We start from the raw sequence: 49,113 nt of genomic DNA, 5'->3' as shown, positions 1-49,113 counted from the left end.
ATGGCAGTCAGCTTCGATCGGCGAGAGGGTCCAACCTCGCATTGACGCTGACAAGAACTCCCATACGCCTCCGCATTCTCACGCAAGAAATCAGCCGTCGGCGGCCGCTCAAAATTTACCATTCTCGTGAATAGTCCCAAATGTTTAACACTTACTGCTATCTTGGCGGCTATAGTCCGAGCCGCGCTGGTGGACTCGGAAATATCTCGGCATGTGCGGTTTTAGCGGTTATTTCGGCACTGTCGGAGATGGGAGGGCGCTCCTTGAGAGGATGACGGCTGCCATTGCGCACCGCGGCCCCGATGAGCAGGGGTTCTTCACCACAAAGGCGGCCGGCCTCGGCCATGCGCGGCTGTCCATCGTCGGCCTGGGGGATGGCCAGCAGCCGATGTCCGATGCGACGGGCGATCTGACGATCGCCTTCAACGGCGAGATCTTCAACTATGTGGAACTGCGCGAGCAGCTTCGCGCGAAAGGCCGCCATTTCCGGACAGCCAGCGACACCGAAGTGATCCTGCATCTCTATGACGAGATGGGGGAGGATTGCGTCTCCGCGCTCAATGGCGATTTCGCCTTTGCGCTCTGGGACGGCCGCCGCCGCCGCATGGTTCTGGCGCGCGACCGCATGGGGGTCCGGCCGCTCTTCTATATAAAGCAGGGCGAGCGGCTTTACTTCGCCTCGGAGGTCAAGGCGCTCCTCCAGGCCCCAGGCGTCGCGGCCGAGATTGATCCGGTCGCACTCGACCAGATCTTCACGCTCTGGGCCCCGATCGCGCCGCGCACGGCCTTCCGCAATATCTACGAGCTCGAACCCGCAAGCCTGATGATCGTGCAAGAGGGCAGCGTCTCGACGCGGCCCTACTGGAGTCTGGACTATCCCGACCGGGACACGCCGCCCCGGCACCGGGACGAGCGTGCCGCGGCCGAGGAACTGCGCGCCCTCCTGACGGAGGCTACCCGCATCCGCATGCGCGCCGATGTGCCAGTCGGCGCCTATCTCTCCGGCGGCCTCGATTCCTCCATCACATCGGCGCTGGCGGCGGGCATGGCGCCGGGTGGCCTCAGGACCTTCTCGGTCACCTTCGATAGCGCCGAACATGACGAGAGCCCCTTCCAGCTCGAGATGGCCCGTGCGCTCGGCACGCATCACAGCGCCGTCGCCTGTGGGGAAGGCGATATCGCCGCCGTCTTCCCTGACGTTATCCGCTTCACGGAGCGGCCGATCCTGCGCACTGCCCCTGCCCCGCTCTATAAGCTCTCGAGCCTCGTGCGCGAGGCCGGCTTGAAAGTGGTGCTGACGGGCGAAGGCGCCGACGAAGTCTTTGCCGGCTACGATATTTTCAAGGAGGCCAGGGTTCGGCGCTTTTGCGGGAGACAGCCTGGCTCCCGCATCCGGCCGCATCTGTTCCGCAAGCTTTACCCCTATCTTCCGGGCCTGAGGCAGCAATCGGCCGAGTACCTGTTCTCCTTCTTCGGGGCTAGCGGCGCGGCGCTCGACGATCCGCTGTTCTCCCATCGGCCGAGGTTCGACGGCACGGCGGCGACGAAGCTGTTCTACTCGGGCGATCTGCGTGCCACATTGTCCGGATATGACGCCGCCGAGGAGCTCGCCGCGCGGCTGCCCGAGGCGTTCGCCCGCTGGCATCCCTTGCATCAGGCGCAATATCTGGAAGCCTGCTTCCTTCTCCCCGGCTATATCCTGTCCAGCCAGGGCGACCGCATGGCGATGGCCCACGGCATCGAGGGCCGCTTTCCCTTCCTCGACCATCATCTGGTCGAGTTTGCCGCCGGCCTTCCTCCCGAGATGAAGCTGAGGGGGCTCGTGGAGAAGCATATTCTCCGGGAGGCGACCAAAGACCTGCTGCCGGCCGCCATCGGCCGGCGGACCAAGCAGCCCTATCGCGCACCGGACAGCCAGTCCTTCGTTGGGCCGGGCACGAGGGACTATGTCCAGTCGGCCCTGGGCGACGCCGCAGTCAGCGCCGGCGGGCTCTTCAATCCGAAGGCAGTGGCAAAACTACATGAGAAATGCAGCAGCCAGCCGGCCTCCGGCTTTCGCGACAACGCGGCCTTTGTCGGCATCCTGTCGACGCAGCTGTGGCTGACGACTTTCACCGGCACAGGCATTTGCAACGCAAAGGCCGCCTGACATCACGAAGGAAAGCGAACGACATGACCGATACGATCCGAGACGCAGTGAAGGCCTTTGTCATCGAGAACTTCCTGTTCGGCGACACCACCCACGCCCTCGCCGATACGGACTCGCTGATCGAGAACGGCATCATCGATTCGACCGGCGTTCTGGAACTGGTGGCCTTTATCGAGGACCATTGCGGAATCACAGTTGCGGACGCCGATATCGTGCCGGCCAACCTCGATTCACTGGCGCGTATCACGGCCTTCATCACAGCGAAGACCGCATCGCTCGTCGCGGCGTGACGGCTGGCAGCGGAAGGCCCGAGCTCATGCGGGTCGAGCAATTCCTCATCACGAACGCGGCCGCGCATGGCGCGAAGACGGCACTTGTCACCGACCGGAAGCGGTTGCGCTATGACGAGTTCGACGATCTGTCGAACCGGCTCGCGACCGCTCTCGCCGTGAATGGCGTGCAGCGCGGCGACCGCGTTCTCGTCTTCATGGACAATTGCTGGGAAGCCGCCGTCTCGATCTTCGCGGTTCTCAAGGCGGGCGCGACCTTCAGCCCGATCAACGCCTCCACCAAGGCCGACAAGCTCGCTTATGTCATCGACGATTGCGAGGCGGCGGCGATCCTGACCCAGGCCAAGCTGATGCCTGTCGTGATCCAGGCGCGTGCGCTGTCGGACCGGCCGCTCTTCGTCGCGTCGACGCAAGCGCCATCCAGCCATACGCCGGATGGCGCTGCCTCCTTCGAGGATTCTCTCAAGGTAGCGCCCGTGCCCGTTCGCCATGGCGGGATCGACATCGACCTCGCCATGCTGATCTACACCTCGGGCTCTACCGGCCGCCCCAAGGGCGTGATGATGACGCATCGCAATATCGATGCCGCGGCCGAATCCATCACGACCTATCTGCGCAACACCCCTGACGACATCATCCTCAATGTCCTGCCCCTGGCTTTCGACTACGGCCTCTATCAGCTGCTGATGGCGATGAAGCTCGGCGCGACCCTCGTCCTCGAAAAATCCTTCGCCTTTCCGCAGGCCATTTTCGAGCGCATCCGCGCCGAGAAAGTCACCGGTTTCCCGCTGGTGCCGACGATGGCGGCGCTGATCCTGCAGATGCGCGATTTGGCGCCGGGTCTCCTGCCGAGCCTACGCTATATCTCGAACACCGCCGCCGCCCTGCCGCCGGTGCATATCGCCCGGCTGCGCGAGCTGTTCCCCGGCGTGCGGCTCTATTCCATGTACGGTCTGACGGAGTGCAAGCGCTGCACCTACCTGCCCCCGGACGAACTGGACCGCCGGCCGGGTTCCGTCGGCATCGCTATTCCCAACACCGAAGCGATCGTTGTCGACGATGAGGGCAACCGTGTGCCACCGGGCGTGGCGGGCGAGTTGGTCATCCGTGGCCCGCATGTCATGCAGGGCTATTGGCGCAACGACGTGGCCACGGAGCAGATGCTGCGTCCCGGGCCGCATCCCTGGGAAAAGCGGCTCCACACCGGCGACCTGTTCCGGACGGACGAGGACGGCTTCCTCTATTTCGTTGGCCGCAAGGACGACATCATCAAGACGCGCGGCGAAAAGGTCGCCCCGAAGGAAGTCGAAACTGTGCTGCACGCCCATCCCGGCATCGTGGAAGCCGTGGTGACCGGCGTGCCGGATCCGGTGCTCGGCCACGCCATTGCCGCCCTCGTCGTTCTGTCGGACGAGACCCTGGGCGAACGGGACATCATTCGCTACTGCGCCGTTCATCTTGAGGATTTCATGGTGCCGAAGCTCATCGAGTTCCGCCGCGAGTTGCCGAAGACCGATACCGGAAAGGTCAGCCGAAGGCTGGCGGCCGAAACGTTGGGGACTGCAGAATGAACCTCTCCCTCGCCCCGAGCCGTCCCGCCTTCTCGGCCGACGCGCTGACGCTCGACAACGCTGCGGAAACCGACCGCATCGTCGCCGGGTTGCGCGAGCAGCTACGCGGCATGCGCAAGCGCGGGCTCGTGCTCGGCCTCTCTGGCGGCATCGATTCCAGCGTCTCGGTCGCGCTCGCCGCCCGTGCCGTCGGCGCGAAGAACGTCTTCTGCCTGTTCATGCCGGAAAGCGACTCCGATCCCGACAGCCTCCGCCTCGGCCGGCTGGCCGCCGAAACCTTCGGCGTCGAAGCGATCGTGGAAGATATTGGCCCGACGCTGCACGCGATGGGTTGTTATGAGCGGCGGGACGCCTTCATCCGCGAGCTGGTGCCGGAATACGGGCGGGGCTGGGCCTCAAAGATCGTCATCGCCAATTCGCTCGCCGGCGAGGGCTATAACATCTCCTCGCTGGTGGTGCAGGACCCCGAAGGCCGCCAGACGAAGCTGCGCATGTCGCCGACGGTCTATCTCGGCATCGTCGCCGCCACCAACATGAAGCAGCGCACGCGCAAACAGATCGAGTACTATCACGCCGACCGGCTGAATTTCGGCGTGCTCGGCACGCCGAACAGGCTCGAATACGACCAAGGCTTCTTCGTGAAGAATGGCGACGGCGCGGCTGACGTCAAACCGATCGCCCATCTCTACAAGAGCCAGGTCTATGCGCTTGCCGCCCATCTCGGCATTCCCGAGGAAATCTGCCGCAGGGCGCCGACGACCGACACCTATTCCCTCGAGCAGACGCAGGAAGAGTTCTACTTCTCCCTGCCCTATGACCGCATGGATATTTGCCTCTTCGGCCTGAATAACGGCCTCACCGCCGTGGAGGTCGGCGCCGCCGCAAAGCTGACTACGGTCGAGGTCGAACGCGTCTGGGCCGATATCGCCGCCAAGCGCCGGGCGACGCGCTATCTGCACCTTGGCCCGCAGCTCGTCCGCCCCGTCGAGGAAATCGCCTGCTGAGATCGGCGCGACCATCGGGGTTATTTCGCCGCGCGCGCAATGACGGCCTATTCGAACCGCTCCCCGGCCAGGCGATTCCACTGCTCGCCGGCCAGCCCGTTGAAGAAGCCTTGCGAGCTCAGGAACGCGTTCACCAGCTCCTCGTCGCGCGAATGCACCACGGTCGAGGCCGGTTGAGTAAAGGCGACCCGCCGACCCAGCATCGCTGCCAGCAGGGCGGGTTGCGTCCGGCCGCGCAGGCCGGCGGCGCCGCGCCGCGCTGCATCGCCAATCAAGCAGTCGACGACGGAACCAGCTTGCCCCGGCAGGGCCAGAACCTGCAGCACGCGCGCCATCCTGCCCGGGCGGGTGTGATAGAGGAAGGCGCCGATCAGCGCCCCGCTGGGGGAGGAGACGGACGCGAACACGACCTCGCCATAGTCCGGCTTCTGGGAAGCCTCCGCGAGGATATGCGCAAGCTGCTCCGCGCTCCAGTCGGGGCGGAGGGGGAACTGCCGCGTCAACGGGTCAAAAAGGGCCGCAAAACCGGCATGATCGATTTCGGCAACCTTGAGGCCGGCCTTGCCATTCCAGAGTTCCGGGACCCCGGACCAGCGCATCTCGTTCTCCTGCATCCGTCCGCGAAGATAGCGATCGAGTCCGCGCGCGAGCGGGTCAAGCAAGCGCACTGCGCCGGCTCGCCGCGAGACTAGATCGAGCAGGAAGGCCGAAGGCCGGATGACCCGAATCCAGTCCAGGCTGTATTGCGGCAGGGCGACCCCGCGCAGTTTCGTCCACATCTGCGTCGAGAGGGCATTTGCGGTTTCGCTGAAGGAGATGTCCTGCGGCCCGGCCAGGAATGTCCTGAGCAGCCTTGCGCCGGCCATGGGGTCGTTCGCCCGCGGTTCGACCATGAGCGAACCACAGATGGCGGCGCGCAGCTTGCGCTGGCCATGCCTCATCGGCAGCACATTCACGCCGACAAAGCCTGAAATGTCGCCTTCGCTCGCAATATGGACGAGAGACGCGATCTCCGGATCGCAGACCGAGCCTTCGAGATAGTGCCAGCGTAGATAAGTCTCGAGCGCCGGAGGTGGCGGCTTTCCACCGTCCCGGAAGGTTCTTTGAAAGAGCCCGGCGACGGCCGGAATATCCGCAGCCTGCAGGGGACGAATCTGGCTCACGCAAAACTCGCGGAGGATGAGATCGCGGGCGCGCCGTTCTCCAGCTTGCGGAGGAGTGCGACACGCGGCATTCCGACCTCATCCTTGGCGAATGTCACGGGTTCATAGGCCTTGGCTCTGGCTATCAGGGCAGCCACCTGGCGGTCCTGCCCCTGCCCGAACTCGAACAGCAGCCAGCCACCAGGCTTGAGGAAATCGATTGCGTCCCGGATCAGCCGCTGTTGGATCGAGATGCCGTAAGGCCCCCCGTCGAAGGCCTCGCGCGGCTCGCCCTCAAGCAGATGCGCGCTCTCGCCTTCGAGGCGCGCGGTCGAGATATAGGGCGGATTGCAGACAATCATGTCCGCCGCGCCGATAAGCCCATCACGCTCCAGCGCACCGAACAGATCCCCTTTCCGGATAGTGACCCGGTCCTGAAGGGCCAAGCGTTCGGCATTGCTACGGGCGAGCGCGACCGTGCTGTCAGTCACGTCCACCCCCCAGACGCGGGCCGAGGGAACTTCCGCCGCGATCGCCAGAGCAAGGTTGCCGGAGCCGCAGCACATGTCGATCACCATCGGGCCGGGCGCACGATCGCGAAGAATCGCGAGTGCGCTCTGTCCGAGCAACTCTGTTTCCTGACGCGGCACGAGAACGCCCGGAGCCAGTTCAAGCGTCACGCTCATGAAACGATGCAGGCGGGGCGTAGAACGGCCGGCTTGGGTTGCTGCTCTGTGCGGCACGGCGGTTCCTTAGGTCATCCGACGGTATTGCATACACAATGACCTATCGCGCTCCGGTAAACGGCTGCTAAAGATATCGTCGGCGATACTCCGCAGCGCGCCAACTCGTCACCGCAAGCATCATTGGCCGAAACAAGTTGCGCTCTTCTGCCTGCATGCGGATTTAATTTGCTTGGCCACCCCTCAACCCTAGGGCAAACTGCCTGCCGGGGCTGCAGGAGGTGAAATGAGAGCACGCGCAGCAACGCTTGGGGATCTGGAGGATGTCTTTCGCGGTCTGTCCAAGCGGATGTCGGACGAATATGTGGCGGCCGGCAAGGACAGCAAGATCGCCTACGACAATCTGATGATGAATTTGAAAGAAGGCCGCGCGCACGCGCTTGTCGAGGGCGACAAGGCCGTCGCGATCATCGCCTGGCATGAGAACAGCGATGCCGCCGACACGCTGTTCGCCGCACGGGAGGATTTCTTCCGTGCCGCAACCGTTCGCTTCTGCAAGCGGCATATCCGGCACATCCAGGCGCTCGCCGGCAACCTCGCCATCCACTCGCGCAGCTGGCTGCAGGGGCCGGATGTCGCAAGATGGTTTGGCGTCATCGGCTATGCCGAGCGCGGCCGGGAGAACGGCGCCACTCTGTTCGAGTTGCCGCCGGCTCGCATCGGCTAAGGAACCCTGGCTGAAGCTTTTTGACAGCAAACGCCGCCTCCACCTCGCCATCGCTCGCACAGGTTCGTCGATACGGGTCACCGTCTTCTGCTCCAGGCGCCTTTGCTCGGCGGCCTTCTGGACTGCCTCAGCAAGCGGCTTGCGCCGGGCGCCGATTGGCGGGATGTTATAGGAGGGCAACCGGGGGGCAAACCGGCACGCCGAGATCGATATGGCTGCTGGAAAATGTCACGAGCTTGCTTCGTCTTTGTTGCCTTTGTTGCGTTGGTGAGGCCGGCAGAGGCGGGCGAGTGGATATCTCATCTGCTTGACCGCTCCAGCTTGGCGACCGCCTATTTCCGCCAAGCAGATCTTGTGACCGCATACACGACCGCAATGGCGCGCTTCCGTCTGCAGCTCACAGGCGCGCCGGCGAAAGCAACCTTGCGGTCCCTCTCGAACCCCTGCTTTTGCGGGCGGAATTCCGTGCGCGGACATGGCGCTCGGCGGACGGCAGCCTGTTGCAAGGCTTCGCCGGCAAGGGCGGCTTCCGGCTGACTATCGGGAACTGCCTGGCGCGCATCTGCGCTGCCAGAGAATGCAGCGATGCCGGTTGGCCGGTTTACGCCTGCAGCGACGGAGGCAAGCGCAAGATGTCCGTCACGGACTTTGTGACGGCAAACTTCGGCGGCGTCTCCTACCGCCGATTGAGCGCTTCCCCCTCACAGGAATGACAGCGCGAGGCGCCGACCGCCTTGCTGCAGCGTTCAGCAAAGGGCGGTATCCTTCTCCCTCACCGCAAACGCTGCCTGAACCGCGCGATTGACGGTGACTGGCAGGATCGACATATGGTTTTCGCCGGCATGCAGTTCGAAGCTCGCGCGCACGCCCGGGAGAGCGTCGAGACGCTCCGCCATCGCCCGCGCGAATGCGTCGGTGCGTGTCACCTTCTTCTGCTGCAGGCGCTTTTCCTCGTCCTCGGCACCAATCTGGAATGGCGCGAGCTTGTCGGTCTCGTACTCGCCGGCCGACAGGATCATGGTCGCCGCCAAACCATCGGGAACGGCGGCCTCGAAGGCGTCGAGAAAACGGTCGATGGCACGCTCTTCCCAATAGATGGCGGGGCTCGCCGCGATCCAGGTCTGGAAGGAAGAAGGCCGCGTGAGACGTTTCGCACCGTCGCGGTGCCGTGCGACGTCCCGCTCAGCGAAAAATCACGGCTCGCGAGCCCAATCCGCGCCCCGCATCATTTTTCCTCCACGAACGCATTCCAGGATGGATGGTCCCACACTCGCCGTCGGGGCAGGCCGCTCTGGATTGGATTGCCTGAAAAGGCAGCGAATCAAAAAACTGGCGGCGGCCGTCGCCAGAAGGTGTAGAAGACCGTACCAAACGCATTGAGGGGAATGCGATCGGGTTGCGCTCGGCAAGGCTAGATGGTTTGTTGCCGCTATACGGAGAATGAATGATGCGAGAGCCTGCCGGTCAAGACGAATATGGGTCGACCAACCCTTTCGATCCGGACGACCTGCCAACCTTGAACGCAATCGGCCCGAGCATGGGAAGCGGCAATGATTTCGAGAGATATGCCGTTGCCGTGATCATCGTGTTCGGTGCGCTGATCATCGGCGGGCTGATGGCCGCATCGATGGTGTTCGGGCATCGCAACGGCTTCCTCTTCGCGCTTGGCGGCGCCACGTCCGCCTGGATATCCGGAAACGCGCTGCTGCTCGACCGGCCGCGCATCTATGCGCTGTTCGTCGGCATTGCCGCCTTGATGCTGGTTGCGTCCACCCTCACGCTGGTCTTGTGACGGTCAAATCGGTGTGAGCCGATCCAGTTGAGCAGCGGGCGATCAACCCGAATCGCCACGCTGCACCAAGCCTTTCCTTCGAGCTATCAGTATCCGAGCGCCTCGCCAGAGGCCGCGCGGCTGTCGATGGCGCCGTTGTAGCGGGCGCCGCCGCCTTTCTCGATCTCCGCCAGGCTCTTGCCGCCGACCAGGATGCCGGCCGCCTGACCCCAGGTCTGGTCAGCGAGATCGAGGTGATAGCCCATGCCGGCCAGCAGCTTCTCGGTATCCGGCGACAGCCCGAACGGCTCGACATAGACCTTGTCGGGCAGCCATTGATGGTGGATGCGCGGCGCGTCGATCGCCTCCTGGATATTCATGCCGTGGTCGATGACGTTGACGATGGCTTCCAGCGTGATGGTGATGATGCGCGAACCACCCGGGCTGCCGATGACCATGAACGGTTTGCCGTCCTTGGCGACCACGGTAGGGCTCATCGACGACAGCGGGGTCTTCTTCGGCTGGATGGCATTGGCCTCGCCCTGGACCAGGCCATAGAGGTTGGGCACGCCGGGCTTCTGGGTGAAATCGTCCATTTCGTTGTTGAGCAGGATGCCGGTGCCGTCGGCGACGACGCCGGCGCCGAAGGAGCCATTCAACGTATAGGTGACCGCGACCGCATTGCCGTCATCGTCGATGATCGAATAGTGCGTTGTCTCCTTGCTCTCGCCAAAGCCCTTCGGCATCAGATCCTGCGACACGCCGGCCCGGAACGGATCGATCTTGTCGCGGATGTCCTTGGCATAGGTCTTATCAAGCAATTTCGAGACCGGGTTGTCGACGAAATCGGGATCGCCGAGCGCTGAATTGCGGTCGACATAGGCATAGCGCATCGCCTCGACCATGACGTGGACCGTCTCGGCCGAACCGGCACCGAGGTAGGATAAGGGATAGCCCTCCAGAACGTTGAGGATTTCGCAGATGATGACGCCGCCGGAGCTGGGCGGCGGCGAGGAGGTGATCTCGTAGCCGCGATAGGTGCAGGTCACGGGCTTGAGCTCACGCACCGCATATTGCTCGAAATCCGGTTTGGCGAGAATGCCGCCCTTGGCGCCGCTCGCCTTGACGATGGCATCGGCGATGGCGCCTTTGTAGAAGGCATCCGTACCCTTTTCGGAAATGGCGGCGAGCGAGGCCGCAAGGTCGGGCTGGATCAGGCGCTCGCCGATGCCATAGGGCTTGCCGTCAGGTTTGAGGAAGATGGCGGCGGCCGCAGGGTCCTTTGCCAGCCTGTCGGCACTGCCGGCAAAAGAGGCGGCATCGCCCTGGTTGAGGATGAAGCCGTCCCTGGCATAGCCGATTGCCGGCGCCATCAGATCCTGGCGGGACAATTTGCCGTATTTCTCGCGCGCCATCTCCAAACCAGCCACCGAGCCCGGCACGCCGACCGCGAGATAGCCGTCGAGGCTGGCGCCCTTCACCGGGTTGCCGTCCTTGTCGAGATACATGGTTTTTGTCGCCGCCAGCGGCGCCCGTTCGCGGAAATCGAGGAAGGTCGATTTGCCGTCCTGGAAGCGTATGGTCATGAAGCCGCCGCCGCCGATATTGCCGGCATTGGGGTAGACGACGGCCAAGGCATAGCCGACGGCAACCGCCGCATCGACAGCATTGCCGCCCTTTTTCAACACCTCGATGCCCACTTCGGACGCCAGATGCTGAGCCGTCACCACCATGCCGTGCTCGCCCTTGGCCGGCGCGGGCGAGGCGGCGAAAGTCAACTGTAGTGGCGCAAGCGTAAAGGTGACGGAAAAACTGGCGGCGATCAGGGTTCTGCGGGTGAGCGGCATGGCGTGCCTCCGGGAGCGTGAGGGGTGCGCCTAGAAGAGCCTCTTGGGGTGGGTTAGTCTAGCCAATAATAACGGGTGGCGATCCTTCACACCCCCTCTGTCCTGCCGGACATCTCCCCCGCAAGGGGGGAGATCGGTTGTTGTCTCTGCTTTCGCCAATCTCCGACGTTCCAGGAAGAGCGCTGCCGATGAAGCGGCCAATCTCCCCCCTTGCGGGGGAGATGTCCGGCAGGACAGAGGGGGGTGCTCAAGTGCTGTCCTCGCCTCTGTCGGATCGACGGAAACGTCGAATTATGGGCTACACAATCCCGCCACTCCCGCCGGCGACCGCAGGGCGTTCCGCCGCGACTTTGGCGCGATAGCCCGCCGCTCGATAGGCGGCGACAGGGTCGATGGCGCCACCGGTCTTCAGCCGCGCCATGGCGAGGATCGGCTCGACATCGGTGCGGTAGGCGGCTTTCAGCGTCTGCGTCGCCATCAGTGCGTCGTTCAAGTCCTGGAAGCCTTCCAGCGCCTTGCGGTCGACCAGCAGTGCCTGCGCATAGGCACGCTGCACCTCGACCGCCGACAGCATCAGGCTTTCGATCGGGTCGGTGACGTTGTGGCTCTGGTCGAGCATGTGGGCCGGGTCGAAACCCTCCGCGCCCGAAAGTTCGGCATCGACCAGTTCGTTGAAGACAAGGAACAGCCGGTAGGGGTCGATCGAACCGGCATCGAGATCGTCGTCGCCATATTTCGAATCGTTGAAATGGAAGCCGCCGAGTTTTTTGAACTGGATCAGCCGCGAGACGATCATCTCGATGTTGACGTTGGGCGCATGGTGGCCGAGGTCGACCAGACAGAACGCCTTGTCGCCCAACTCCTGCGCGATCATGTAGTTGGTGCCCCAGTCCTGCACGACGGTGGAATAGAAGGCCGGCTCGTACATCTTGTGCTCGCTGAACAGCTTCCAGTCGGCGGGCAGCCCTGCATAGATCTCCTTCATGGCGTCGAGATAGCGCTCGAACGCCTTGGCGAAATTGACCTGGCCGGGAAAGTTCGAACCGTCGCCGATCCACACCGTCAGCGCCTTCGAGCCAAGCGTCTTGCCGATCTCGATGCATTCGAGATTGTGCTCGACCGCTTGCCGGCGCGTGCCGGTGTCGGCATGCGACAGCGAGCCGAATTTGTAGGAGAGCTTCTGGTCCCTGGCGTCGGAAAAGGTGTTGGAATTCATGGCGTCGAAGCCGAGGCCGAAGCGCGAGGCCGCCTGCTTAAGCCGGTTCGGGTTGGCCGTGTCCCACGGGATGTGCAGAGAAACGGTCGGCGTCGCCTGCGTCAATTGCTTGATGACCGCGCAATCCTCGATCTTGTCGAAGATGTCGCGCGGCTCGCCGGCGCCGGGAAAGCGGGCAAAGCGCGTGCCGCCGGTGCCGACGCCCCAGGAGGGGATCGCCACGGCGAATTTCTCGACCTTGTCGCGGATGGCGTCGATGGCGATGCCGCGACGGTCGAGGCGTTCACCGAGCGAAGCATAGTCGCGCTCGAGATTGGCCTTGCGCGTGGCGTTGTCCGTGTCGACGAGGTCGGCGGAGATGATGTGTTCCATCGTCCCCTCCGCTCAGCGCGTGAACGACTGGGCGTTGCCCGCGTCGACATTGATGATGTTGCCGGTCGACTTGGCCGACATGTCGGACGCCAGGAAATAGATCGCCTCCGCGATGTCTTCCGGGAAGACCGAGCGCTTCAGCATCGAACGCGAGCGATAGTGCTCTTCCAGATCGTCGGTCGACATCTTGTAGGCGGCGGCGCGCTGTTCCTTCCACTCGCCGGTCCAGATCTTCGAGCCGCGCAGCACCGCGTCCGGGTTGACGACATTGACCCTGATCTGGGCTTCCGCGCCCTCCAGCGCCAGGCAGCGGGCGAGATGGATCTCGGCGGCCTTGGCGGTGCAATAGGCGGCGGCGTTGGGCGATGCGGCAAGGCCGTTCTTCGAAGCGACGAAGACGACGTTGCCGCCGATCTTCTGCGCGCGGAACAGCCGGAACGCTTCCCGCGAGACCAGGAAGTAACCGGTCGACAGGATATCCATGTTCTTGTTCCACAGCGCCAGCGTCGTCTCCTCGATCGGCGCCGAGGTAGCGAGGCCGGCATTCGACACCAGAATGTCGATGCCGCCGAACTCGACCGCCGTCTCGGCAAAGCCCGAAATGACCTGATCCTCCGAGGTGACGTTGATCAATACCGGGCGGACGAAATCCTTGCCGTAGACTTTCGCCAGTTCGTCATTGGCGCTGGCCAGCGCTGTTTCGTCGATGTCGGCCAGCACCACGCAGGCGCCTTCGCGCAGCAGCCGGTTGGCCGTGGCGCGGCCGATGCCGCCGGCGCCACCCGTGACCAGGGCGATCCGGCCGGCAAGCGACTTCGGCTTCGGCATACGCTGCAGCTTCAGATCCTCGAGCAGCCAGTACTCGATGTCGAAGGCTTCCTGTGCGGGCAGGCCGACATAGGACGAGACGGTCGAGGCGCCGCGCATGACGTTGATGGCGTTGACATAGAACTCACCCGAAATGCGGGCCGTCGCCTTATCGCCGGCGAAGGTGAACATGCCGACGCCGGGCATCAGGTAGACCACGGCGTTGGGATCGCGGATGGCGGGCGAGTCCGGATGCTTGCAGCTATCGTAATAGGCCTGGTAGCCAACGCGATATTCGGCGATGTCGTCGGCAAGACGCGCGATGACGGCATCGACATCGGGCTTTGCCGGATCGAACTCGATGACCAGCGGGCGGATCTTGGTGCGCAGGAAATGGTCGGGGCACGAGGTGCCGAGTGCCGCCAGCGGGCGCAGATCCCTGGAATTGACGAATTCGAGCACAGCAGCGGAATCGTCGAAATGGCCTGTTTTGTGGCTTTTTTCCGAGATCAGGCCGCGAATCCTCGGCATCAGTTTGGCCGCGATGGCACGGCGCTCAGCGGCGTCGAGCGACTTGACCGCTTCACCGCCGAAGATAGCGACACCCTCGGAGCGGCGCTCGAACCATTCGATCGCCTGGTTGATCACCGAGATCGTCGTCTCGTAGCATTCCCGAGGGGTGTCGCCCCAAGTAAACAGGCCGTGGCTTTCCAGGATGACACCCTTGGCAGCCGGGTGTTCGAGGCAGAATTTCTCAAGCCACAGGCCAAGTTCGAAGCCCGGACGCTTCCACGGCAGCCAGCCGATGGCGTCGCCGAAGATTTCTTTCGTCAGCGCCTTCGAATCCTTCGCGGCGGCAATGGCGATGATGGCATCGGGATGCATGTGGTCGACAAAAGGCTTCGGCACGTAGGCATGCAGCGGCGTGTCGATAGAGGCCGCGCGCGGATTGAGGTTGAAGGTGCAGTGCGGCAGGAAGCCGACCATTTCATCTTCGTGCTCGACGCCGCGATAGAGGCCTTTGAGCGCGCGCAGCTTGTCCATGTAGAGCGTGGCAAAGCCGTCCAGCTTGATCGAGGCGCTATCGCCGCCCGATCCCTTGACCCACAGCACTTCGACATCCTCGCCGGTGAGCGGGTCTCTCTGCCAGATTTTCGACGACGTGTTGCCGCCGCCATAGTTGGTGACGCGCTTGTCGGAGCCAAGTGTGTTCGAGCGGTAGACCAGAAGTTCCGGCCCGCTCATGGCGTGAGCCTTGGCCTCGTCCCACAGATTGGCGAGGCGCGCGCCGGTGCGCTTGTCGAGCATAAGAAATCCTCCCGAAGGCACGCAAAAGGCGCGGCCATTTGCCCCCGAATTTCCACGGAAGCGGTCGGCTTGTCAATCACAAACGATCAATACCGATCATATTGCACTGCACAATGAAATTATATGATCGGAAATGATTGACACTGCGCGTTTTGGGTGCCTAGATGCTCAGGCAGGGAGGAACCATGCACGAAAAAGAGCGCCACAGGATCATTCTGTCCGCCGTCCAGGAAAAGCCTGTGGTGACGGTGCAGGAGATGGTCGACCTGACGGAGTCCTCCGAGGCGACGATCCGGCGCGATATCGCGGCTCTCCATGTCCAGAAGCGCCTGCGCCGCGTGCGCGGCGGCGCCGAGGCGATCTCGCCGCCGCAGTTCATCGGGCTGGCCGGCCGGCCCTTTTCCGTCAACGAAACCATCAACGCCTCGCAGAAGCGGGCGATTGCGCGTGAAGCGGTCGAGCTCTGCAAGGACGGCGAACCGATCATCATCAATGGCGGCACCACCACCTTCCAGATGGTGCATTTCCTGACCGGCCGCCGCATGCCGATCTTCACCAATTCGTTCCCGATCGCCGAGCACCTGCTCAAGCACTCCAAGAACACGGTGATGCTGTCGGGCGGCACCATCTACCGCGAGCAGAACATTATCCTGTCGCCCTTCGACAATGACGTGACGCGCAATTTCTATGCGCGCCGCATGTTCATGGGCGCGCAGGGGCTTGGGCCGCTCGGCCTGATGGAGGGCGATCCGCTTTTGATCCAGGCGGAGCAGAAACTGATCGACCAGGCCGACGAGTTGGTGGTGCTGGTCGATTCCTCGAAATTCCGCAAACGCTCCAGCCTGATCCTGTGCGGCCTGTCGCGCATTGCCACCGTCATCACCGATGACGGTATCGAGGATCGCGAAGCCAAGATGCTGGAGACCGCCGGCGTGACGCTGATCGTCGCCTGGACATCCGCAACCAACAAGGAAGAATCTTCACTGCAGGCCTGAGACACCCTCACGCCCGCAGCGACGATGGAATGCAACGCTCAAGGGAGGAAATTCGATGAGCTTCTTGAAGAAATTGATGGTGACGGCGGCCTTTTCAGCCGCCATGTTCGTGAATGCCGCCTATGCCGAAAACGTCAAGATCGCACTGGTGGTGAAGTCGCTCGGCAACGGCTTCTTCGATGCTGCCAACAAGGGCGCCGAAGAGGCGGCCAAGGAACTCGGTGACGTCGACATCATCTACACCGGCCCGACCAAGGCGACCGCCGAAGCGCAGATCGAAGTGGTCAATTCGCTGATCGCGCAGAAAGTCAACGCCATCGCCATTTCGGCCAACGACGCCGACGCTCTGGTGCCTGTGCTGAAGAAGGCCATGGAACGCGGCATCACCGTCATCTCGTGGGATTCGGGCGTCGCCAAGGAAGGCCGCCAGCTTCACCTCAACCCGTCCGATACCGGCTTGATCGGTGAGACCATCATCAAGCTTGCCGCCGACCACCTGCCAGAAGGCGGCGAGGTCGCCATCCTGTCGGCCTCCTCGACCGCGACCAACCAGAACGCCTGGATCAACGCGGCCAAGAAGATCCTGCCGGAGAAGTTCCCCAAGATCAAACTCGTCGCCACCGTCTATGGCGATGACGACTCTGCCAAGAGCACCAACGAAGCCAAGGGGCTGTTGAAGTCCTATCCGAACCTCAAGGCGATCATCGCGCCGACCACCGTCGGCGTCGTCGCCGCCGCCCAGGTCGTCACCGACGAGAACCTGATCGGCAAGGTCAATGTCACCGGTCTCGCACTGCCGTCCGAGTTCAAGAAGTTCATCGACAACGGTTCCAGCCAGGCGGTTGCGCTGTGGAATCCGATCGACCTCGGCTACTCGGCCGTCTACCTCGCCCATGATCTGGCGGTGAAGAAGGAAAAGGCAAAGCCCGGCGCCACGCTGTCGATCGGCCGCGTCGGCAAGGTCACGCTCGACGACACCAACTCGGCTGCGATGGCTCCGCCCTTCCAGTTCGACAAGTCGAACATCGAGAAGTTCTCTAAAATCTATTAAGCTCGCACGCTTTCACCCTCCCCCTTGTGGGGAGGGTCGGCGAGGCGGCGTTGCGGAGCAAAACCGGCGAGACGGGGTGGGGGTGGCAACATCTCCACACACCAGGACCTTGATATGCTAGACAACCTCCACCCCGCTCACGTCGTTCGCGACCCTCCCCACAAGGGGGAGGGTAAGGCGGCTCCACGCCTGACGCTGTCCGGCATCTCCAAGAGCTTTCCCGGCGTGCGCGCGCTGCACGATGTCAGCCTGTCGCTCTATCCAGGGCAGGTGACGGCGTTGATCGGCGAAAATGGCGCCGGCAAGTCGACGCTGGTCAAGATCATGACCGGCATCTACCAGCCCGACGGGGGCACCATCAGCATCGACGGCCAGGCCATCACCCTGCCCAGTGCGCATGCCGCCTTCGGCCATGGCGTCACGGCCATCCACCAGGAAACCGTGCTGTTCGACGATTTGACAGTTGCCGAAAACATCTTTCTCGGCCACGCGCCCCGCACGCGTTTCGGCACCATCGACTGGCGCACGATGCGCAAGAATGCGCGCGAAGTGCTCGATACCATGCATGCCGGCCATATCGACGCCGACGCGCGGTTGAAGGACCTCGGCATCGCCAACAAGCATCTGGTCGCCGTTGCGCGCGCCATGTCGATCGACGCGCAGATCGTCATCATGGACGAGCCGACCGCCGCGCTTTCGATGAAAGAGATCGAGGAGCTCTTTTTGCTGATCGAGTTCCTGAAGAGCGATGGCAAGGCGATCCTGTTCATCAGCCACAAGTTCGACGAGATCTACCGTATCGCCGACCGCTACACGGTGTTCCGCGATGGCGAGATGGTCGGCGAAGGCCTGATCAGGGACGCCGGCCAGAGCCAGATCGTGCGCCTGATGGTTGGCCGCGCGGTCGATCACATCTTCCCGCAGCGCAAGGCCGAGATCGGCGCGCCGGTGCTCTCCGTTTCCGGCCTGTCGCACCCCACCGAATTCAACGACATCGGCTTCGAACTGCACAAGGGCGAGATCCTCGGCTTCTACGGCCTTGTCGGCGCCGGCCGCAGCGAGGTGATGCAGGCGATATCGGGCATCACCCGCACATCAGCCGGCACGATCACGCTGGAAGGCAAGACGCTCGCGCCGAAATCGGCTGCGGATTCGATCGATGCCGGCATCGTCTACGTGCCCGAAGAACGCGGCAAGCAGGGCGTTGTGATCGGCCTGCCGATCTTCCAGAACGTCTCGCTGCCTTCGCTCAAGCGCACCTCGAAGTCCGGCCTGCTGCGGCTGTCGGAGGAGTTCGATCTGGCCCGCTCCTACACCGAGCGGCTCGACCTCAGGGCCTCCTCTCTCAGCCAGGACGTCGGCACGCTGTCGGGCGGCAACCAGCAGAAGATCGTCATCGCCAAATGGCTGGCGACGTCGCCCAAGGTGATCATCCTCGACGAGCCGACCAAGGGCATCGACATCGGCTCGAAGGCCGCCGTGCACGGCTTCATGGCCGAGTTGGTGGCACAAGGCCTGTCGGTGATCATGGTGTCGTCCGAGTTGCCCGAAATCCTCGGCATGTCCGACCGCGTCGTAGTCATGCGCGAGGGGCTTGTCGCGGCGGTCTACGACAACAAGGGGCTGGACGCCGAGACGCTGGTTCGGACGGCAGCGGGGATCGTGGCATGAAAGCTTTCCTCAAATACCGTGAAATCTGGCTGTTCGCGGCCATCGTCGTGCTGATCGGCCTGATCTCGACGCGCTTCCCGGCCTTTGCCGACCCCGGCAATCTGCGTCAGGTGTTCAACGACACCTCGATCCTGATGATCCTGGCGCTTGGCCAGATGGCGGTCATCCTGACACGGTCGATCGACCTGTCGATGGCGTCCAACCTCTGCTTCACCGGCATGGTGGTGGCGATGCTGAACGCCGCGCATCCGGCAATCCCGATCCCGCTGCTGATCGTCATCGCGCTGGCCGTAGGACTGATGCTCGGCGCCATCAACGGCCTGCTGGTCTGGCGGCTGAACATCCCCTCGATCGTGGTGACTTTGGGAACGCTGACCATCTATCGCGGCGCCACCTTCGTGCTGTCCGGCGGCGCCTGGGTCAATGCCGACAAGATGAGCCCGGACTTTATCGGCTTTCAGCGCGCGGCCTTCCTTGGCATTCCTGTGCTGTCCTGGATCGCCATCCTGGTCATCGCGCTGTTCTTTGTCCTGATGACGCGCACCGCGCTCGGCCGCTCGATCTATGCCATCGGCGTCAATCCGACGGCGTCGGTCTATGCCGGCATCGATGTCGGCCGGACGAAATTCATCGTCTTCTGCATCTCCGGCATGATCGGCGGCCTATCAGGCTATCTCTGGATCTCGCGCTATGTGATCGCGTCGGTCGAGGTCGCCAATGGCTATGAGCTCAACATCATTGCCGCCTGCGTCATCGGCGGCATCTCGATCGCCGGCGGCATCGGCTCGGTCGGCGGCGCGGTGCTCGGCGCACTGTTCCTCGGCATCATCTCCAACGCGCTTCCGGTCATCAACATCTCGCCCTTCTGGCAGATGGCGATTTCGGGCAGCGCCATCATTCTGGCCGTCGTCCTCAACGCGCGCGGCGAACGCCAGCAAGGCCGCATCATCCTCAGAAAGGTGGAGGCGGCGACATGACCGACATCCCTGCCCCGCGCCACATTCCCGACCGGCTCGACAAGCCGCTGCGTTCCGCGATCTTTTCCTGGGAAGCGCTGCTGGTCGTGGTGGCTGTCGCCATCTTCGCCATCAACAGCTTCGCGTCACCCTATTTCCTCGACCCCTACTCGCTGTCCGATCTCACCTTCAATTTCACCGAGAAGGGCCTGATCGCCTTTGCCATGGCGCTGCTGATCATTTCAGGCGAGATCGACCTGTCGGTGGCCGCCATCATCGCGCTGGCGTCGACCATGATGGGCATGGCGGTGCAGGCCGGCGCAGGCACGCCGGCGCTGGTGGTGATCGGCATCGTGGTCGGGCTCGGCTGCGGCGCCTTCAACGGTCTGCTGGTGACAAGGCTCGGCCTGCCTTCCATCGTCGTCACCATCGGCACAATGAGCCTGTTTCGCGGCATCGCCTTCATCATCCTCGGCGACCAGGCCTACAAAGGCTATCCCTCAAGCTTCGCCTTCTTCGGCCAGGGCTATGTCTGGTGGGTGGTGTCGTTCGAGCTGGTGCTCTTCCTGATCGCGGCCGTCGTCTACTGGTTCTTGCTGCACCGTACGAGTTTCGGCCGACGCGTCTTCGCCATCGGCAACAATCCTGTCGCTGCACAATTTTCCGGCGTGCGCGTCGGCCGCACCAAGTTCATCCTGTTCTGCCTGACCGGGCTGATGTCGGGCATCGCCTCGGTGCTGATCACCTCGCGGCTCGGTTCGACGCGGCCCTCGATCGCGCAGGGCTACGAGCTGGAAGTCATCACCATGGTGGTGCTCGGCGGCGTCAGCATCCTCGGTGGCGCCGGCAGCATTCTTGGGGTCGTGCTTGCAGCGTTCATCATGGGACTGGTGACCTTCGGACTTGGCCTGCTCAACGTGCCCGGCATCGTCATGTCGATCTTCATCGGCCTGCTGCTGATCATCGTCATTGCCTTGCCGATCGTCTGGCGGCGGCTCCGCGGAGGGCGTTGATGGCGCAGAAATACGCATTCAAGATGAAGCTCAAGCCCGGCATGAAGGCCGAGTACAAGAAGCGCCATGACGAGATCTGGCCGTCACTGGTCACGCTGCTGAAGCAGGCCGGCGTCTCCGATTATTCCATCCATCTCGACGAGGAGACCAATATCCTGTTCGGTGTGCTGTGGCGGCGAGACGACCACGGCATGGACGAATTGCCCGGGCATTCGGTGATGCAGCGCTGGTGGGCTGAAATGGCCGACATCATGGAGACCAGGCCGGACAACGAGCCGGTGGCCGTGCCGCTGGAAACAATGTTCCACATGGCATGAGTGCGATGCGCCATATCGCCGTCATCGACATCGGCAAGACCAACGCCAAGGTGGCGCTGGTCGACCTCGCTACGTTGAGCGAGGTGGCGCTGCGCCGCACGTCCAATGCGCCGGTGCGACAGGCTCCCTACCCGCACCACGATGTCGAGGCCTTGTGGGCATTCATCCTCGAAAGCCTTGCCGGCCTCAACCGCGAACAGCGCATCGACGCCATTTCGATCACCACCCACGGCGCGACGGGCGTGCTGGTCGACGCGGCGGGTGAACTGGTGCTGCCGGTGCTCGACTATGAATTCGATGGCCCCGACAGGCTGGCCGTGGATTATGACGCCATCCGCCCGCCCTTTTCCGAGACCGGCACGCCGCGACTGCCGCTCGGCCTCAATCTCGGAGCGCAATTTTTCTGGCAGCAGAAAAGCTTCCCGGCGGAATTCGCCAGGGCTGCCGCGATGCTGATGTACCCGCAATACTGGGCCTTGCGCCTGACCGGCATCGCCGCCAACGAGGTCACTTCGCTCGGCTGCCACACCGATCTGTGGAACCCGTGGACGGCGGATTTTTCATCGTTGGTCGACCGCCTGGAATGGCGCGGCATGATGGCGCCGGTGCGGCCGGCCAGGGATCGTCTCGGCCCTATCCTGCCCATCGTTGCGGTGCGAACCGGACTGGATCCGCAAACGCCGGTGTTCTGTGGCCTGCATGATTCCAACGCCTCGCTGCTGCCGCATCTGCTGTCCGACAAGCCGCCTTTCTCCGTCGTCTCGACCGGTACCTGGGTGGTGTCGATGGCGGTCGGCGGCAAACAGATTGCTCTGGATGCAGCGCGCGACACGCTGGTCAATGTCAATGCACTCGGCAATCCCGTTCCCTCGGCGCGCTTCATGGGCGGCCGCGAGTTTTCCGTGCTGACAAAGGACCAGCCGGAGCAGTGGACCGAGGATGATGTCGGCGCCGTGCTGGCGCGAAAGATGCTGCTGCTGCCATCGACCCAGCAAGGCTCGGGGCCGTTCCCGCGCCATGCCGCGGCATGGCTCAACGCCTTCGACTTGAACAGCGGCCAGCGCTTTGCCGCCATCTCTTTCTATCTGGCGCTGATGACGGCGACCTGCCTCGACCTGATCGGCGCCGATGGCCCGACCACGGTCGAAGGGCCCTTTGCCCGCAACCGGCTGTTTGTCGGCATGCTGGCGGCAGCCACGGCGCGCGCCGTCGTTGCGTCCGAGGCCGCGACCGGCACCAGCATCGGCGCCGCACTGCTGGCATCCGATCAGCCGTCGACGCACGGCAAGGGCGAAAGAATAGAACCGCCTGTAGACCCGACCTGGGTCGACTATGTCAGCGCATGGCGCGCGGCAGTGGAAGTGGAAGGGCTGATTACAAGATCCGCTTGCCGAAAGCCGACATGACAAAATTGACCGCGTCGGTGCCGATCCGTGGCTCCAGATCAGCGGTCAGACCCGACACATCCATCGACAGCAGCCCGCCGGAAAGCGCGATCGCCTCCATCGCCTGATGCGTCTCGCGCACGGTCAGCCCACCGGAGCCCGCAGCCCAGCCGGCGAATTCGGTTGCGGTCGGCGAGTAGCTGACATGAAAGCCTTGCGTACCAGAGGTGGCGATGCGGATCGCTTCATGCATCAGGTCGCGCATGCCCATGGCGTCGATGTCGGTCATGGTGAAGGCCGCAACGCGCGAATCCTTCAGCACGCGTGCTTCGGCCGGGTCGGCGTGGCGCAGGCCGACGATGACGACATTTTCCGGCGACAGCTGCGGCTGCAGCGCACCCGCCTTGTGGTCGAGGCCGAGAGTGCGCGCCAGCACCGAGCCTTCAGGCAGGTCGATCCCCTCCTCGTCCTCGGGCATCAGGGCGGCGATGGAATCGATCCAGATCAGGCCGAAGGAATGCGTCGCGCGTGCCGTTGCGGTCAGCGCCTTGTGCGCGATGCGACGGTCGGCGCCTGCGATGAGCCGGACCAGCCCCGATGGCGGCCGCTCGACATCGGCAAGTTCTACCACGTCGAAGTTCATCGCCTCCAGCCGTGCGCCTGTGCCTTCCCGGGCCAGGATGCCGGCAGCCCCCTGCTCGGCCGTGATCTGCACCATTTTGCGGCCGGAAAAGTCCTCGACGTCATGCATCGGGGCCTTCTCGACATATTCCGAAGTCATCGCCAGCAGCATGGCGCCATAGCTCATGCGGAAGGCGACGCGGTCGCCGACGGCCGGCGGCGGATCGGCGTCGGCGACATCGAGCAGCAGATGGTCGCTGGAGGCGCCGAGCACCCGCACCCCCTTCGCGATCGGCGTCAGCCCCTCGACCAGCACGTCCTCACGGCCGATATTGGCGATGGCGCGCAGCCTGTCGCCCTCATCGGGGAAGACCGGCTGGTTGCCGAAGGCGTCGTAGCCGGATTGGCCGATCGGCCGTGACGGCTTGAGCTTGACCTCGATGATGTCGCTGGTCAGCCGGCAGGCATCGGGTTCGAGCTCGGCCCACGGCGTGTCGCGGAAGGTCTCGACACCGCCCTGCAGGATCGCTTCGCCGACCCGCAGATTGTTGATGCCGGCCGGCAGTCTGCCTTCGAGCAGCAGCGGCAGCGACGACGAGGCGCCGCCGGAAATCACGTCGAGGCTTTTGCCGGACAGACGCTCGGTCTTGTAGGCATGGGCGACGAGCTGGCCGAGATTTTCCGGCGTCGGCATGATGGCGCCGAAGCAGCCGAGATTGGTGCCGATACCGGCAATGCGCACGCCCTTGAACTGCAGTATCTGTTCGACCGTCGGAATAAGGTCGTTTGGCCAGATGCCTTCGCGCAGATCGCCGAGATCGATCATCAGCATGATGTCGTGGACGCGGCCCATGCGCTCGGCAATGCGCGAAATTTCGCGGATGGTGGCGAGCTCCGATTGCAGGCTGATGTCGACGGTGCGCACCACCTCCTCGACCCGCGCCATCGGCGGGCTGCGCAACAGCATGATCGGCGCGTTGATGCCGCTGTCGCGCAGCCGGCGGATGTTCTCGAAGCGCGATTCGGCGATGCCGGCGACGCCGCCGCGCAGCATGGCGCGCGCCACTTGCGGCATGCCGCAAGTGCCCTTGGTGACGCCGAACACCTTGATGCCCGAGAGCGCGCAGCGCTCGACGATGGTGCGCGCATTGCGCTCGATGCGGCCAAGGTCGATGGCGACTTGCGGTCCCGACATCTCTAGCCCCCGTAAACCAGCCCCTGCGGGTCGATCTCCGGCTTGCGGCCGGCAACAAGATCGGCAAGGAATTTGCCGGAGCCGCAGGCCATGGTCCAGCCGACATGGCCGTGGCCGGTGTCGAGATAGAGATTCTCATAGCGCGCCTGGCCGATGACCGGCACCGAGTTCGGCATCATCGGCCGCAGGCCTGCCCACAGCTCGGCCTTGTTCTCGTCGAAGGCACCGGGGAACAGATCCTTGCCGGTCCTGAACATGGCGGCGAAGTCGCTTGGCTTGTGGCTGCGGTCGAAGCCGGTGAATTCGGCGGTCGAGGCGAGCCGCAGCCGGTTGCCAAGCCTGGAATAGGCGATCAGTTGGTCCTCGTCGGCACCGCCCATGGTCGGGCCTTTGCTCTCGTCCTCCAAAGGAAGCGTCGCGGTATAACCCTTCACAGGATAGACTGGCAGATCGATGCCGTAGCGGCGGCCGAGCAAGCCGCTTTCCGGCCCCATCGAGATGACTACGGCATCACCAGTGACCGGTCCGGCCGAAGTCATCACCGCGCGCACCCGGCCGCCTTCGATGTCGAGACCCTCGACCGTCGTGCCATAGAGAAATTTTACGCCGAGCTTTTCGGCAGCGTACGCGGCAAGCTTTTCCACGAACTGCCGGGAATCGCCGGTCTGGTCGATCGGCGAATAGACGCCGCCGGCGATCTTTTCCTTCACCCCGGCAAGACCGGGTTCAAGCTCGACCAGCCGCTCGCGGCCGACGATCTCGATCGGCAGGCCGTGCTCGGCCAGATAGCGATAATTGTCGGTGCCGGTGTCGAGACTGTGCTGCGAGCGGAAGAAATAGAGGATGCCCTTCTTGCGCTCGTCATAATGAATGCCTGAAACGGCGGAGATGGCGTTGATGCAGTCGCGCGAATAAAGCGCCAGGCGCAGCTTGACCCGGCTGTTGGCGCGCAGACGCTCTTTCGTGCATTGGCGCAGGAAGCGCAGGCTCCAGGTGAGGAAATAAGGATCGAAGCGCAGCCTGACCTTGATACCGAGATCATGGTTGTAAAGCGCGCGAAGGAATGTCTTCAGCGCCGCCGGCGAAGCCCAGGCGGTGGCGTCTCCAGGCGAGACGAGGCCGGCATTCGACCGGCTGGTGCCGCGCGCCGGTGCCGGATGTCGCTCGATCACGGTGACCTCGTGGCCGTCGCTGGCCAGATAATAGGCGGCCGCCGTACCGACGACACCGGCCCCGAGTACCGTTATCTTCATGCCATCCCCCAAAAGCTCCTCGCGGCGCAGCGCCTCCACGCCGTGCCGCGAATGCCTTCAATAGCGCTTCGCTGCCCGCCTTGCGAGCCCTTGGGAGAACCCGGCTCAGCCGCGCGCGGAGTTCTTGCCGGTCAGGATGCGCTCCCAGGCGAGCGCGTCGGCGACGATCTGGTCGAGATCGTCGCGTTGCGGGGTCCAGCCGAGTTCGGCGCGTGCGAGATCCGAATTGGCGACAACCGCCGCGGCATCGCCAGGTCGACGGTCGCCCATCTTCACCTCGAAATCATGGCCGAAGGCGCGGCGCACGCTGTCGATGACCTCGAGCACCGAGTAGCCATGGCTGTAGCCGCAATTGGCGATGAGGCTTTGTCCGCCGGCGCGCAACCGCTGCAGGGCAAGGCGATGTGCCGCCGCCAGGTCGCTGACATGGATGTAGTCGCGCATGCAGGTGCCGTCCGGCGTCGGATAATCGGTGCCGAACACCTGCATGAACGGCCGCTTGCCGAGTGCCGTCTCGCAGGCGACCTTGATCAGATGGGTGGCGCCAGGCGTCGACTGGCCGGTGCGGCCCTTCGGGTCGGCTCCGGCGACGTTGAAGTAGCGCAGCGCGGTATAGCGCAGGCCATGCGCGATCGACGCGTCGCGCAGCATCCACTCGCTCATCAGCTTGGACAGGCCATAGGGTGATTCCGGCGATAGACGGGCGTCCTCGCGCACCGGCTCCAGCCCGGCGCCGCCATAGACGGCGGCAGTCGATGAAAAGATGAAATTGGGCACGCCTTCGCGCACCGCGGTTTCGATCAGCGTGCGCGTCTTCGAGGTGTTGTTCTCATAGTAGCTGAGCGGGTCGGCGACCGATTCCGGAACCACGATCGAGCCGGCAAAATGAATGATCGCGTCGACATTGTTCTCCCTGATGACCCCGCCGACCAATTCCCTGTCGGCGACATCGCCCACCACCAGCCTTGCCTCCGGCGCCACCGCCCATTCGAAACCGGTGGAAAGGCGATCGAGGACGACCACACTCTCGCCGGCATCAAGCAACTCCCAGACCATATGGCTGCCGATGTAACCGGCGCCGCCTGTAACCAAAACCGTCATCCGCGTCCTCGCTTATCCAAGATTTATCGGAAACTGTCTCAACCCCGCTCTACTGGAAAGCCCGCCTCATGACTATTGGAACCCGTGGTAACCGGCATCGCCGGCTAGTGGCATCGTCCTGAAACAAAGTTGATCCACATCAAGGGAATAGGCCACGATCCGTGATCGTTAGGAACAGGTCCGGGGCGTGGCATTTTGACCAAAAAGGCCAGGTGGACGATCAACAGGCCAATGATTATGATCCCGCGCAAAATTGGGAAGTCGACATGAACTATCAGCGGTTCTTCGAGGAAGCGATCGACCAGCTCCATGCCGAGCGTCGCTACCGCGTTTTCGCCGACCTCGAGCGGATCGCGGGCAAGTTTCCGCGCGCCATCTGGCGTTCCAATGGCCGCGCCGAGGAAATCACCGTCTGGTGCTCCAACGACTATCTTGGCATGGGCCAGCATCCCGACGTCATCGCCGCGTTCCAGAATACCGCTGGCAAGATGGGTTCGGGCGCCGGCGGCACCCGCAACATTTCCGGCACCTCGAACCCGCTGGTCGAGCTCGAGGTGGAGCTTGCCGACCTGCACGACAAGGAAGCGGCACTCGTCTTCACCTCCGGCTTTGTCTCCAATGAAGCCTCGATCTCGACCATCGCGAAGCTTTTGCCCAACTGCCTGATCATCTCGGACGAATTGAACCACGCCTCGATGATCGAAGGCGTGCGGCGTTCCGGTGCGGAAAAGAAGATCTTCCGCCACAATGACGTCGCGCATCTGGAAAGCCTTTTGCAGGCGGCGGGGCGCGAACGCGCCAAGCTGATCGTCTTCGAAAGCGTCTATTCGATGGATGGCGACATCGCGCCGATCAGAGAGATCGTCGAGCTCGCCGAGCGCTACAACGCCATGACCTATATCGACGAGGTCCATGCCGTCGGCATGTACGGGCAGCGCGGCGGCGGCATCACCGAGCGCGAAGGCCTGGCCGACCGCATCGACATCATCGAAGGGACGCTCGCCAAGGCGTTCGGCACGCTGGGCGGCTACATCACCGGCACCAGCGCTGTGATCGACGCCGTGCGCTCCTATGCGCCTGGCTTCATCTTCACCACGGCACTGCCGCCGGCGATCGCGGCCGCCGCGACCGCGTCGATCCGCCATCTCAAGCGCTCGCAGGCCGAGCGTGACGCCCAGCAGCAGCAGGCGACACGAACCAAGCAGATCCTGTCGGCCGCCGGCCTGCCGGTGATGGACTCGCCAACGCACATCGTGCCGCTGCTGGTCGGCGATCCGGAGGCCTGCAAGATGGCCAGCGACCGCCTGCTTGGCGTGCACGGCATCTACATCCAGCCGATCAACTACCCGACCGTGCCGCGCGGCACCGAGCGGCTGCGCATCACGCCGACGCCGTTCCATTCCGATGCACTGATCGCCGAATTGCAGGACGCGCTGGTCGAGACCTGGGATGCGCTCGGCATCCCCTATGGCTCCGCCGGCCGGCCTTCGGTGGCCAAGAGCGACCGCATCATTCCCCTGCTGGTGCCCAAGTCAGGCGGTTGAAGCCCGTTTGAAATGCTGCTCCGGCGGCCATCTGGCTCGCCGGAGCGATTTCAATCCGCGCTTCGTCGGCGGCTCAAATAGCCTTCATCCAATTTGCCAGCCGGTGTGCCGCTTCCTCGACCTGGTCGAGGCGGCGGTGGAAACACAACCGCAAAAACGCTTCGCCGCCGGGCCCGAAAGCGGTGCCTGGCGCCAGGCCGACATTGGCCTTGTCGACAATGTCGAAGGCGGCCGTGCGTGAATCGGTGAGGCCGTCGACAGTGAAAAACAGATAGAACGCGCCCTGCGGCACGGTGAACCGGGCGCGGCCGGTGGCGCCGAGGATGCCGCAGACCAGATCGCGCGCCTTGCGCGCCCGCTCGACCTGTTCGGCAACGAAGCCATCGCCCCCGTCAAGGGCGGCAGCCGCGCCGCGCTGCATGAACTGTGCAACGCCGGAATTCGAATATTGGATCAGGTTCTCGAACACCTGCTGCAAGCTCGGATGCGTCTTGATCCAGCCGACGCGCCAGCCGGTCATCGCCCAGTTCTTGGAGAATGAGTTGACGTACAGGATGCGGTCTTCCGCCGACGCGATGTCGAGGAAGGACGGCGCGCGGCCGTGGCCATAGTGGAAAAGCGAATAGATCTCGTCGGCGATGATCCAGAGGTTTTTCGCGCGCGCCAGATCGAGGATGGCCTGCAAGGTCTCATGATCGGCGGTCCAGCCGGTCGGGTTCGACGGCGTGTTGATGAACAGCGCCTTTGTGCGCGGCGTGATCGAAGCCGCGATCTTCTCGACGTCGCAGGACCAGCCATTGCCGGAATGATCGAGCGTGACCGCGACTGGAACGGCTCCCGCTATCCCTGCTGCGGCATCGAAATTCGGCCAGGCCGGCGACAGATAGACAACCTCGTCGCCGGCACCGGCGAGCGCGTCGAGCGCCAGCTGGATGGCATGCATGCCGGAGCCGGTGACGATGAATTCTTCCTCCGGGAAGGTCCTGCCGAAATGCCTGGCATAGTAGCGGGAGAGCGCCTGCCTGAGATCGGGGATGCCCCTTTGCCAGGTGTAGAATGTCTCGCCGCCGGCCAGCGCCTTCGACGCGGCATCGGTGATGAAGGCTGGCGTCGGCAGGTCGCCCTCGCCGGCCCAGAGCGGAATCATGCCTTCGCGCAGGCGGCCGTAATTGACGACGGCGACAATGCCGCTTTCGGGTGCCGCACGAGCCTCAGGGCGCAAGCTGTCGATCAGGGTCATGGCGGATCCGTTTGGTCTGCGGTTTTCGTCAGCGGTCCATACCAGATGCGAAAACAGAAAACCCCGGCCGCGAACGACCGGGGTTTTGGTCCAGCAAATGCTGCCCCTGGTCAGCGCCTGGCGAGCAGGTCGCGAATTTCGGTGAGCAGCGCGACGTCGGCTGGCGGCGGAGCGGCAGGTGCTGCCGGCTTCTCGCGCTCAAGCCGCTTGCGCATGTTGTTCACCGCCTTGACCATCAGGAAGATGATGAAAGCAAGGATGAGGAAATTCAGCGCCACGGTGATGAAGCTGCCATAAGCGAAAACAGCGCCTTGCTTTTTGGCGTCGGCCAGCGAGGTCGCGTTGACGGCCGAGGACAATCCAAAGAAGTAGTTGTTGAAGTCCAACCCGCCGAAAATCGCACCGACGATCGGCATGATGATGTCGTTGACAAGGGAATCGACGATCTTGCTGAAGGCCGCGCCGATGATGACGCCGACCGCAAGGTCCATCACATTACCCTTGGAAATGAATTCCTGGAATTCTTTCAGCATTCGACCCTCCTTGTCGTGACTGGCCGAACTGCCGTTTCCGTCCTTGCGGCATCGACCCTAGGGCAACATAACAAAAACCTGCTGACGCAACATCGATAAAAAGGAGAAAGCGACCGGTTTCTCTTTACCGGGATCCGGCTATGTTGCCCGCCAAGACCCCGATTCAGTTGTTCGAGACCCACGGCTCGGCAGGACCAGCGTTGAATTTCTGGCAATCATAGGCGTTTTCGCCTATAATGTTCTCATGACCATGCTCGAAACCATCAGCATTGATGTTTATCCGTGGGCGGCTCCAACAGAGGAGCAGCGCGCTTGGTTCGATGCGCTTTCGCCCGATGAGAAGCGGAAAACGATTCTGGCGGCGATCAACTAAGGTTTTGAGAGTCTCGTCAGCAAAAAATCGATCGATGACATTATTCGGGAAGCGCGTGCCGAACTTCCGCATGCGTCATAGGATAACGCATCGCGCCGAACGCGATCTAAAAGACATTTACCGCCACACCTTCGAAAACTTCGGCCACACTCAGGCCGAAAAATACCTGCGCGAACTCGACGCGGTGTTGAGTTGCTCGGCGATTACCCGAATATGGGCAGGCTCTATGAAGGCAGGACCCATCAGTTCGTCCATGGCAAGCATATCATCCTCTATCGTATGGGTTTGGAGGAGATCATTATCGGCCGCATTTTTCACGGCGCTCAGCGGCGATCTTCACCATAACGACATCGACACCGACGCGCCGACCTGAGAACCGTCCTATGCAGCTCTGCAATGGACTCGGACGCCAAGCTGTGGTTGCGTCCGGGCAAGCCGGATAAAAAGGCGGCAGAGGAGGAAAGTCCAAGCGTGCAGGGCTTGTTCATCGTCATCATCGCGGTCGCCTATGTGACGCTGCTGTTTGCCATCGCCAGCCTCGGCGACCGCCGCTCGGCCATTTCAGAGCCAGGCCGGGGGCGACCTTTCATCTATGCGCTTAGCCTCGCGATCTACTGCACATCCTGGACTTTCTTCGGCTCGGTCGGCCTCTCTTCCGAACGCGGCCTCGAATTCCTCGGCATCTATACGGGCCCGGTGCTCGTCTTCGTGTTCGGCTTCCCGCTGCTCAACCGCATCGTGCGGCTGGCCAAGACCGAGAAGATCACCTCAATCGCGGATTTTCTCGGCGCGCGCTACGGCAAGAGTTTCACCGTCGCAGCGATCGCCACGCTGATCGCCACCATCGGCGCGGTGCCCTATATCGCGCTGCAGCTGAAGGCGATTTCCGGCTCGGTCAGCCTGATGGTCGAGCACTATACGGGATCGCCGCCGTCCTTCGATCCCTTCGTCAGCGACATCTCGCTGGTCGTCGCCATGCTGCTGGCGCTGTTTGCGGTGCTGTTCGGCACACGCCACGCCGACGCCACCGAGCACCAGGACGGGCTGGTGCTGGCGGTGGCGGTCGAAACCGTGGTCAAGCTCGCCGCCTTCCTGGCGATCGGCCTGATGGTCACCTTCCTGATCTTCGGCGGCCCGGGCGACATGTTCGACAAGCTCGCTGAGAACGCGCAGGTCCGGCAGGCGATGAGCTACAACACCTCGCTCGCCACCTGGCTGGTGCTGACTTGCCTGAGCGGCTTTGCCATCATCATGCTGCCGCGGCAGTTCTACGTCACCATCGTCGAGAACCGTGGCGAGGCCGAACTGCGCACCGCGACATGGGTGTTTCCGCTCTACCTCGTGGCGATCAACCTGTTCGTGCTGCCGATCGCCTTCGCCGGCCTTTCGCTGGTCGGCACCGGAACCAGCAGCGATCTCTACGTGCTGTCGCTGCCCCTGTTCAGCGGCCATGATTTGCTGGCGATGGCGGCTTTCATCGGTGGCCTGTCGGCGGCGACGGCGATGGTGATCGTCGAAAGCGTGGCGCTGTCGATCATGATCTCCAACGACCTCGTCATTCCGCTGTTCGTGCGCCGCCTGCTCAAGACCTCGACCTCCGAGACCGAGGACTGGTCGACGCTGATCCTCAATGTGCGGCGCGGGGCGATCTTCATCCTCTTGTTCATCGCCTTCCTCTATTACCGCGAGAGCACCGACAGCGCGCGCCTGTCGTCGATCGGCCTGATGTCGTTCGCGGCCATCGCCCAGTTCGCCCCCGCCCTGATCGGCGGGCTGATCTGGCGCGGCGCCAACGGCCGGGGTGCTGCACTTGGCATGGTCGCCGGCATCCTCGTCTGGGGTTATACGCTGCTGTTTCCATCGCTTGCCGCACCCGATACCGGCATCATCGTGCACGGGTTGTTCGGCTTCGAGGCGCTGCGGCCGCAGGCATTGTTCGGCACCGTCGCCGAACCGCTGAACCACGGCGTGCTGTGGAGCCTGTCGATCAACGCGGTGTTCTTCGTGCTCGGTTCGCTGTCGCGCGCATCGGTGCCGCTGGAACGCATCCAGGCGTCGATCTTCGTGCCGCGCGATGCCGGCCCGATGCCAAGCCTGCGCCGCTTCCGCACCGCCATCACCGTCAACGACCTCAAGGACACGATCGGGCGCTATCTCGGCGTCGAGCGCACCGAGCGCTCCTTCCAGTCTTTCGAAAAGACCAACGGAACCTCGCTGCACGGCAACGAGCAGGCGAGCATGGACGTCATCCGCTTTTCCGAGCAGTTGCTGGCCAGCGCCGTCGGCTCCTCGTCGGCACGGCTGGTCCTGTCGCTGCTGTTTCGGCGCCACGACCGCGAATCCCGAGATGCCTTCCGCTTGCTCGACGACGCCACCGAGGCGCTGCAGCACAACCGCGACCTGTTGCAGATCGCGCTCGACCAGATGGAACAGGGCATCACCGTCTTCGACCGGGATTTCCGCCTGATCTGCTGGAACCGCCAGTACCGGGCGCTGTTCGACCTGCCCGACGAGATGGGCCAGGTCGGCGTCTCGCTCGACCGCATCCTGCGCCATCTCGCCGAGCGCGGCGACATCCCCGCCGATCAGCGTGTGGCCATGCTCAACCGGCTGACCAGTTTCGTCAGTCCATGGCAGATGGAGCTGAAAACCTCGGGCCGCATCCTGGAACTGCGCTCCAACCCAATGCCGGACGGCGGCATCGTCGCCACCTATGCCGACATTTCCGGACGCGTCGAACAGGACCTGGCGCTGAAACGGGCCAACGAATCGCTGGAGCAGCGCGTCAAGACCCGCACCATCGAGTTGACCCGGGTCAACGAGGAGCTGGCGCAGGCGCAGATGCTGGCCGAGGAGGCCAATCTCGGCAAGACGCGCTTCCTCGCCGCCGCCGGCCACGACATCCTGCAGCCGCTGAACGCCGCCCGCCTCTATTGCTCCTCGCTGATCGAGAAGGCCGGCAAGGGGCCTGCCGGCAAGGCGGCCGTGAACATCGAATCCTCGCTGGAATCGGTCGAGACGATTCTCGGCGCCGTGCTCGACATCTCCCGTCTCGATGCCGGCGCCATGAAGCCGGACGATACCGCCTTCGACCTCGACGGATTGCTGCGCCAGATCGGCAACGACTTCCGGCCGCTGGCCGCCGAAAAGAAGCTTGAGCTGACCATCATGCCGTCATCGCTGACGGTGACGACGGACCGCAATTTGCTGCGCCGCCTGATCCAGAATCTCGTCTCCAACGCCATCAAATACACGCGCCACGGCCGCGTGCTGGTTGGCGTCAGGCGGCGCGGCGAACTGGCCGAGATCCAGGTGATCGACACCGGCATCGGCATCGCCGGCGACAAGCTGAACACCGTCTTTCGCGAATTCACCCGGCTCGACGAGGGTGCGCGCGAGGCCGAAGGCCTCGGTCTCGGCCTCTCCATCGTCGACCGCATCGCCCGGGTGTTGCGCCTGGAAATCCGGATCTTTTCCAATCCTGGCAAGGGCACGCGCTTCTCCGTCATCCTGCCCGTGGCGGCCGTGCAGGAACCGCGACGCGAAATCGAAGCCAGGGCTCCTGCCCGCGCGACGGCTTCGCTGGCCGGGCTGCACGTGCTGTGCATCGACAACGACGCCCGCATCCTAGAGGGCATGCGGCTCCTGCTCGAAGGCTGGGGTTGCAACGTCGACACCGTGTCCGGTTCAAAGGATCTGGAGACCGCGATACACCGCCCTGACATCGTCCTTGCCGACTACCATCTCGACGGCGAAACCGGTCTTGAACTCGTTGTCAGGCTGCGCGCGACCCATGGCGACAACCTGCCGGCCGTGCTGGTCACCGCCGACCGCTCCAACGAGGTGCGCACGGCCGCCGGCGGGCTCGAGATCGCGGTGATCAACAAACCGCTCAAACCAGCGGTACTGCGCTCGATGATGGCCAGGGTCAGGCCGCTGGCACCGGCGGCCGAATAGAGGTCAGTTCGCCGGCTGCAGCGGGTCGCTGCCGATCTTGGACAGGAGGATCACTGCCTGGGTCCGGCTGTCGACACCGAGCTTCTGCAGGATGGCGGAGACATGCGCCTTGATGGTGGCCTCGGAGACGCCGAGTTCATAGGCGATCTGCTTGTTGAGCAGGCCCTCGGCCAGCATGCCGAGCACCCGTGTCTGCTGCGGCGTCAAAGTTTGCAGGCGCTTGATAAGGTCCGATATTTCGGGATCGCGCTCAATGCCGAGATCGACGCCGACCGGCGCGGCGATATCGCCGGCAAGCACCGATTGCACGGCGCTGCGGATCTCCTCCATGCTGGCCGATTTGGAGATGAAGCCGGAAGCGCCGAGGTCGAGCGCCCGCCTGATGGTCGCCGGATCGTCATGCGCCGACACCACGACCAGCGGCACCGCCGGATGGATGCCGCGCAGCGAGATCAGGCCGGAGAGGCCGCTGGCGCCCGGCATCGACAGGTCGAGCAGAACCAGATCGACGTCCTCGTTGGCCACGACCAGCGCCTTGGCGCTCTCGAAATCGCCGGCCTCGTGGATGGCGGCGACGTTGCCTATGCCGGCGAGCGCTTCGCGCAGCGCACCGCGAAACAGCGGGTGATCGTCGGCGATGACGAAAGAATAGCCTGCCGGCAAATGTTCCTCCCCGAATCCCCGATGATTTTTTTGGCTTTTTCGGGTTCAATTTGGACGATTATGAGGGGCTGCGCGCTGTTTTCAAGCGGCAAAGCCAGCGCGTCGCCTCCTTTGGTTGAAGCGCTCAGGTCTTCTGCGCGCCGTTGTCCTTGTCCATATCCTTGACGATGCCCATGAAGCCGCGCAGGAAACGCTCCATGTAGCTCATCGTCTTGTTGAAATCCTCCTCGCTCGGCAGTTTCGATTCGAGGCGGGCGGAGAGCGAATTCTCAAGCTTGGTGACGCGCTCGTCCATCGCCTTCATCGAGGTCTGCAGGCGGTCGATCTCATCCTGGAAAGCGGCGCGTTCGTCGGCCGCCATCTTGCAGACGAGCTGGCCCGAACGCTCCTCGCAAATCGACATGGCGCCGGTCTGCGTATCGATACGGACAAAGCCGTTGTCGGACTTTTCCAGCCGGTAGCGGTCGGTTTCTTCCGAGTAAGCTGAAGCCGCGACCAGCGAAACGAGCGCGGCGGGGATCAAGATGTGCTGCAGACGCATGTCGTCCTCCATGGCCAAGGCCTGAAATATCCCATGTTTGCGCCGGAAATAGGGAAGACCCTTGGCTTGGCCTTTCCCGAATGGCCGGTTCGGGCACATTTTGACGCAATTCCCAAGGGAAGCGCTATGCGCTTTTCCCGGGAAAACCGTTTCACACTTTTCCTGGAACTGCTCTATAGCGCAACCATGTCTCAGATTATCTACAAGATAACCCCGCAAGCGCCATGGCACGAGGCCGAAACGCATGGCCGCTTCACCGGCGCGCCGATCGATGCCGCCGACGGCTTCATCCACTTCTCCACGGCAGCGCAGGTCAAGGAAACCGCGGCAAAGCACTTTGCCGGCCAGACAGACCTTTTGCTGGTCGCCATCGACGGCGCCGGTCTGGGCGCTGCCCTGAAATACGAGGTCTCGCGCGGCGGCGCGCTGTTTCCGCATCTTTATGGTCCGCTCAACCTCAAGGCCGTGCTGTGGGTCCGGCCACTGCCGCTTGGCGCAGATGGTGTGCATCAGTTCCCGGCACTGGAGGGGCAATGAGCGTGCTCGACCGGCTTGGCCAGAAGCTGCTGTTCGCCTTCGATCCGGAAACCGCGCATGGCCTATCGATCGCGGCGCTGCGATGCGGACTGCCGGTCGGCGCGCGGACGACGTTCGATGCGCGGCTGAAGGTGACGGTCTGCGGGCTCGAGTTTCCGAACCCGCTCGGCATGGCTGCGGGCTACGACAAGAACGCCGAAGTGCCCGACGCTTTGCTTGGCCTTGGTTTCGGCTTTGCCGAGGTTGGCACGATCACGCCGCTGGCGCAGGCCGGCAATCCGAAGCCGCGTATCTTCCGGCTGACGGCCGATGATGCGGTGATCAACCGATTGGGCTTCAACAATGAAGGCCATGCAGCAGCGGAAAAACGCCTTGCCGGGCGCAAGGGGCGCTCCGGCATCGTCGGCGTCAACATCGGCGCCAACAAGGACAGCAGCGACCGCATCGGCGACTATGAGCACGGCGTCGCCCGGTTTGCGCAATACGCCAGCTATCTCACCGTCAACATCTCCTCGCCCAACACGCCGGGCCTGCGCAACATGCAGGCGCGCGAACAGCTCGGCGAACTTTTGTCGCGTGTCATGGCCGCGCGCGCCACGGCATCAGCCCAGCCGCCGGTCTTCCTGAAGATCGCGCCGGATCTGGTCGAAGCCGAGCTGGAAGACATCGCCGCCGAGGTCACCGAGAAGCGGATCGACGGCGTCATCGTCTCCAACACCACCATATCCCGACCAGCGCTGCGCAGCGGCGACACCGCGCGCGAGACCGGGGGACTCTCCGGCAAGCCGCTGTTCGAACGCTCGACCATCGTGCTGGCAAAGATGCGCAAGCTGCTCGGACCGGACCGCGCCATCATCGGCGTCGGCGGCATTGATTCTACCGAGACGGCACTGGAAAAGATCCGCGCGGGCGCTGATCTGGTGCAGCTCTACACCGGCATGATCTATGCCGGGCCTTCGCTGCCAGGCCGTATTCTTTCCGGGATGGTCCGTTTCGTCGAAAAAGAACGGCTGAAGTCGATTTGCGAGTTGCGCGACAGCCGCCTCGACTTCTGGGCGTCCAGGCAACTCTGAACCGCTCTCAGGAGCGTAGATTGCGACTGACAGCCCGCTCGCGGATGGTACCGCCGATGGCAGGCAGCACGCCGAAGAGAAGCAACTGTGCGGTTCCTCCGATGCCAGAAACCGCGGAGAGAATGAACGCCGCAAGCAATCCCAGCGCCGCGCCCAAGACGTATGGCAGGTAGCTTCGCATAAGCTCGTCCTGGAACAATTGGTGCATCAAGTCTGTTGGAAATCGACTCGAAGTGCAAGTGCATCCGACCGCACCGCATGGCAACGAACTCGGGTTAACGGGTTCCTTCGGAGCCTCGCTGGCGCGTTGGCTGACGGAGCATCAAACGAAAACCCGCCTGTGCGGCGGGTCACTGGCGCAAATCAGCACCATGGCCAAATATGTACCATAGCTGAGGGCACCGAGTCAAGAAAAAATTCCTATCGTGAAAAGCTGCCGCTCGGTGCCATTGGACGGCCCGGGGCCTTCCGGGGACACCGTCTAGAACGCCGTCCGCACCCTCAGCCGCAGGATCGTCAGCAGGCTGAAGCCTCGCACCAGCAGGAAGACGTGCAGCGCCGCCCAAAGTCCATTGTTGCCGAAGGCGGGTGCAAGGGTCAGCAGCGCGGCCGCGAAAACGAGGAACGACAGCAGCATCATGTTGCGCATGTCGCGGGACCAGGTCGCGCATGTCGCGGGACCAGGTCGCGCCGATGAAGACGCCATCCATCTGGAACGCCAGCACACCGCTCAGGGCCGTGAATGCCGCCCACGGCAGGTAGATGTCGGCCACCGAACGGACTTCCGCCGATGTCGTCACGAGAGCGACCAGATTGGCGCCACCAGACAGCATTACCAGCGTCGCGGCTCCCGCCAGTCCGAAACCCCAGAACAGCGTCAGCCGCACGGCCTGGCGGAACGGTGCGGCGGCACGTGCGCCGACGGCACGGCCCGCCAGCTGTTCGGCAGCGGTGGCAAAGCCATCGAGGAAATAGCCGGCGACGAGAAAGAAATTCATCAGCACGGCGTTGGCGGCCAGCGTCACCGTGCCGAACTGCGCGCCCTGGCGGGTGAACAATGCGAAGGCGGCGAGCAGCGAAAAAGAGCGGATCATGATGTCGCGGTTGAGCGACATCATGCGCAGGAAGGCGGCCATGTCGAGCAGGCGCTGGCGCGGCAACGGCGGGGCCGCGCGAAACCGGCGGACCACGATCGCCAGGCCGAGCAGCATGGCCAGGAACTCGCCGGTGACGGTCGCCCAGGCAACGCCGGCGACGCCCCAGCCAAGTTTCAGCCCAAGCAGGAAGCAGAGCGCGATGTTGATGCCGTTCAGCACCAGTTGCAGCACCAGCCCAAGCCCGCCCTCGCCGCGCCCCAGCACATAGCCGAGGATGGCATAGTTGATCAGCGAGAACGGTGCCGCGAGCAGCCTGATCCTGATGTAGACGCCCATCGCCTCGCTGACGCGCGGTTCGGCGCCCATGAACTTTTGCCCGGCGATGGCGACCAGCGGCGCAAGGGCAGCGAGCACTATGCCGGCGATAACCGCGACCAGCACGGCGCGCCAAAACACCGCCTGCTCCTCCAGGGCATCGCCACGCCCGAAAGCCTGGGCGACTAGGCCGGTGGTGCCCGAGCGCAGGAAATTGAAAGAGGTGAAGACGACGTCGAAGATCAATGCGCCGGCCGCAAGGCCGCCGAGCAGGGCGGCGTCGCCAAACTGGCCGACGACAGCCGTGTCGACCAGGCCGAGCATCGGCGTTGTCAGATAGGCAAGCGTCATCGGCACGGCGATGGCGAGCACGGAGCGGTTGGTGACGACAAAGGATCCGGGGTGAACCGGGGATCCCGAGAGGATTGGGGATCCGGCGTCGGCTGGAATTGCACCTTTGTCCAAGGATTGCTGCCTTGCTGATTGCGGCTTGATCGAACCGTGGATGTGCCCCATTTTCCGGCCACCGCGCAATCACCTATCCTTGACGGCCAACCGAAATCCCGGTCTGGCGTGAGCCAGCCGGATACGAGTTCATGCCTCTGCAGATCGTCCATCATCCCGACTACGACGCCGGCTTCGCCGTCAACCATCGCTTTCCGATGAGCAAATATCCGTTGCTGATGGACGCCTTGCGCGCTCGCGGACTGGCCGGATCCGACGCGCTCAGCACCGCCGACCCGGCGCCGGCGTCATGGCTGGAGCTTGCCCATGCGGCGGACTATGTCGACCAGGTCGTCAACTGCTGCGTGCCCGAAAAGATCGAACGCGAGATCGGTTTTCCGATCGGGCCCCGCGTCTCGCTGCGCGCGCAGCTTGCCACCGGAGGCACGGTGCTGGCGGCGCGGCTGGCCTTGCGCCACGGTATCGCCTGCAACACCGCCGGCGGCAGCCATCATGCGCGGCGCGCGCAAGGCGCGGGCTTCTGCACCTTCAACGATGTCGCCGTCGCCGCGCTGGTGCTGCTCGCCGAAGGCGCGGCACAAAACATCCTGGTCGTCGATCTCGACGTGCACCAGGGCGACGGCACGGCGGATATTCTCGCCGATGATCCGCGCGTGTTCACCTTTTCCATGCATGGCGACCGCAACTACCCCGCGCGCAAGATCGCCTCCGACCTCGATGTCGCGCTGCCCGATGGCACGGGTGACGCTGCCTACCTCGAGAGGCTGGCCGCCATCCTGCCGGAACTGTCCGCACAGGCCCATTGGGACATCGTGTTCTACAATGCCGGCGTCGACGTCCATGCCGGGGACAGGCTTGGCAGGCTGGCGCTATCGGATGACGGCCTGCGCGCCCGCGACGACATGGTCATCAGCCATTTTCGCGCGCAGGGCGTTCCGGTCTGTGGCGTCATCGGGGGTGGCTATTCAACTGATGTGCCCGCACTCGCGGCGCGCCACGCCATCCTGTTCGAGGTGGCCTCGGGCTACGCCCGGTAACTACTTCCGGTAGTTGGCGAGCCTCAACAGGATGAAGGCCGGCACGACGATCGCGGCGCCCAGCAGGATATAGCCGAGGAAGCGGTCGATGGCGTGGAAGCCGAGATTCCACAGGTCCATGAAGAACTTCTGGATGCCGTAGAGCACATCCATCGGCGACCAGCCGAAGGCATTCATGACCAGGCCGACGAGGAACGACACCACCAGCAGTTTCAGGATCACCTTGAGCGGCGAGTCGCCAAGAAAGCGCGTCAATGCGGACAAGGCCCATCTCCAGATTGAGGTATCAGACTTGGAAGGCGTCGGCCCAGACATACGCACTTGGCTTGCCCGCTTCAAGCCGGCAGTTTTGCGGGATGCCGGAGACCTGGAACGGGATGGCGTGGCCGCAAGCAGCGCAAGCCGCATGGCTAGCGGCGGCCTCGGTCGAACCCGCTGGCTTATCTGTTTTCTAACCAATTGCCGCTATTCCCAATCGAATAGCGGGAGCAAGGCTTTGGTGGAGACGGAGAAAAACACCGCGCGACGCGGCGTCATGCTGTCGGTGGTCATCCCATGCTACAACGAGCTGGATGGCGTGGCCGAACTGCATCGGCGGGTAACGGCCGCATGCCTTGAACAAGGCCCTTCCTACGAGATCGTCCTTGTCATCGATGGCGCGACCGACGGTACGCGCGAGGCCATTCTACAGCTGGCCGAAAAGGACGACCATGTCGTCGCCATCGACCTCGCCCGCAATTACGGCCACCAGATCGCGTTGAGCGCTGGGCTCGAATTCTGTCGCGGCCAGCGCATTCTCATTCTCGATGCCGACCTGCAGGATCCGCCTGAACTGCTCGGCGCGATGATGACGAAGATGAACGAAGGCTTCGATGTGGTTTACGGCCAGAGACTGACGCGCGATGGCGAAAGCTGGTTCAAGCTCGCCTCCGCGTCCATGTTCTATCGCTTGCTTCGCCGGATGGTCGACGTCGACATAGCCCCGAACACCGGTGATTTCCGGCTGATGAACCGTCGCGCGCTCGACCATCTGAACGCGATGCCAGAACGTTACAGGTTCATTCGCGGCATGGTGAGCTGGATCGGGCTGAGACAGGTGGCTTTCCCCTATGAGCGGCACCGCCGCTTTGCCGGCACCACCCACTATCCGCTGAAGAAAATGCTTCTTCTGGCGGTCGACGCGATGACCAGCTTCTCCATCGTGCCCTTGCGGTTCGCCTCGCTGCTCGGAATGATGTTCGGGCTCCTGGGGCTGGTCGTGCTCGGCTACACGCTGCTCGAATGGTCGGTCGGAAACGTGTTGCCCGGCTGGACCAGCCTTGCCGCGATCGTGCTGATCCTCGGCAGCGTCCAGCTTATGGTGCTCGGAATCTTCGGCGAGTATCTCGGGCGCATGTACATGGAGACAAAGCGGCGGCCGCTCTACTTCGTCAACGAGATCGTTTCGCGCAGCCAGGCAGTGGAGGACGGCGAATTGCCGATCCATCGCCTGCAGGAGATGGCAAAGAGGGCCGCACGTGCTTGAGGCGGAGTTCGACCAGTTTGCGCGGGAATATCAGGAGCAGCATGCCGCGAGCATAAGGCTGAGCGGCGAAAACCCGGATTTCTTCGCCAGGTACAAAATCGACGACGTCGCCGCGACGCTGCTGCGGGCCGGTGTCAAACCGCGACGAATACTGGATTTCGGCGCCGGCGTCGGCAATTCGCTCGGCCATATGCGCAACGCGTTTCCCGACGCGGAGATCACCTTGCTCGATCCTTCGCGGGAATCGCTCGACATCGCCAGCAAGCGCTTTCCCGACCAGGCCGCCTTCACGCATTTCGACGGCAAGACAATTCCCTTTGCCGACGGCAGCTTCGACCTGGCCTTCGCGGCCTGCGTCTTCCACCATATCCCCGAGGACCTGCAGATCGGACTGTTCGCCGAGATCGGCAGGGTGCTGGCCGATGGCGGCAGCTTCTTCGTCTTCGAACACAATCCTTGGAACCCGCTGACCACGCACGCGGTGAGAAACTGTGCCTTCGACGAAAATGCGGTTTTGATAAATTCGCGCGAGATGCGCAGGCGCATGGCCGAGGCGGGCCTCGCCAATACGAGGATCGTCTACCGGATCTTCTTTCCTCGGATGCTTGCGAGACTGAGGCCGTTCGAGCGCTTCCTCACCAAGATTCCTGTCGGAGCCCAATATTTTGCGCATGTGGTCAAGCCTGCCGTTTGACTTCCCGAGGATGCTGCGATTTGGCGCCGTCGGTCTGTTGAACACGGCGCTGGGATACGCCGTCATCCTGGCCGGGCTTGCGCTTGGTCTGGGCGACATCCTTGCCAACGCCACGGGTTATGCGGCCGGCCTTGTCCTCGGCTTCTTCCTGAACCGCCAATGGACCTTCAGCAGAGCCGATGGCTTCCAGCCCGGAACCGCGCTGCGCTATGGGGGTGTCTTTCTGGTCGCCTACAGCGTCAATCTGGCCGTCGTGATCGCCGCCCGTTCAGCAGGCATCGTCGAAAACCCGCTGGTCCACCTCGCGGGAATCTGCGTCTATTCGGTTGTTTTCTATCTTGGCTCGGCTCGCTTCGTGTTTGTGGGACGTGGGGACGACAGCACCGACCGCATAGTTCGGGTGGCCGACAAGCCTCGGCGGCAGCCCGCCAATCCAACGCCTTGAACCCAACTGTCACCGGAACCGATTAGAGGCGGCGCACCATGAACGACGCTCAGGCCAGTGCGGAGGCCGCGACATACAACGAGCGGAACAGGCTGATCTTCTGCCTGCTCGCGGCCTTGGCGATGGCGGGTGCGCTGGGTGCCCAGGCAGGCGCCACCCTGCAGGATCCCGACAGCTGGTGGCAAGTGAAGGTCGGTCTGGATTTCCTGAGTAACCGGACATTTCCCACCGTCGATCCTTATTCCTACACGTTTGCCGGCCAGCCCTGGATTGCCAAGGAATGGCTGGGGCAGGTCCTGCTGGCTCTTGCCTACCGGGCGGGCGGCTGGAACGGGGTCGTCACCGCGATCATCGCCTCGATCTCCCTGACGGTTTTCCTCATGGGGTGGTTTCTCAGCGCATGGCTGAAGCCGATCCTGGCGATTACGGTGGCGTTCGCGGCGGTGTTCCTGATCAACCCGATCTTCACGGCGCGTCCGCATGTGTTCACCTTCCCGATCATCGTCATCTGGACGGCGGTGCTCTTTGGTGCGGCAAGGGAAGAACGGGCGCCGCCCTGGTGGCTGCTTGTGCTGGTCGTGTTGTGGGCGAACCTGCACGCCACCTTCACCTTGAGCTTCGTCATCGCGGCTTTCGCCGGCCTCGATCTGCTGGCACGCACGGGCCTGTCAAAACGGGCCCTCCTGGCGAAGTGGATCGCGTTCGGTCTGCTTTGCCCGCTGGTCAGCCTGATCCACCCCTACGGCGTCCAGGCCATCCTGGCGACGCTCGCCGTGGCCTACGGCAATGAGGCCGTGTCGCTGATCATGGAATGGAAACCGTTCAATCCGCCGGACAGTCCCGTCCAGGAAGCGGCGATGCTGCTAGCGCTTTTCGGGCTATTGGTGTCCCGCTTGCGAATTGGCTGGGCCAAGGCGTTGTTCGTCGTCTTCACCTTGCATGTCTATCTCGCCCATGTGCGCTTCATGTATCTGTTCTTCCTGCTGATTCCGCTGGTGATGGCGGCCGAGGTCGCACAGCAATATCCCTCGCTTTCAGCCACCGCATGGCTGGCCGAAAAGCGCGACGGACTGGAAAGATTCTTCGCCAGGCGGTTCTACGCCATCTGCGGCATGGCAGCCGTTCTGCTGATCGGCGGGGTCGCCGTGCTCGGCAGCGCCTATCAGGTTGCGCCGAGCCCGAAGACATCGGCCAGCGGGGCGCTGGCATTCGCGCAAAGCCATCATCTATCCGGCAACGTGCTGAATTCCTACAATTTCGGCGGCACGCTGATTTTCCACGGGTTCAAGACTTATATCGACGGGCGGACGGACCAGTTGTTCCTGGGCGGTTTCACAAAGAGCGACAACGACACCGGACGCGGCGACGGCAAGCCGCTCCTCGAAGCCCGCCTGAAGAAATACGCGATAGGCTGGGCGCTGCTGTCGGCCGACGACAGCCGCATTCCCTTCTTCGACCAGTTGGGCTGGAAACGGGCCTATTCGGACGATTACGCGGTAATTTACCTGCCCGGCGCCTGATCCTGTCTGGCGCCGTGGCGAGCGCCGTTTTGGTGATTGCCCGAAGCCGGGCCCTCATGGTAACGAGGGGGCACGCGGGTATGATGTAATGGTAGCTTGTCAGCTTCCCAAGCTGAACGCGAGGGTTCGATTCCCTCTACCCGCTCCAGTCTAAGGCGCCAGAACCATTTCAGCGCCTGCCTGTTCGTCGAACACAACCGAGCAGCCTCGCGCAAGCGCCACCTTTGCGAGGGCGTTTGCCGCCACGTCATCCGATGAAACGAAATCGCCGGTCAACACCCGCAATTCTTCCACGCCTTCAGCCATGGACACGAAATTGCCGACCGATCGATCGTGCTTGCAGGCCTCGATCACGTAAAGCAGATCGATGATTTCGAAGCTGCGCATGTTCAGCCTCCAGAAGAAATCGTCCCTTGCAAGATCATCAACGCAGCGGCGGGAAGTAATGTTCCCAGTCGGCTTTCTGTAACCTCGGCCTGGCGGTGCTTCCGCCGGAGAAGCCTACCCGAGCTAGTCATCATCCCACCTCCCTCAGAATGAAGTCGTGCAGCATCTTGGCGGCCGGCGACAGCGCGCGATTCTTCACCGTGATCAGACTGTAGGGCCTGACCTCGATGTCGAATTCGGTCTGGACGATGTCGATGGCGCCGGCCAGCCCGTCAGGGTTCTGGATGAATTTCGCCACCTGGACAGAGACCGGAGCGATGGCATCGGACTGCGCGACCATGACCAGGGTCAGGAGCAGCGAACTGGTGTTCAGGATACGGTCCGGCAAAGCGATGTTGCGGTTGAGGAAGTTGCTCTCCATCGCCTGGCGCAAGGGCGAGCCGCCAGACTGGAAGACCCAGTCATAGGCGGCGGTCTCTTCCAGCCGCACCGCCTCGCCCTTGGTGAGAGGATGGCCCCGGCGCACGATCAGGCAGGCCTTCTCGACGCCGATGACGCGCGACTCGAACAGCCGCGGATTGAGATCGTCCGGGATGCGCGCGATGATGAAGTCATGGCGCGTGGCGATCAGCTCGCGTGCCAGCACATTGGAGGTCTCGACCTGCATGGTGATCTCGATGCGCGGATAGATGCGGCGGATTTCACGAATTGCCGGCACCGCCAGCTCGATTGCCGGCGCGGTCACGGCACCCAGGAAAACCGAACCACCCTTGCCCGACTTGAGCTCGGAAATCTCGCGGTCGACCTCGCGCATCTCCAGCAGGATCGAGCGCGCCCGCCTGGCCAAAGCCTTGCCATATGGCGTCAAGGTGATGCCGCGCGGCAGCCTCTCGCACAGCTTGACCTCCAGCACCGCCTCCATCTCCGCGATCATGCGCGAGGCCGCCGGCTGCGAAATGTTCAGAACCTGGGCTGCCGCGCTGACCCGGCCATGGTCGTCGAGCGCGACGATCATGCGCATGTGGCGCAGACTGAGACCGCTGCGCAGCAGGGTTTCGCCATCGCCCGGTGCTTCCCTGTAACCATTTGAAGCTGTTGTCGGATTCCCGAATGCCGCCATCGCTTTCCCTACCTAATGCTTACGCAAGACCGACATCGGGGTCAGCCCGTCACGTCGCAATACATATACCAGCGATGATATAGCAACCATCAAAGATCGCATTTGACAGTTATGGCAAAGACCCACACCCTTCGCGCGTTCCAAGACGTGTCGGTCGCTGACGAGAAAATCGTATCGATTGAATCAGCGTCTCGGGGCCATGGGAGGATACCGGAGATCGATATGACGGCAGCAGTGCCTTGGCGCTTCTGCACGATTGCGCGGCCCGCGACCCCCGGGGTGCCGCGTCCATCAAACAGGGAGAGTTAAAGTGAAAATCATCAAGACACTGGCCGCCGTCGCGGCCCTTGGCATCGCTGCCATGACCTACTCGGCGCACGCAGCCGACAAGGGTCTTGTCGGCGTGCTGATGCCGACCAAGACCTCGCAGCGCTGGATCAATGACGGCGATGCGGTCAAGTCCCAGCTCGAGGCTCTCGGCTACACCGTCGACCTGCAATACGCGCAGGACGACATCCCCAATCAGCTCAGCCAGCTGGAAAACGAGATCACCAAAGGCCCGAAGGCGCTGATCATCGCTTCGATCGACGGCACCACCCTGTCGGATGCTCTGCAGAAGGCCGCTGACGCGGGCGTCGTCGTCGTCGCCTATGACCGACTGATCAAGAAGACCGCCAATGTCGACTACTACACCACCTTCGACAATTTCGGCGTCGGCGTGATCCAGGCAAATTCACTGGTCAAGGGCCTCAAGGAGCGCTTCCCGAACACCAAGCCGTGGAACGTCGAACTGTTCGGCGGCTCGCCCGACGACAACAATGCCTTCTTCTTCTACAATGGCGCCATCTCCGTCCTGCAGCCGCTGATCGACGACGGCTCGATCAAGATCAAGTCCGGCCAGACCGGCATGGACAAGGTCGGCACGCTGCGTTGGCTCGCCGCCACCGCCCAGGCGCGCATGGACAATCTGCTGTCGGCCAACTATTCGGACGGCAGCCGCGTCGACGGCGTTCTGTCGCCTTATGACGGCCTGTCGCGCGGCATCACCGCCTCGCTGCGCGCCGTCGGCTACGGCACGGACGCACAGCCCTGGCCGATCGTGACCGGCCAGGACGCCGAGACCGCCTCGGTCAAGCTGATCATCTCGGGCGAGCAGTACTCGACCGTGTTCAAGGACACCCGCGAACTGGCCAAGGCCACCGTCGAACTCGTCGACAAGGTGCTCTCGGGCGGCAAGCCGGACGGCCTCGATGAAAAGACCTACAACAACGACGTCAAGGTCGTTCCCTCGATCCTGTTGACGCCGCATGAGGTTGACAAGTCGAACTACCAGGCGCTGGTCGTCGACTCCGGCTACATCAAGGCCGACGAACTGAAGTAATCCCGGTTACAAAGTCAGGGGGTCCTGCGCAACGCAGGGCCCCTTTTCGTTCACCAGCGAGCCCGGTATTGTCATCGACCTCGCCGGCAATGTTTGCCGAGCTCTCAAGGAGCGGTAGTCCCCATGGCCCCGACGATTTTGGAGATGCGCGACATCACCAAGACGTTCCCTGGCGTGAAGGCGCTGTCGAACGTCAATCTCAGTGTCGAGGAAGGCGAGATCCATGCCGTGGTCGGCGAAAACGGCGCCGGCAAATCGACGCTGATGAAGGTGCTGTCGGGCGTCTATCCCTCCGGCACCTATGACGGCCAGATCATCTTCCAGGGCCAGGAATGCCAGTTCAAAGGCATCCATGACAGCGAACACAAGGGCATCGTCATCATCCACCAGGAGCTTGCGCTGGTGCCGATGCTGTCGATCGCGGAAAACATCTTCCTCGGCAACGAACACGCCAAATTCGGCGTCATCGACTGGGATGCCAACGAGGCGCGCACCGGTGCGCTGTTGAAGAAGGTGGGCCTCAAGGAGGACCCCAAGACGCTGATCACCAACATCGGCGTCGGCAAGCAGCAGCTGGTGGAAATCGCCAAGGCGCTGAGCAAGGAAGTCAAGCTGCTGATTCTGGACGAGCCGACGGCTTCGCTGAGCGAGAAGGACAGCCAGGCGTTGCTCGACCTTTTGCTCGAATTCAAGCGGCAAGGCATGACCTCGATCCTGATTTCGCACAAGCTCAACGAGGTGAACCGGGTCGCCGACAAGGTGACGGTGATCCGTGACGGGCGCACCATCGAGACGCTGGCCAAGAAGGACATCTCGGAAGACCGCATCATCACTTCGATGGTCGGCCGCTCACTCGACGACCGCTATCCGCCGCGCGAGCCCGACATCGGCGAGGTCGTGTTCGAAGTGAAGAACTGGTCGGTCTATCACCCGATCCATGCCGAGCGGCAGGTGATCAAGGGTATCGACATCAATGTCCGCAAGGGCGAAGTGGTGGGCATTGCCGGGCTGATGGGCGCTGGCCGCACCGAATTCGCCATGAGCCTGTTCGGCCGTTCCTATGGCCGCCGCATCTCCGGCGAGGTGCTGCTCAAAGGCAAGCCGATCGACGTATCCTCTGTGAGCAAGGCGGTCCAACACGGCATCGCCTACGTCACCGAGGACCGCAAGACTTACGGTCTCAATCTCATCGACCATATCAAGCACAACATCACGCTGGCCAATCTTGGCGGCGTGTCGCGCCACAGCGTGATCGACGACATGCGCGAGCTCGCCGTTGCCAACGATTATCGCAAGAAGACCAATATCCGCGCGTCCAGCGTCTATCAGATGACCGGCAATCTCTCCGGCGGCAACCAGCAGAAGGTGGTGCTGTCGAAATGGCTGTTCGCCGACCCCGACGTGCTGATCCTCGACGAGCCGACACGCGGCATCGATGTCGGCGCCAAGTACGAAATCTATACGATCATCGCGCGACTCGCCTCGGAGGGTAAGGCGATCGTGGTCATCTCGTCGGAAATGCCGGAATTGCTCGGCATCACCGACCGCATCTACGTCATGAACGAAGGGCGCATCGTGGGCGAAATGCCCGCCGCGGAAGCAAGCCAGGAAAAAATAATGCGCGCCATCGTTCGTGGAGAAGGAAAAGCAGCATGAGTACCGAAAGCGCCCCCGCCCCGCAGGGCAAAGTCGCCGAAGACGTGCAGCAGGGTCCACGCATCGCCGTCTCGGCGCTGGCGACGAACCTGCGCGAGTACGGCCTGATCCTGGCGCTTATCGCCATCATGGTGTTCTTCCAGTTCACCACGAACGGAACGCTGTTCAAGCCGGTGAACCTCAGCAATCTGGTGCAGCAGAACTCGTTCATCATCGTGATGGCGCTGGGCATGCTGCTGGTGATCGTCTCCGGCCATATCGACCTAAGTGTCGGATCGGTGGCGGGCTTCATCGGCGCGCTGGCGGCGATGATGATGGTCATCTGGCCGCTCGGTCCGTTCAGCAATCCGCTGGTGGTGTCGATCATCTGCCTGATCGTGGGCGGCGCGATCGGCGCCGCGCAAGGCTACTGGATCGCCTATCACCGAATACCGAGCTTCATCGTCACGCTGGCCGGCATGCTGATCTTCCGCGGCATCTGCCAGGCCCTGCTGGGCGGCGGATCCTCGGTGGGACCGCTACCCGATGGCTTCAAAGCGCTCAGCTCCGGCTTCATCCCGGATGT

General features: G+C 63.1%; 45 protein-coding genes, 1 tRNA gene and 2 pseudogenes (1 of these 48 running past the window's edge). 30 read left to right on the top strand and 18 right to left on the bottom strand.

Annotation, left to right across the window (positions count from 1 at the left end; all coding sequences use genetic code 11):
* Window positions 1-211: 211 nt before the first annotated feature.
* Genes asnB through nadE form a run of 4 tightly spaced genes read left to right on the top strand, consistent with a single transcriptional unit; the run spans window position 212 to window position 5,014 of the window.
* Window positions 212-2,149, top strand: a complete 1,938-nt coding sequence (gene asnB, locus LB558_RS19795) for an asparagine synthase (glutamine-hydrolyzing) (protein WP_224699081.1) — start codon at window positions 212-214, stop codon at window positions 2,147-2,149.
* A gap of 23 nt (window positions 2,150-2,172) precedes the next feature.
* On the top strand, window positions 2,173-2,439 hold the full coding sequence (locus LB558_RS19790; protein ID WP_057144558.1) for an acyl carrier protein: 267 nt from the start codon (window positions 2,173-2,175) through the stop codon (window positions 2,437-2,439).
* Between the two features lie 26 nt (window positions 2,440-2,465).
* On the top strand, window positions 2,466-4,010 hold the full coding sequence (locus LB558_RS19785; RefSeq protein WP_224699080.1) for a class I adenylate-forming enzyme family protein: 1,545 nt from the start codon (window positions 2,466-2,468) through the stop codon (window positions 4,008-4,010).
* Window positions 4,007-5,014 carry an NAD(+) synthase gene (gene nadE, locus LB558_RS19780; RefSeq protein ID WP_224699079.1) on the top strand — a complete coding sequence of 336 codons (1,008 nt, stop codon included), beginning with the start codon at window positions 4,007-4,009 and terminating at the stop codon, window positions 5,012-5,014. Before LB558_RS19785 ends, nadE begins: the two co-directional genes overlap by 4 nt.
* A 47-nt stretch (window positions 5,015-5,061) precedes the next feature.
* Here nadE and LB558_RS19775 read toward each other — a convergent pair whose 3' ends face one another.
* Both LB558_RS19775 and LB558_RS19770 read right to left on the bottom strand, forming a co-directional pair.
* Window positions 5,062-6,177, bottom strand: coding sequence for a hypothetical protein (locus tag LB558_RS19775; RefSeq protein WP_224699078.1), 1,116 nt, complete (start codon window positions 6,175-6,177; stop codon window positions 5,062-5,064).
* Entirely contained in the window at window positions 6,174-6,842 is a 669-nt protein-coding gene (locus tag LB558_RS19770) for a HemK/PrmC family methyltransferase (RefSeq protein ID WP_224699077.1), read from the bottom strand. Before LB558_RS19770 ends, LB558_RS19775 begins: the two co-directional genes overlap by 4 nt.
* 283 nt (window positions 6,843-7,125) lie before the next feature.
* On the opposite strand from LB558_RS19770, the gene LB558_RS19765 reads away from it, so the two are divergent.
* Together LB558_RS19765 and LB558_RS19760 are read left to right on the top strand one after the other, a co-directional pair.
* Window positions 7,126-7,566 (top strand): hypothetical protein, encoded by a 441-nt coding sequence (locus LB558_RS19765; RefSeq protein WP_224699076.1) that lies wholly within the window; start codon window positions 7,126-7,128, stop codon window positions 7,564-7,566.
* 500 nt (window positions 7,567-8,066) lie between these two features.
* On the top strand, window positions 8,067-8,279 hold the full coding sequence (locus LB558_RS19760) for a hypothetical protein (protein WP_224699075.1): 213 nt from the start codon (window positions 8,067-8,069) through the stop codon (window positions 8,277-8,279).
* Window positions 8,280-8,312: 33 nt separating this feature from the next.
* On the opposite strand, the gene LB558_RS19755 is transcribed toward LB558_RS19760, so the two are convergent.
* Entirely contained in the window at window positions 8,313-8,585 is a 273-nt protein-coding gene (locus tag LB558_RS19755) for a hypothetical protein (protein ID WP_224699074.1), read from the bottom strand.
* A gap of 425 nt (window positions 8,586-9,010) precedes the next feature.
* Here LB558_RS19755 and LB558_RS19750 point away from each other — a divergent pair, with 425 nt between their 5' ends.
* A complete protein-coding gene (locus LB558_RS19750) occupies window positions 9,011-9,358 on the top strand; it encodes a hypothetical protein (RefSeq protein ID WP_032808338.1) in 348 nt (115 codons plus the stop codon).
* Between the two features lie 86 nt (window positions 9,359-9,444).
* Here the strand turns inward: LB558_RS19750 and ggt are convergent, their stop codons facing one another.
* The 3 genes from ggt to LB558_RS19735 all read right to left on the bottom strand — a co-directional run bounded on the left by ggt (window position 9,445) and on the right by LB558_RS19735 (window position 14,887).
* A complete protein-coding gene (ggt, locus tag LB558_RS19745; RefSeq protein WP_224699073.1) occupies window positions 9,445-11,184 on the bottom strand; it encodes a gamma-glutamyltransferase in 1,740 nt (579 codons plus the stop codon).
* 298 nt (window positions 11,185-11,482) lie between these two features.
* Window positions 11,483-12,772 carry an L-rhamnose catabolism isomerase gene (gene rhaI, locus LB558_RS19740; protein ID WP_224699072.1) on the bottom strand — a complete coding sequence of 430 codons (1,290 nt, stop codon included), beginning with the start codon at window positions 12,770-12,772 and terminating at the stop codon, window positions 11,483-11,485.
* Window positions 12,773-12,784: 12 nt separating this feature from the next.
* Window positions 12,785-14,887 (bottom strand): bifunctional rhamnulose-1-phosphate aldolase/short-chain dehydrogenase, encoded by a 2,103-nt coding sequence (locus tag LB558_RS19735; protein WP_224699071.1) that lies wholly within the window; start codon window positions 14,885-14,887, stop codon window positions 12,785-12,787.
* Between the two features lie 185 nt (window positions 14,888-15,072).
* Between LB558_RS19735 and LB558_RS19730 the strand changes: the two genes are divergently transcribed.
* The 7 genes from LB558_RS19730 to LB558_RS19700 all read left to right on the top strand — a co-directional run bounded on the left by LB558_RS19730 (window position 15,073) and on the right by LB558_RS19700 (window position 22,296).
* A complete protein-coding gene (locus LB558_RS19730; protein WP_224699070.1) occupies window positions 15,073-15,882 on the top strand; it encodes a DeoR/GlpR family DNA-binding transcription regulator in 810 nt (269 codons plus the stop codon).
* A gap of 55 nt (window positions 15,883-15,937) precedes the next feature.
* The gene (gene rhaS, locus LB558_RS19725; protein WP_224699069.1) at window positions 15,938-16,933 is read left to right on the top strand and encodes a rhamnose ABC transporter substrate-binding protein; all 996 of its coding nucleotides are present in this window, start codon (window positions 15,938-15,940) and stop codon (window positions 16,931-16,933) included.
* Window positions 16,934-17,047: 114 nt separating this feature from the next.
* Window positions 17,048-18,604, top strand: a complete 1,557-nt coding sequence (locus LB558_RS19720; RefSeq protein ID WP_224699068.1) for a sugar ABC transporter ATP-binding protein — start codon at window positions 17,048-17,050, stop codon at window positions 18,602-18,604.
* Entirely contained in the window at window positions 18,601-19,581 is a 981-nt protein-coding gene (locus LB558_RS19715; protein WP_224699067.1) for an ABC transporter permease, read from the top strand. Before LB558_RS19720 ends, LB558_RS19715 begins: the two co-directional genes overlap by 4 nt.
* The gene (locus tag LB558_RS19710; RefSeq protein WP_224699066.1) at window positions 19,578-20,573 is read left to right on the top strand and encodes an ABC transporter permease; all 996 of its coding nucleotides are present in this window, start codon (window positions 19,578-19,580) and stop codon (window positions 20,571-20,573) included. Before LB558_RS19715 ends, LB558_RS19710 begins: the two co-directional genes overlap by 4 nt.
* A complete protein-coding gene (gene rhaM / locus LB558_RS19705; protein ID WP_224699065.1) occupies window positions 20,573-20,890 on the top strand; it encodes an L-rhamnose mutarotase in 318 nt (105 codons plus the stop codon). Before LB558_RS19710 ends, rhaM begins: the two co-directional genes overlap by 1 nt.
* Entirely contained in the window at window positions 20,887-22,296 is a 1,410-nt protein-coding gene (locus LB558_RS19700) for an FGGY-family carbohydrate kinase (RefSeq protein ID WP_224699064.1), read from the top strand. Before rhaM ends, LB558_RS19700 begins: the two co-directional genes overlap by 4 nt.
* Here the strand turns inward: LB558_RS19700 and LB558_RS19695 are convergent.
* The 3 genes from LB558_RS19695 to galE form a co-directional block, all read right to left on the bottom strand.
* Window positions 22,265-24,091: an alanine racemase gene (locus LB558_RS19695; RefSeq protein WP_224699063.1), complete on the bottom strand. Its 1,827-nt coding sequence runs from the start codon at window positions 24,089-24,091 to the stop codon at window positions 22,265-22,267. The genes LB558_RS19700 and LB558_RS19695 overlap by 32 nt on opposite strands.
* 2 nt (window positions 24,092-24,093) lie before the next feature.
* The gene (locus LB558_RS19690) at window positions 24,094-25,344 is read right to left on the bottom strand and encodes a D-amino acid dehydrogenase (RefSeq protein ID WP_224699062.1); all 1,251 of its coding nucleotides are present in this window, start codon (window positions 25,342-25,344) and stop codon (window positions 24,094-24,096) included.
* Between the two features lie 105 nt (window positions 25,345-25,449).
* Complete coding sequence (galE, locus tag LB558_RS19685; RefSeq protein WP_224699061.1) at window positions 25,450-26,445, bottom strand: UDP-glucose 4-epimerase GalE; 996 nt, start codon at window positions 26,443-26,445, stop codon at window positions 25,450-25,452.
* Window positions 26,446-26,711: 266 nt separating this feature from the next.
* On the opposite strand from galE, the gene hemA reads away from it, so the two are divergent.
* Window positions 26,712-27,989 (top strand): 5-aminolevulinate synthase, encoded by a 1,278-nt coding sequence (gene hemA / locus LB558_RS19680; protein WP_224699060.1) that lies wholly within the window; start codon window positions 26,712-26,714, stop codon window positions 27,987-27,989.
* 73 nt (window positions 27,990-28,062) lie between these two features.
* On the opposite strand, the gene LB558_RS19675 is transcribed toward hemA, so the two are convergent.
* Window positions 28,063-29,229: a pyridoxal phosphate-dependent aminotransferase gene (locus tag LB558_RS19675; RefSeq protein ID WP_224699059.1), complete on the bottom strand. Its 1,167-nt coding sequence runs from the start codon at window positions 29,227-29,229 to the stop codon at window positions 28,063-28,065.
* A gap of 110 nt (window positions 29,230-29,339) precedes the next feature.
* On the bottom strand, window positions 29,340-29,762 hold the full coding sequence (gene mscL / locus LB558_RS19670; RefSeq protein WP_224699058.1) for a large conductance mechanosensitive channel protein MscL: 423 nt from the start codon (window positions 29,760-29,762) through the stop codon (window positions 29,340-29,342).
* Between the two features lie 244 nt (window positions 29,763-30,006).
* Between mscL and LB558_RS32925 the strand changes: the two genes are divergently transcribed.
* The 4 genes and pseudogenes from LB558_RS32925 to LB558_RS19660 all read left to right on the top strand — a co-directional run bounded on the left by LB558_RS32925 (window position 30,007) and on the right by LB558_RS19660 (window position 34,092).
* Window positions 30,007-30,135: a hypothetical protein gene (locus LB558_RS32925; RefSeq protein ID WP_263495320.1), complete on the top strand. Its 129-nt coding sequence runs from the start codon at window positions 30,007-30,009 to the stop codon at window positions 30,133-30,135.
* Window positions 30,083-30,310 (top strand): annotated as a pseudogene (locus tag LB558_RS33220) (type II toxin-antitoxin system RelE/ParE family toxin); the annotation flags it as partial. The gene LB558_RS32925 and the pseudogene LB558_RS33220, both read left to right, overlap by 53 nt.
* 38 nt (window positions 30,311-30,348) lie before the next feature.
* Window positions 30,349-30,480, top strand: a complete 132-nt coding sequence (locus LB558_RS33215) for a hypothetical protein (RefSeq protein ID WP_412033482.1) — start codon at window positions 30,349-30,351, stop codon at window positions 30,478-30,480.
* A gap of 126 nt (window positions 30,481-30,606) precedes the next feature.
* Entirely contained in the window at window positions 30,607-34,092 is a 3,486-nt protein-coding gene (locus LB558_RS19660; protein ID WP_224699057.1) for a NahK/ErcS family hybrid sensor histidine kinase/response regulator, read from the top strand.
* 3 nt (window positions 34,093-34,095) lie between these two features.
* On the opposite strand, the gene LB558_RS19655 is transcribed toward LB558_RS19660, so the two are convergent.
* A complete protein-coding gene (locus tag LB558_RS19655) occupies window positions 34,096-34,755 on the bottom strand; it encodes a response regulator transcription factor (RefSeq protein ID WP_224699056.1) in 660 nt (219 codons plus the stop codon).
* Window positions 34,756-34,879: 124 nt separating this feature from the next.
* Window positions 34,880-35,296, bottom strand: coding sequence for a hypothetical protein (locus LB558_RS19650; RefSeq protein WP_224699055.1), 417 nt, complete (start codon window positions 35,294-35,296; stop codon window positions 34,880-34,882).
* A gap of 186 nt (window positions 35,297-35,482) precedes the next feature.
* Here LB558_RS19650 and LB558_RS19645 point away from each other — a divergent pair, with 186 nt between their 5' ends.
* Both LB558_RS19645 and LB558_RS19640 read left to right on the top strand, forming a co-directional pair.
* On the top strand, window positions 35,483-35,833 hold the full coding sequence (locus LB558_RS19645; protein ID WP_224699093.1) for a DUF952 domain-containing protein: 351 nt from the start codon (window positions 35,483-35,485) through the stop codon (window positions 35,831-35,833).
* Window positions 35,830-36,906, top strand: a complete 1,077-nt coding sequence (locus LB558_RS19640) for a quinone-dependent dihydroorotate dehydrogenase (protein WP_224699054.1) — start codon at window positions 35,830-35,832, stop codon at window positions 36,904-36,906. Before LB558_RS19645 ends, LB558_RS19640 begins: the two co-directional genes overlap by 4 nt.
* A gap of 7 nt (window positions 36,907-36,913) precedes the next feature.
* Here the strand turns inward: LB558_RS19640 and LB558_RS19635 are convergent, their stop codons facing one another.
* Together LB558_RS19635 and LB558_RS19630 are read right to left on the bottom strand one after the other, a co-directional pair.
* Window positions 36,914-37,087, bottom strand: a complete 174-nt coding sequence (locus tag LB558_RS19635) for a hypothetical protein (RefSeq protein ID WP_224699053.1) — start codon at window positions 37,085-37,087, stop codon at window positions 36,914-36,916.
* A 300-nt stretch (window positions 37,088-37,387) separates the two neighbouring features.
* Window positions 37,388-38,783 (bottom strand): annotated as a pseudogene (locus LB558_RS19630) (MATE family efflux transporter).
* Between the two features lie 131 nt (window positions 38,784-38,914).
* Between LB558_RS19630 and LB558_RS19625 the strand changes: the two are divergent.
* Window positions 38,915-39,820 (top strand): histone deacetylase, encoded by a 906-nt coding sequence (locus tag LB558_RS19625; RefSeq protein ID WP_224699052.1) that lies wholly within the window; start codon window positions 38,915-38,917, stop codon window positions 39,818-39,820.
* Here the strand turns inward: LB558_RS19625 and LB558_RS19620 are convergent, their stop codons facing one another.
* Window positions 39,821-40,084 carry a DUF6460 domain-containing protein gene (locus LB558_RS19620; protein ID WP_224699051.1) on the bottom strand — a complete coding sequence of 88 codons (264 nt, stop codon included), beginning with the start codon at window positions 40,082-40,084 and terminating at the stop codon, window positions 39,821-39,823.
* Between the two features lie 271 nt (window positions 40,085-40,355).
* On the opposite strand from LB558_RS19620, the gene LB558_RS19615 reads away from it, so the two are divergent.
* The 5 genes from LB558_RS19615 to LB558_RS19595 all read left to right on the top strand — a co-directional run bounded on the left by LB558_RS19615 (window position 40,356) and on the right by LB558_RS19595 (window position 44,152).
* Window positions 40,356-41,345 carry a glycosyltransferase family 2 protein gene (locus tag LB558_RS19615; RefSeq protein ID WP_224699092.1) on the top strand — a complete coding sequence of 330 codons (990 nt, stop codon included), beginning with the start codon at window positions 40,356-40,358 and terminating at the stop codon, window positions 41,343-41,345.
* A complete protein-coding gene (locus LB558_RS19610) occupies window positions 41,338-42,039 on the top strand; it encodes a class I SAM-dependent methyltransferase (RefSeq protein ID WP_224699050.1) in 702 nt (233 codons plus the stop codon). Before LB558_RS19615 ends, LB558_RS19610 begins: the two co-directional genes overlap by 8 nt.
* The gene (locus tag LB558_RS19605; protein ID WP_224699091.1) at window positions 42,017-42,484 is read left to right on the top strand and encodes a GtrA family protein; all 468 of its coding nucleotides are present in this window, start codon (window positions 42,017-42,019) and stop codon (window positions 42,482-42,484) included. Before LB558_RS19610 ends, LB558_RS19605 begins: the two co-directional genes overlap by 23 nt.
* Window positions 42,485-42,522: 38 nt before the next feature.
* Window positions 42,523-44,004, top strand: a complete 1,482-nt coding sequence (locus LB558_RS19600) for a hypothetical protein (RefSeq protein ID WP_224699049.1) — start codon at window positions 42,523-42,525, stop codon at window positions 44,002-44,004.
* Between the two features lie 74 nt (window positions 44,005-44,078).
* A tRNA-Gly gene (locus LB558_RS19595) sits at window positions 44,079-44,152 on the top strand.
* A 2-nt stretch (window positions 44,153-44,154) separates the two neighbouring features.
* On the opposite strand, the gene LB558_RS19590 is transcribed toward LB558_RS19595, so the two are convergent.
* Complete coding sequence (locus LB558_RS19590) at window positions 44,155-44,391, bottom strand: hypothetical protein (RefSeq protein WP_127256788.1); 237 nt, start codon at window positions 44,389-44,391, stop codon at window positions 44,155-44,157.
* A gap of 130 nt (window positions 44,392-44,521) precedes the next feature.
* Window positions 44,522-45,511: a LysR family transcriptional regulator gene (locus tag LB558_RS19585; RefSeq protein ID WP_224699048.1), complete on the bottom strand. Its 990-nt coding sequence runs from the start codon at window positions 45,509-45,511 to the stop codon at window positions 44,522-44,524.
* 310 nt (window positions 45,512-45,821) lie between these two features.
* On the opposite strand from LB558_RS19585, the gene chvE reads away from it, so the two are divergent.
* From chvE to mmsB, 3 genes are all read left to right on the top strand, one after another.
* Entirely contained in the window at window positions 45,822-46,892 is a 1,071-nt protein-coding gene (gene chvE, locus LB558_RS19580; RefSeq protein WP_224699047.1) for a multiple monosaccharide ABC transporter substrate-binding protein, read from the top strand.
* 123 nt (window positions 46,893-47,015) lie between these two features.
* Window positions 47,016-48,548 (top strand): multiple monosaccharide ABC transporter ATP-binding protein, encoded by a 1,533-nt coding sequence (gene mmsA / locus LB558_RS19575; RefSeq protein WP_224699046.1) that lies wholly within the window; start codon window positions 47,016-47,018, stop codon window positions 48,546-48,548.
* Window positions 48,545-49,113: the beginning of a multiple monosaccharide ABC transporter permease gene (mmsB, locus tag LB558_RS19570; RefSeq protein ID WP_224699045.1), read on the top strand. Its footprint extends 724 nt past the window's final position; only the first 569 of its 1,293 coding nucleotides appear in the window; its start codon is at window positions 48,545-48,547; the stop codon falls past the right edge of the window. Before mmsA ends, mmsB begins: the two co-directional genes overlap by 4 nt.

Source organism: Mesorhizobium sp. CO1-1-8, assembly GCF_020164875.1.
In the GTDB taxonomy this organism is placed as follows: Bacteria; Pseudomonadota; Alphaproteobacteria; order Rhizobiales; family Rhizobiaceae; genus Mesorhizobium.
Note: the sequence above shows the minus strand (reverse complement) of the source record. Positions and strands in the feature narration are given on the sequence as shown.

Bases quoted from the DNA above. Each gene is read 5' to 3' on its own strand.
- asnB (WP_224699081.1), top strand. From the start codon at position 212: ATGTGCGGTTTTAGCGGTTATTTCGGCACTGTCGGAGATGGGAGGGCG.
- LB558_RS19790 (WP_057144558.1), top strand. From the start codon at position 2,173: ATGACCGATACGATCCGAGACGCAGTGAAGGCCTTTGTCATCGAGAAC.
- LB558_RS19785 (WP_224699080.1), top strand. From the start codon at position 2,466: ATGCGGGTCGAGCAATTCCTCATCACGAACGCGGCCGCGCATGGCGCG.
- nadE (WP_224699079.1), top strand. From the start codon at position 4,007: ATGAACCTCTCCCTCGCCCCGAGCCGTCCCGCCTTCTCGGCCGACGCG.
- LB558_RS19770 (WP_224699077.1), bottom strand. From the start codon at position 6,842: ATGAGCGTGACGCTTGAACTGGCTCCGGGCGTTCTCGTGCCGCGTCAG.
- LB558_RS19765 (WP_224699076.1), top strand. From the start codon at position 7,126: ATGAGAGCACGCGCAGCAACGCTTGGGGATCTGGAGGATGTCTTTCGC.
- LB558_RS19755 (WP_224699074.1), bottom strand. From the start codon at position 8,585: ATGATCCTGTCGGCCGGCGAGTACGAGACCGACAAGCTCGCGCCATTC.
- LB558_RS19750 (WP_032808338.1), top strand. From the start codon at position 9,011: ATGATGCGAGAGCCTGCCGGTCAAGACGAATATGGGTCGACCAACCCT.
- ggt (WP_224699073.1), bottom strand. From the start codon at position 11,184: ATGCCGCTCACCCGCAGAACCCTGATCGCCGCCAGTTTTTCCGTCACC.
- rhaI (WP_224699072.1), bottom strand. From the start codon at position 12,772: ATGGAACACATCATCTCCGCCGACCTCGTCGACACGGACAACGCCACG.
- LB558_RS19735 (WP_224699071.1), bottom strand. From the start codon at position 14,887: ATGCTCGACAAGCGCACCGGCGCGCGCCTCGCCAATCTGTGGGACGAG.
- LB558_RS19730 (WP_224699070.1), top strand. From the start codon at position 15,073: ATGCACGAAAAAGAGCGCCACAGGATCATTCTGTCCGCCGTCCAGGAA.
- rhaS (WP_224699069.1), top strand. From the start codon at position 15,938: ATGAGCTTCTTGAAGAAATTGATGGTGACGGCGGCCTTTTCAGCCGCC.
- LB558_RS19720 (WP_224699068.1), top strand. From the start codon at position 17,048: ATGCTAGACAACCTCCACCCCGCTCACGTCGTTCGCGACCCTCCCCAC.
- LB558_RS19715 (WP_224699067.1), top strand. From the start codon at position 18,601: ATGAAAGCTTTCCTCAAATACCGTGAAATCTGGCTGTTCGCGGCCATC.
- LB558_RS19710 (WP_224699066.1), top strand. From the start codon at position 19,578: ATGACCGACATCCCTGCCCCGCGCCACATTCCCGACCGGCTCGACAAG.
- rhaM (WP_224699065.1), top strand. From the start codon at position 20,573: ATGGCGCAGAAATACGCATTCAAGATGAAGCTCAAGCCCGGCATGAAG.
- LB558_RS19700 (WP_224699064.1), top strand. From the start codon at position 20,887: ATGAGTGCGATGCGCCATATCGCCGTCATCGACATCGGCAAGACCAAC.
- LB558_RS19695 (WP_224699063.1), bottom strand. From the start codon at position 24,091: ATGTCGGGACCGCAAGTCGCCATCGACCTTGGCCGCATCGAGCGCAAT.
- LB558_RS19690 (WP_224699062.1), bottom strand. From the start codon at position 25,344: ATGAAGATAACGGTACTCGGGGCCGGTGTCGTCGGTACGGCGGCCGCC.
- galE (WP_224699061.1), bottom strand. From the start codon at position 26,445: ATGACGGTTTTGGTTACAGGCGGCGCCGGTTACATCGGCAGCCATATG.
- hemA (WP_224699060.1), top strand. From the start codon at position 26,712: ATGAACTATCAGCGGTTCTTCGAGGAAGCGATCGACCAGCTCCATGCC.
- LB558_RS19675 (WP_224699059.1), bottom strand. From the start codon at position 29,229: ATGACCCTGATCGACAGCTTGCGCCCTGAGGCTCGTGCGGCACCCGAA.
- mscL (WP_224699058.1), bottom strand. From the start codon at position 29,762: ATGCTGAAAGAATTCCAGGAATTCATTTCCAAGGGTAATGTGATGGAC.
- LB558_RS32925 (WP_263495320.1), top strand. From the start codon at position 30,007: ATGACCATGCTCGAAACCATCAGCATTGATGTTTATCCGTGGGCGGCT.
- LB558_RS33215 (WP_412033482.1), top strand. From the start codon at position 30,349: ATGGGCAGGCTCTATGAAGGCAGGACCCATCAGTTCGTCCATGGCAAG.
- LB558_RS19650 (WP_224699055.1), bottom strand. From the start codon at position 35,296: ATGCGTCTGCAGCACATCTTGATCCCCGCCGCGCTCGTTTCGCTGGTC.
- LB558_RS19645 (WP_224699093.1), top strand. From the start codon at position 35,483: ATGTCTCAGATTATCTACAAGATAACCCCGCAAGCGCCATGGCACGAG.
- LB558_RS19640 (WP_224699054.1), top strand. From the start codon at position 35,830: ATGAGCGTGCTCGACCGGCTTGGCCAGAAGCTGCTGTTCGCCTTCGAT.
- LB558_RS19635 (WP_224699053.1), bottom strand. From the start codon at position 37,087: ATGCGAAGCTACCTGCCATACGTCTTGGGCGCGGCGCTGGGATTGCTT.
- LB558_RS19625 (WP_224699052.1), top strand. From the start codon at position 38,915: ATGCCTCTGCAGATCGTCCATCATCCCGACTACGACGCCGGCTTCGCC.
- LB558_RS19615 (WP_224699092.1), top strand. From the start codon at position 40,356: ATGCTGTCGGTGGTCATCCCATGCTACAACGAGCTGGATGGCGTGGCC.
- LB558_RS19605 (WP_224699091.1), top strand. From the start codon at position 42,017: ATGTGGTCAAGCCTGCCGTTTGACTTCCCGAGGATGCTGCGATTTGGC.
- LB558_RS19600 (WP_224699049.1), top strand. From the start codon at position 42,523: ATGAACGACGCTCAGGCCAGTGCGGAGGCCGCGACATACAACGAGCGG.
- LB558_RS19590 (WP_127256788.1), bottom strand. From the start codon at position 44,391: ATGCGCAGCTTCGAAATCATCGATCTGCTTTACGTGATCGAGGCCTGC.
- LB558_RS19585 (WP_224699048.1), bottom strand. From the start codon at position 45,511: ATGGCGGCATTCGGGAATCCGACAACAGCTTCAAATGGTTACAGGGAA.
- mmsA (WP_224699046.1), top strand. From the start codon at position 47,016: ATGGCCCCGACGATTTTGGAGATGCGCGACATCACCAAGACGTTCCCT.